Annotated in this window: 56 protein-coding genes and 5 tRNA genes (2 of these 61 cut by a window edge); 27 read left to right on the plus strand and 34 right to left on the minus strand. The window is 51.9% G+C overall.

Translation table 11 applies throughout. The features are described from left to right. The 3 genes from E4Z61_RS09670 to E4Z61_RS09680 all read left to right on the plus strand — a co-directional run. Positions 1-796 carry the 3' portion of a phage integrase gene (locus E4Z61_RS09670; protein ID WP_135322576.1) on the plus strand. 251 nt of this gene lie to the left of the window's left edge, so 796 of the gene's 1,047 nt are visible here — the last part of the coding sequence; its start codon lies beyond the left edge, outside the window; it ends in the stop codon at positions 794-796. Positions 797-846: 50 nt separating this feature from the next. Then, positions 847-1,116: a hypothetical protein gene (locus E4Z61_RS09675; RefSeq protein ID WP_135322577.1), complete on the plus strand. Its 270-nt coding sequence runs from the start codon at positions 847-849 to the stop codon at positions 1,114-1,116. Positions 1,117-1,357: 241 nt separating this feature from the next. Continuing rightward, entirely contained in the window at positions 1,358-2,155 is a 798-nt protein-coding gene (locus E4Z61_RS09680) for an SDR family NAD(P)-dependent oxidoreductase (protein WP_135322578.1), read from the plus strand. Between the two features lie 7 nt (positions 2,156-2,162). On the opposite strand, the gene E4Z61_RS09685 is transcribed toward E4Z61_RS09680, so the two are convergent. After that, the gene (locus E4Z61_RS09685) at positions 2,163-2,711 is read right to left on the minus strand and encodes a TetR/AcrR family transcriptional regulator (RefSeq protein ID WP_135322579.1); all 549 of its coding nucleotides are present in this window, start codon (positions 2,709-2,711) and stop codon (positions 2,163-2,165) included. 85 nt (positions 2,712-2,796) lie between these two features. Between E4Z61_RS09685 and E4Z61_RS09690 the strand changes: the two genes are divergently transcribed. From E4Z61_RS09690 to E4Z61_RS09700, 3 genes are all read left to right on the plus strand, one after another. Continuing rightward, complete coding sequence (locus tag E4Z61_RS09690) at positions 2,797-4,005, plus strand: MFS transporter (protein WP_135322580.1); 1,209 nt, start codon at positions 2,797-2,799, stop codon at positions 4,003-4,005. Then, the gene (locus tag E4Z61_RS09695) at positions 4,005-4,820 is read left to right on the plus strand and encodes a Cof-type HAD-IIB family hydrolase (RefSeq protein ID WP_135322581.1); all 816 of its coding nucleotides are present in this window, start codon (positions 4,005-4,007) and stop codon (positions 4,818-4,820) included. Before E4Z61_RS09690 ends, E4Z61_RS09695 begins: the two co-directional genes overlap by 1 nt. A gap of 107 nt (positions 4,821-4,927) precedes the next feature. After that, on the plus strand, positions 4,928-5,209 hold the full coding sequence (locus tag E4Z61_RS09700; protein WP_135322582.1) for a hypothetical protein: 282 nt from the start codon (positions 4,928-4,930) through the stop codon (positions 5,207-5,209). A 28-nt stretch (positions 5,210-5,237) separates the two neighbouring features. Here the strand turns inward: E4Z61_RS09700 and E4Z61_RS09705 are convergent, their stop codons facing one another. Further along, positions 5,238-6,470, minus strand: a complete 1,233-nt coding sequence (locus tag E4Z61_RS09705) for an MFS transporter (protein ID WP_135322583.1) — start codon at positions 6,468-6,470, stop codon at positions 5,238-5,240. A gap of 298 nt (positions 6,471-6,768) precedes the next feature. Between E4Z61_RS09705 and ybjG the strand changes: the two genes are divergently transcribed. Further along, positions 6,769-7,377 (plus strand): undecaprenyl-diphosphate phosphatase, encoded by a 609-nt coding sequence (ybjG, locus tag E4Z61_RS09710; RefSeq protein WP_135322584.1) that lies wholly within the window; start codon positions 6,769-6,771, stop codon positions 7,375-7,377. A 66-nt stretch (positions 7,378-7,443) separates the two neighbouring features. After that, positions 7,444-8,202 (plus strand): DNA-binding transcriptional repressor DeoR, encoded by a 759-nt coding sequence (gene deoR / locus E4Z61_RS09715; protein ID WP_032490567.1) that lies wholly within the window; start codon positions 7,444-7,446, stop codon positions 8,200-8,202. A 40-nt stretch (positions 8,203-8,242) separates the two neighbouring features. Here deoR and hutH read toward each other — a convergent pair whose 3' ends face one another. From hutH to hutI, 5 genes are all read right to left on the minus strand, one after another. Continuing rightward, positions 8,243-9,763 (minus strand): histidine ammonia-lyase, encoded by a 1,521-nt coding sequence (hutH, locus tag E4Z61_RS09720; RefSeq protein ID WP_135322585.1) that lies wholly within the window; start codon positions 9,761-9,763, stop codon positions 8,243-8,245. A 1-nt stretch (position 9,764) separates the two neighbouring features. After that, positions 9,765-11,450: a urocanate hydratase gene (hutU, locus tag E4Z61_RS09725; RefSeq protein WP_135322586.1), complete on the minus strand. Its 1,686-nt coding sequence runs from the start codon at positions 11,448-11,450 to the stop codon at positions 9,765-9,767. Between the two features lie 137 nt (positions 11,451-11,587). Continuing rightward, a complete protein-coding gene (locus tag E4Z61_RS09730) occupies positions 11,588-12,313 on the minus strand; it encodes a histidine utilization repressor (protein WP_135322587.1) in 726 nt (241 codons plus the stop codon). A 64-nt stretch (positions 12,314-12,377) separates the two neighbouring features. Then, positions 12,378-13,319, minus strand: a complete 942-nt coding sequence (hutG, locus tag E4Z61_RS09735) for a formimidoylglutamase (protein WP_135322588.1) — start codon at positions 13,317-13,319, stop codon at positions 12,378-12,380. After that, positions 13,316-14,539, minus strand: coding sequence for an imidazolonepropionase (gene hutI / locus E4Z61_RS09740; RefSeq protein WP_135322589.1), 1,224 nt, complete (start codon positions 14,537-14,539; stop codon positions 13,316-13,318). Before hutI ends, hutG begins: the two co-directional genes overlap by 4 nt. Before the next feature lie 223 nt (positions 14,540-14,762). On the opposite strand from hutI, the gene E4Z61_RS09745 reads away from it, so the two are divergent. Then, positions 14,763-16,046 (plus strand): putative acyl-CoA thioester hydrolase, encoded by a 1,284-nt coding sequence (locus tag E4Z61_RS09745; protein ID WP_135322590.1) that lies wholly within the window; start codon positions 14,763-14,765, stop codon positions 16,044-16,046. Between the two features lie 60 nt (positions 16,047-16,106). Here E4Z61_RS09745 and E4Z61_RS09750 read toward each other — a convergent pair whose 3' ends face one another. The 3 genes from E4Z61_RS09750 to E4Z61_RS09760 all read right to left on the minus strand — a co-directional run bounded on the left by E4Z61_RS09750 (position 16,107) and on the right by E4Z61_RS09760 (position 21,009). After that, positions 16,107-18,371, minus strand: coding sequence for a hydratase (locus E4Z61_RS09750; RefSeq protein WP_135322591.1), 2,265 nt, complete (start codon positions 18,369-18,371; stop codon positions 16,107-16,109). 69 nt (positions 18,372-18,440) lie between these two features. After that, complete coding sequence (locus E4Z61_RS09755) at positions 18,441-19,874, minus strand: anion permease (protein WP_135322592.1); 1,434 nt, start codon at positions 19,872-19,874, stop codon at positions 18,441-18,443. Positions 19,875-19,947: 73 nt separating this feature from the next. Next, a complete protein-coding gene (locus E4Z61_RS09760) occupies positions 19,948-21,009 on the minus strand; it encodes a 4-oxalomesaconate tautomerase (protein ID WP_135322593.1) in 1,062 nt (353 codons plus the stop codon). Between the two features lie 181 nt (positions 21,010-21,190). Between E4Z61_RS09760 and E4Z61_RS09765 the strand changes: the two genes are divergently transcribed. Then, on the plus strand, positions 21,191-22,144 hold the full coding sequence (locus E4Z61_RS09765; RefSeq protein ID WP_135322594.1) for a LysR family transcriptional regulator: 954 nt from the start codon (positions 21,191-21,193) through the stop codon (positions 22,142-22,144). 56 nt (positions 22,145-22,200) lie between these two features. Here E4Z61_RS09765 and pgl read toward each other — a convergent pair whose 3' ends face one another. Next, positions 22,201-23,196, minus strand: a complete 996-nt coding sequence (pgl, locus tag E4Z61_RS09770) for a 6-phosphogluconolactonase (RefSeq protein ID WP_135322595.1) — start codon at positions 23,194-23,196, stop codon at positions 22,201-22,203. 165 nt (positions 23,197-23,361) lie between these two features. On the opposite strand from pgl, the gene E4Z61_RS09775 reads away from it, so the two are divergent. Next, entirely contained in the window at positions 23,362-24,180 is an 819-nt protein-coding gene (locus tag E4Z61_RS09775; RefSeq protein ID WP_135322596.1) for a pyridoxal phosphatase, read from the plus strand. Here E4Z61_RS09775 and modC read toward each other — a convergent pair whose 3' ends face one another. The 4 genes from modC to E4Z61_RS09795 all read right to left on the minus strand — a co-directional run bounded on the left by modC (position 24,181) and on the right by E4Z61_RS09795 (position 27,032). Next, a complete protein-coding gene (gene modC / locus E4Z61_RS09780) occupies positions 24,181-25,239 on the minus strand; it encodes a molybdenum ABC transporter ATP-binding protein ModC (protein WP_135322597.1) in 1,059 nt (352 codons plus the stop codon). It abuts the gene before it with no gap. Between the two features lie 2 nt (positions 25,240-25,241). Continuing rightward, positions 25,242-25,931 carry a molybdate ABC transporter permease subunit gene (gene modB, locus E4Z61_RS09785; RefSeq protein ID WP_096757796.1) on the minus strand — a complete coding sequence of 230 codons (690 nt, stop codon included), beginning with the start codon at positions 25,929-25,931 and terminating at the stop codon, positions 25,242-25,244. Next, positions 25,931-26,704 carry a molybdate ABC transporter substrate-binding protein gene (modA, locus tag E4Z61_RS09790; protein WP_135322598.1) on the minus strand — a complete coding sequence of 258 codons (774 nt, stop codon included), beginning with the start codon at positions 26,702-26,704 and terminating at the stop codon, positions 25,931-25,933. Before modA ends, modB begins: the two co-directional genes overlap by 1 nt. Positions 26,705-26,882: 178 nt before the next feature. Further along, on the minus strand, positions 26,883-27,032 hold the full coding sequence (locus tag E4Z61_RS09795; RefSeq protein WP_085047482.1) for an AcrZ family multidrug efflux pump-associated protein: 150 nt from the start codon (positions 27,030-27,032) through the stop codon (positions 26,883-26,885). A 129-nt stretch (positions 27,033-27,161) separates the two neighbouring features. On the opposite strand from E4Z61_RS09795, the gene modE reads away from it, so the two are divergent. From modE to gpmA, 7 genes are all read left to right on the plus strand, one after another. Next, entirely contained in the window at positions 27,162-27,950 is a 789-nt protein-coding gene (gene modE, locus E4Z61_RS09800; protein ID WP_135322599.1) for a molybdenum-dependent transcriptional regulator, read from the plus strand. A 67-nt stretch (positions 27,951-28,017) separates the two neighbouring features. Continuing rightward, positions 28,018-29,490, plus strand: a complete 1,473-nt coding sequence (gene modF, locus E4Z61_RS09805; protein WP_135322600.1) for a molybdate ABC transporter ATP-binding protein ModF — start codon at positions 28,018-28,020, stop codon at positions 29,488-29,490. Positions 29,491-29,708: 218 nt separating this feature from the next. After that, positions 29,709-30,725 carry a UDP-glucose 4-epimerase GalE gene (gene galE, locus E4Z61_RS09810; RefSeq protein WP_135322601.1) on the plus strand — a complete coding sequence of 339 codons (1,017 nt, stop codon included), beginning with the start codon at positions 29,709-29,711 and terminating at the stop codon, positions 30,723-30,725. Positions 30,726-30,734: 9 nt separating this feature from the next. After that, the gene (gene galT / locus E4Z61_RS09815; RefSeq protein WP_135322602.1) at positions 30,735-31,781 is read left to right on the plus strand and encodes a galactose-1-phosphate uridylyltransferase; all 1,047 of its coding nucleotides are present in this window, start codon (positions 30,735-30,737) and stop codon (positions 31,779-31,781) included. 2 nt (positions 31,782-31,783) lie between these two features. Beyond that, entirely contained in the window at positions 31,784-32,932 is a 1,149-nt protein-coding gene (galK, locus tag E4Z61_RS09820) for a galactokinase (RefSeq protein WP_135322603.1), read from the plus strand. Next, complete coding sequence (gene galM / locus E4Z61_RS09825; RefSeq protein WP_135322604.1) at positions 32,926-33,966, plus strand: galactose-1-epimerase; 1,041 nt, start codon at positions 32,926-32,928, stop codon at positions 33,964-33,966. Before galK ends, galM begins: the two co-directional genes overlap by 7 nt. Before the next feature lie 222 nt (positions 33,967-34,188). After that, positions 34,189-34,941: a 2,3-diphosphoglycerate-dependent phosphoglycerate mutase gene (gene gpmA / locus E4Z61_RS09830; protein ID WP_135322605.1), complete on the plus strand. Its 753-nt coding sequence runs from the start codon at positions 34,189-34,191 to the stop codon at positions 34,939-34,941. A gap of 67 nt (positions 34,942-35,008) precedes the next feature. Here gpmA and aroG read toward each other — a convergent pair whose 3' ends face one another. Continuing rightward, on the minus strand, positions 35,009-36,061 hold the full coding sequence (gene aroG / locus E4Z61_RS09835; RefSeq protein ID WP_135322606.1) for a 3-deoxy-7-phosphoheptulonate synthase AroG: 1,053 nt from the start codon (positions 36,059-36,061) through the stop codon (positions 35,009-35,011). Between the two features lie 317 nt (positions 36,062-36,378). Here aroG and E4Z61_RS09840 point away from each other — a divergent pair, with 317 nt between their 5' ends. Together E4Z61_RS09840 and zitB are read left to right on the plus strand one after the other, a co-directional pair. Beyond that, positions 36,379-36,753, plus strand: a complete 375-nt coding sequence (locus E4Z61_RS09840) for a YbgS-like family protein (protein WP_135322607.1) — start codon at positions 36,379-36,381, stop codon at positions 36,751-36,753. Between the two features lie 113 nt (positions 36,754-36,866). Continuing rightward, a complete protein-coding gene (gene zitB, locus E4Z61_RS09845; protein ID WP_135322608.1) occupies positions 36,867-37,808 on the plus strand; it encodes a CDF family zinc transporter ZitB in 942 nt (313 codons plus the stop codon). Here zitB and pnuC read toward each other — a convergent pair. The 18 genes from pnuC to cydA form a co-directional block, all read right to left on the minus strand. Continuing rightward, the gene (gene pnuC / locus E4Z61_RS09850) at positions 37,805-38,524 is read right to left on the minus strand and encodes a nicotinamide riboside transporter PnuC (RefSeq protein WP_135322609.1); all 720 of its coding nucleotides are present in this window, start codon (positions 38,522-38,524) and stop codon (positions 37,805-37,807) included. The two genes, zitB and pnuC, sit on opposite strands and share 4 nt — an antisense overlap. Before the next feature lie 25 nt (positions 38,525-38,549). Further along, positions 38,550-39,593: a quinolinate synthase NadA gene (nadA, locus tag E4Z61_RS09855; protein ID WP_135324915.1), complete on the minus strand. Its 1,044-nt coding sequence runs from the start codon at positions 39,591-39,593 to the stop codon at positions 38,550-38,552. 308 nt (positions 39,594-39,901) lie between these two features. Further along, positions 39,902-39,977, minus strand: a tRNA-Lys gene (locus E4Z61_RS09860). A gap of 48 nt (positions 39,978-40,025) precedes the next feature. Beyond that, positions 40,026-40,101: transfer RNA gene (locus E4Z61_RS09865), tRNA-Lys, on the minus strand. Positions 40,102-40,148: 47 nt separating this feature from the next. Continuing rightward, positions 40,149-40,224: transfer RNA gene (locus E4Z61_RS09870), tRNA-Lys, on the minus strand. A 3-nt stretch (positions 40,225-40,227) separates the two neighbouring features. Beyond that, a tRNA-Val gene (locus tag E4Z61_RS09875) sits at positions 40,228-40,303 on the minus strand. Between the two features lie 35 nt (positions 40,304-40,338). Beyond that, a tRNA-Lys gene (locus E4Z61_RS09880) sits at positions 40,339-40,414 on the minus strand. A 166-nt stretch (positions 40,415-40,580) separates the two neighbouring features. Then, positions 40,581-41,369 carry a cell division protein CpoB gene (gene cpoB / locus E4Z61_RS09885; protein ID WP_135322610.1) on the minus strand — a complete coding sequence of 263 codons (789 nt, stop codon included), beginning with the start codon at positions 41,367-41,369 and terminating at the stop codon, positions 40,581-40,583. A gap of 9 nt (positions 41,370-41,378) precedes the next feature. Continuing rightward, positions 41,379-41,897: a peptidoglycan-associated lipoprotein Pal gene (gene pal / locus E4Z61_RS09890; RefSeq protein WP_006685431.1), complete on the minus strand. Its 519-nt coding sequence runs from the start codon at positions 41,895-41,897 to the stop codon at positions 41,379-41,381. A 34-nt stretch (positions 41,898-41,931) separates the two neighbouring features. After that, the gene (gene tolB / locus E4Z61_RS09895; RefSeq protein ID WP_135322611.1) at positions 41,932-43,224 is read right to left on the minus strand and encodes a Tol-Pal system beta propeller repeat protein TolB; all 1,293 of its coding nucleotides are present in this window, start codon (positions 43,222-43,224) and stop codon (positions 41,932-41,934) included. 128 nt (positions 43,225-43,352) lie between these two features. Beyond that, a complete protein-coding gene (gene tolA, locus E4Z61_RS09900) occupies positions 43,353-44,600 on the minus strand; it encodes a cell envelope integrity protein TolA (protein ID WP_135322612.1) in 1,248 nt (415 codons plus the stop codon). Positions 44,601-44,664: 64 nt separating this feature from the next. Further along, the gene (tolR, locus tag E4Z61_RS09905; protein ID WP_135322613.1) at positions 44,665-45,093 is read right to left on the minus strand and encodes a colicin uptake protein TolR; all 429 of its coding nucleotides are present in this window, start codon (positions 45,091-45,093) and stop codon (positions 44,665-44,667) included. 3 nt (positions 45,094-45,096) lie between these two features. Beyond that, positions 45,097-45,789 (minus strand): Tol-Pal system protein TolQ, encoded by a 693-nt coding sequence (gene tolQ, locus E4Z61_RS09910; protein ID WP_135322614.1) that lies wholly within the window; start codon positions 45,787-45,789, stop codon positions 45,097-45,099. Next, complete coding sequence (gene ybgC, locus E4Z61_RS09915; protein WP_045441116.1) at positions 45,786-46,190, minus strand: tol-pal system-associated acyl-CoA thioesterase; 405 nt, start codon at positions 46,188-46,190, stop codon at positions 45,786-45,788. The genes tolQ and ybgC overlap by 4 nt, the downstream gene beginning before the upstream one ends. A gap of 275 nt (positions 46,191-46,465) precedes the next feature. Next, positions 46,466-46,759, minus strand: coding sequence for a cyd operon protein YbgE (gene ybgE / locus E4Z61_RS09920; RefSeq protein ID WP_135322615.1), 294 nt, complete (start codon positions 46,757-46,759; stop codon positions 46,466-46,468). Then, positions 46,759-46,872, minus strand: a complete 114-nt coding sequence (gene cydX / locus E4Z61_RS09925) for a cytochrome bd-I oxidase subunit CydX (RefSeq protein WP_071828905.1) — start codon at positions 46,870-46,872, stop codon at positions 46,759-46,761. The genes ybgE and cydX overlap by 1 nt, the downstream gene beginning before the upstream one ends. Before the next feature lie 14 nt (positions 46,873-46,886). Continuing rightward, positions 46,887-48,026 carry a cytochrome d ubiquinol oxidase subunit II gene (gene cydB, locus E4Z61_RS09930; protein WP_135322616.1) on the minus strand — a complete coding sequence of 380 codons (1,140 nt, stop codon included), beginning with the start codon at positions 48,024-48,026 and terminating at the stop codon, positions 46,887-46,889. A gap of 15 nt (positions 48,027-48,041) precedes the next feature. Continuing rightward, positions 48,042-49,610: a cytochrome ubiquinol oxidase subunit I gene (gene cydA, locus E4Z61_RS09935; RefSeq protein WP_135322617.1), complete on the minus strand. Its 1,569-nt coding sequence runs from the start codon at positions 49,608-49,610 to the stop codon at positions 48,042-48,044. 1,226 nt (positions 49,611-50,836) lie between these two features. Here cydA and glmS point away from each other — a divergent pair. The 7 genes from glmS to E4Z61_RS09970 all read left to right on the plus strand — a co-directional run. Next, positions 50,837-51,286, plus strand: coding sequence for a methylaspartate mutase subunit S (gene glmS / locus E4Z61_RS09940; protein ID WP_096757824.1), 450 nt, complete (start codon positions 50,837-50,839; stop codon positions 51,284-51,286). After that, complete coding sequence (gene glmL / locus E4Z61_RS09945) at positions 51,286-52,674, plus strand: methylaspartate mutase accessory protein GlmL (RefSeq protein ID WP_135322618.1); 1,389 nt, start codon at positions 51,286-51,288, stop codon at positions 52,672-52,674. Before glmS ends, glmL begins: the two co-directional genes overlap by 1 nt. An 18-nt stretch (positions 52,675-52,692) precedes the next feature. Next, positions 52,693-54,138: a methylaspartate mutase subunit E gene (locus E4Z61_RS09950; protein ID WP_135322619.1), complete on the plus strand. Its 1,446-nt coding sequence runs from the start codon at positions 52,693-52,695 to the stop codon at positions 54,136-54,138. Then, positions 54,138-55,379: a methylaspartate ammonia-lyase gene (locus E4Z61_RS09955; protein WP_135322620.1), complete on the plus strand. Its 1,242-nt coding sequence runs from the start codon at positions 54,138-54,140 to the stop codon at positions 55,377-55,379. Before E4Z61_RS09950 ends, E4Z61_RS09955 begins: the two co-directional genes overlap by 1 nt. Before the next feature lie 3 nt (positions 55,380-55,382). Next, complete coding sequence (locus E4Z61_RS09960) at positions 55,383-56,753, plus strand: acyclic terpene utilization AtuA family protein (protein ID WP_135322621.1); 1,371 nt, start codon at positions 55,383-55,385, stop codon at positions 56,751-56,753. Beyond that, positions 56,750-57,067 (plus strand): DUF4387 domain-containing protein, encoded by a 318-nt coding sequence (locus E4Z61_RS09965; protein WP_135322622.1) that lies wholly within the window; start codon positions 56,750-56,752, stop codon positions 57,065-57,067. Before E4Z61_RS09960 ends, E4Z61_RS09965 begins: the two co-directional genes overlap by 4 nt. A 170-nt stretch (positions 57,068-57,237) precedes the next feature. After that, a protein-coding gene (locus E4Z61_RS09970) for a dicarboxylate/amino acid:cation symporter (protein WP_135322623.1) crosses the window boundary here: on the plus strand, positions 57,238-57,431 show its start. 1,111 nt of this gene lie beyond the right edge of the window; only the first 194 of its 1,305 coding nucleotides appear in the window; its start codon is at positions 57,238-57,240; its stop codon lies beyond the right edge, outside the window.

Genomic DNA, 57,431 nt, shown 5'->3' on the forward strand with positions numbered 1-57,431 from the left:
CAAGTTGCACCTGATGGTCGATGCTCTCGGAAATCCCCTCGCCACCGATTTAACATCCAAAATGTTCGCGCACTATCGCGATAAGCGCCTGACGGGTGAAATCTACTTCAGCGAGAAATGGAAGAAAGGAGCCAGCCCGGTAACTATCAATCTGGAGCAAAGCTATCTGAGTGGAGTCTTTAGCGAGTTGGCCCGACTCGGTGAATGGACAGCGCCAAACCCACTGGAGAACATGCGCAAGTTCACCATTGCCGAAAAGGAGATGGCCTGGCTGACGCATGAACAAATTACTGAGCTTTTGTACGACTGCAACCGCCAAAGTCCCCTGCTCGCCCTGGTCGTTAAGATATGCCTGAGTACCGGAGCACGCTGGCGCGAAGCTGTAAATCTCACACGCTCCCAAGTCACTAAATACCGAATCACGTTTGTCAGGACCAAAGGTAAAAAGAACCGCAGCATTCCTATCAGTAAAGAGCTGTATGAGGAAATCACTGCCCTAGACGGTTTCAAGTTCTTTACTGACTGCTACTTCCAGTTTTTATCTGTAATGGAGAAAACCTCCATCGTGCTTCCCCGTGGGCAGCTTACCCACGTTCTGCGCCATACGTTTGCAGCACACTTCATGATGTCCGGCGGGAACATCCTTGCGCTCCAAAAAATCCTGGGCCATCACGACATAAAAATGACCATGCGCTATGCCCACCTAGCACCTGATCACCTAGAAACGGCCCTACGCTTTAATCCCTTGGCAACTATGGATAAATTATCCTTAGATACTGCTCACGTACGCGTCTGACATTAGCGGAGTATAATTAGGGTCGTCTTGATTATCAGGGAAATATGATTATGAATGAGTTAGAGAAACATGGATTAGAGCTTCGTACTAAAGCGAAAGAATTGGCTCTTGCTGCTTTAGCAAAGCATCCGGATGGACAGAAAAATGGTAAAGGAATTAAACAATCTGAAGTATTCAATCTCTGCGGCTTCGGTTGGGGAGAAAAATCGAAAGCTACTAACTCTAATCAACAATATTGGGTTGTAGCGTTGTTACGTCAGTTGGAAGACGAGGGATTAGTCGAACAGATTAAAGAGAGTGGCCCCTGGCGTCTAAAATAAATCAGATAACGCCAAGTGGCGACAAAGTGGCGGCAGCGGTTGGCAATACCCCGTAATCGCCACCTTTTACCACCAAACTAACTTATTGATTATGTTACAACCCATTGTTTTTACTAACCCATTTACATAAATGGGTTTTTTGTTGCCTGAAATTCGTCGTCTCTCCCTCCCTTCATCCAATTTGCATCATGCCGGTTATGGCACATACTTTTAAACGGTGCTTTTGGTGATGGGGTGCGCAATGTTACTTGCAGGCAAAACCGCAGTGATCTTCGGTGGAAGCGGCGCGATAGGAAGTGCAGTTGCGCAGTCTATGGCCCGCGAAGGGGCGAATGTGTATCTTGGCGCACGCAGTCAGCAAAAACTCGACCAGGCTGCTGTTCGCATTCGCACGACGGGTGGCATGGCTGAAACCTTTGTCACCGATGTGCTCGACGATCAGGCTATGGCTGAACAGGTTAACTGCCTTGCTCAGAAAACCGGGGGGATTGACGTGGTGGTTAACGCCACTGGCTTTATGCATGATCAGGGTAAACGAATCGACGCGTTATCTCTGGCTGAGTTTATGCGCGGCATCACCCCTTTCCTCACAGCACAATTCAATATATCAAAAGCCGTCACCCCGCACATGGGGGGTGAGCGCGCAGGAACCATGATCACCGTCGTTGCCCCGGCAGCGTCCATGGCGATGCCTGGCCATCTGGGTCACATTGTTGGCTGTGTGGGAAGCGAGGCTTTTATCAAAGCGCTCGCCAGTGAACTTGGCCCGCAGAATATCCGCGTTCTCGGCGTGCGATCGCACGCCATTGTTGATGCAATGCAGGCAGGATCTTATACCGGGGACATATTCGCTGAAAAAGCACAATCAATGGGAATAACCGTAGAGCAATGGCTCGACGGCGCCGCACAAAGCACGATGTTAAAACGCCTGCCAACGCTGGCACAAATCGCCGAAGTCATCACGTTTCTGGCATCAAATCACGCCAGCGCGATGACCGCGACGGTGGTGAATGTTACCGGGGGCGCGACCATCAGCTGATAAGAAGTTAGTGCGACGACAATCCCGCAATCCGCGCCACCATCACCAGAATATCGTCTCGCCGCAGCGGTTTTTTATCGGTCACAAAATGCAACGTCATCCCTTCAATAAAGGCATCCAGCGCACGGGCCGTGGCGGGGTCGAACCACTGTTCTAAGGTTTGTTGACTGCGCTGCATCCAGTTCTGCATCACCGTTTTCAACGCGGGTTTGCGGCTGGCAAACGCGTACAGCTGGTACATAACCTCCATGTTATCCGGCGTGGTGACCTGCGAACTGTAAATCATCTCGGTAATGGCGTCGCAGGCCTGTGGCGCATTGGTAACCCCGACAAAAAATGCCTGATATTGCAGTGACATGGTGTCAGTAAAACGACCGAATGCCTCCATCAAAAGCTCATCGATTCCCGAAAAGTAATAGGTCATTGAACCCAACGGCACCTGAGCAATTGTCGCAATTTTACGATGTGTAACCGCATGAATACCATGGGTTATTACCGCTTCCAGAGTAGCCTGAACTATTTTTTCCCGCCGTTGTGGATCGTTCGCGCGTCGCACTGCGTTTCCTCTTCTTGCATTTGTGTACAAATGTACACAACCTTGCTAATGTTGTCTCCTTTCCTCTTTTCTTTGGCTCGAATTCATGACTGGCATCTCATCACGCAAAGCCTTAAGACGCCGAACCTGGGCGCTTTTTATGTTTTTCTTTTTACCAGGATTATTAATGGCCTCCTGGGCAACGCGTACTCCAGCCATCAGAGACATCCTCTCCGTTTCTACCGCTGAGATGGGGGCGGTACTGTTTGGACTGTCTATTGGTTCGATGAGTGGCATTCTTTGTTCGGCCTGGCTAGTGAAACGATTTGGCACGCGGAAAGTGATCCGCACTACCATGTCATGCGCGGTCATCGGGATGGCTATCCTCAGCGTTGCGCTATGGCTGCATTCCGCCTGGCTATTTGCATTTGGGCTGGGGGTATTTGGCGCCAGTTTTGGTGCCGCAGAGGTCGCGATTAACGTCGAAGGTGCGGCGGTTGAGCGCGAAATGAATAAAACCGTTCTGCCGATGATGCATGGTTTTTATAGCCTCGGCACACTGGCAGGCGCAGGCGTCGGGATGGTGCTCACCGCCTTTAGCATACCTGCAAACGCGCATATTCTGCTGGCGGCGCTAGTGGCCATTGCGCCTATATTCATCGCCATTAAAGCCATTCCTGATGGCACCGGTAAAAATGCGACTGACGGCTCTCACTCATCCGAAAAAGGCCTGCCTTTTTACCGCGATATCCAGTTGCTACTGATCGGTGTTGTGGTGCTGGCGATGGCGTTTGCCGAGGGTTCCGCCAATGACTGGCTTCCGCTACTGATGGTAGACGGACACGGATTTAGCCCGACCTCTGGCTCTCTGATTTATGCCGGATTTACGCTGGGTATGACCGTCGGACGGTTTACCGGCGGCTGGTTCATCGACCGCTACAGCCGTGTTGCGGTCGTACGCGCCAGTGCGTTAATGGGCGCGCTGGGTATTAGCCTGATTATCTTTGTCGACAGCACATGGGTCGCAGGTGTGTCCGTCATCCTGTGGGGACTCGGTGCGTCACTGGGCTTCCCATTGACCATTTCGGCTGCCAGCGATACCGGCCCCGATGCCCCAACCCGCGTGAGCGTTGTAGCAACCACCGGCTACCTGGCCTTCCTGGTTGGGCCACCGCTGCTGGGCTATCTGGGTGAACACTACGGCCTGCGCAGCGCCATGCTGGTAGTGCTGGCCCTGGTACTGATCGCGGCTATCGTCGCGAAGGCTGTCGCCAAACCAAACGTTAAAAATACCACTGTGATGGAGAACAGCTAATGGCTATTAAGTTAATTGCAGTCGACATGGACGGCACGTTTTTAAGTGACCAGAAGACCTATAACCGCGAGCGGTTTATGGCGCAATATCGCCAGATGAAAGAGCAAGGGATCCGCTTTGTGGTCGCCAGCGGCAACCAGTACTACCAATTGATCTCTTTTTTTCCCGAACTGGCTCATGAAATCTCATTTGTGGCGGAAAACGGCGGTTGGGTGGTCAGCGAAGGGGAAGATGTTTTTAACGGCGAACTGGCAAAAAACGATTTCCAGGCCATCGTGGATCATCTGCTGACGCGAACAGATATTGATATTATTGCCTGCGGCAAAAACAGCGCATATACGCTGAAACAGTACAGCGATGAGCATAAAACCATTTCTGCCATGTACTATCATCGTCTTGAATTTGTCGATAATTTCGACAACATCAACGACGTATTTTTCAAATTCGGGCTGAATATCTCTGACGCGCGTATCCCCCAGGTGCAGGCAGATCTCCACGAAGCAATTGGTGACATCATGGTGCCGGTACATACCGGCTACGGTAGCATCGATTTAATTATACCGGGCGTGCATAAAGCAAACGGTCTGCGTCTGCTGCAACAACGCTGGAATATTAGCGATGATGAAGTGGTGGTATTTGGCGATGGCGGCAACGATATTGAGATGCTGCGTCAGGCGGGATTTAGTTATGCGATGGCAAACGCGCACGAACCTGTTATCCAGGCTGCAAAATATCGCGCCGGGTCGAATAACGAGGAGGGCGTGCTGGATATTATCGATCGGGTGCTAAAAAACGAAGCGCCATTTACACGATAACGCCTCAGCACAGACGGCAACAAAATGATGGCATGATCTATTCATAATCCGCCTCAAATTAACCCGCTGGATTATTACTTCCAGTGAATATTTCAGACGAGCGGATTATGAAGAAAAGTGTACTGATGGCGACAGTGTTACTGGGTTTTGCGGGAACTGCACTGGCGCAAAGCATTACCGTTGATGTACCAAGCGGTTATAAAGTGGTGGTGGTGCCCTCTTCCGTCAGCGTTCCGCAGGCGGTCAGCGTCACTACCGCTCCACAAACGGTGTATGTTGCTCCGGCACCTGCCCCCGCCCCCGTTTATCGTGCGCATCCTTATGCACGACATGTCGCAAGCGTAGGCGAAGGAATGGTTATCGAGCATCAAATTGACGATCACCACTAACCTCTCGTAAAGCCCGGACAACCGGGCTTTAGCCTTCTCGTGAGTCCCCTACCTGCTTATCTTTCAGGAAGATAAACATCAGAGCCAGCCACAGCACACCGCTGGCCAGATTAAACAGGCTGAACAGACCGTTGCCGCCGAGTAAATAAGCATGTTTGCTCAGCTCAATACCTACGGTAAAAATCAGCATCTGCAACATGCCCATCGCGGCGGAAACCGTCCCTTTGCTCATATCACTGGCAAACAGCGTCAAGCGTACCAACCCGGCATTCGCCACGCCAATGCCAAACGCATAGATACTCAACCCTGCCGTCATCCACAAATAGGCATGGGAAGAGACCACCGTGGCCGCCGCAGCAATAACCAGCCCCACGGCGATTGGCCAGCCGCCCATGATAATCAGCGATCGTACCGTGCGTCGTGCGGTCAGGCGCGCCAGCACCAGATTACCGGCAATCAGCGCACCAAAAATAGGTACCTGCAACAGACCATATTCATAGCTGCTCAGTTGTTCGCCGCTAATAATAATTATCGGGGACTGGGCGATCCACGCCAGCAGCGGCAGGCTGACAAATCCCAACGCCAGAGCACCGGCGACAAAACGCACGTTCTTCAGTACCAGCTTGTAGTCTTTGCCCAACTCTTTAATGGACAGCGTTTCTCCCAGCCGGGTTGCGGTTTCGGGCATCGCGCGCTGCAGGCCAAAAAAGGCGATGGCGGCCAGCGCCGCAAACAGCACAAACATCCCTTCCCACGGCAGCACGTGCACCCAGGCAGCACCGACCAGTGGGCCCAGCAACGGGGCAATCAACGCCACGTTCGCCATCAGCGCGGTAATTTTAATGCACACCGCTTCTTCAAAAGACTCCTGAATGGCGGCATAGCCCACCGCGCCAATAAAGCACAGGCTTATTCCCTGCAAAAAACGCAGGAAGGTAAATTGTTCAATGTTCTGCGCAAACAGCGTCGCGAGGCAGGTAATAATGAACCACACCACGCCGGTTAACATCACCGGACGACGACCAATACGGTCCGACAGCGGTCCTAACAACCACTGCAAAAACATGCCGCCTGCCAGATACGCGGTCATGGATGTAGGAACCCAATCTAATCCGGCCTGATATTGCTCCACCACCGCCAACATGCCGGGTTGGATCATATCGTTACCGATATAAGTGGAGAATTCGTAAAGCACCAGACAGAGAGGGAAAAGTAATGCCTGACGCCCCAGTCGGGCGCCTGAAGATAAACGGTTGTGCATGCAATCTCTTAACCAATGAAAAAACGCGCAAAGTGTAATAAATGCGCCGGACTGGTGATAGTGAATTATGTGATTTGACAGCAAAATGCGCACATTTTTACACCCTGTTTCACAATACCATTCTGCTTTAAGGTTAATTTAAGTTGAAGCCGTTATCATGCTCTTTAGACGTCATTAATTATCTTAAAAAGAGTCATTTAACAGGCAAATAAGACAACGCCGCTTTTTATCCCGTGAAAGCGATCTTATTCTCTGCCTGATGGGACCCTTTTCAACTACTGTACTGAATCTGGATGTTATGCTGGAAAATCTGAACAACTCGCTATTTTACCTGATCAATGCCACACCGGACTCTGCGCAATGGGCAATCACGTTTGCCATTTTTATTGCCAAAGACCTGATCAGCATCGTGCCGCTGTTGGCCGTCGTCCTGTGGCTTTGGGGCCCACGCGATCACGTTAACACGCAGCGAAAACTGGTGATAAAAATGGCGCTGGCGTTGATTGTCAGCCTGACCGTTTCATGGCTGATGGGGCATTTGTTCCCGCACGATCGGCCGTTCGTTAACCACATCGGCTATAACTTCCTGCACCATGCACCTGATGACTCTTTCCCGAGCGATCACGGTACCGTTATTTTTACCTTTGCACTGGCTTTTTTATTCTGGCATCGCCTGTGGTCTGGCGCCCTGTTTATGACCATTGCCGTGACGATTGCCTGGTCAAGGGTGTACCTCGGCGTCCACTGGCCACTGGATATGCTGGGTGGGTTACTGGCAGGGCTGATCGGCTGCCTGAGCGCCCAGATGATCTGGCAACGATTCGGTCTCGCGCTGTATTCCGCTTTGCAGGCCTGCTATCGCACCTGCTTCGCTCTGCCGATCCGTAAAGGCTGGGTACGTGACTAATCCACGGTAAAAAGAGTAGTATTAAGCACGCGATATGAAGCGCTTACTCTACTCACCAGGGGAACTATGGAAACACGACGCGACGAGCGTATTGGTCAATTGCTGCAGGCGCTGAAACGCAGTGATAAATTACACCTTAAAGAAGCCGCGACGCTGCTGGGCGTATCTGAGATGACCATCCGTCGCGACCTGAATAATAACAATGCCCCAGTTGTGTTGCTGGGAGGCTATATTGTTCTGGAACCCCGTAGCGCCAGCCACTACCTAATCAGCGACCAAAAGTCCCGACTGGTGGATGAGAAACGTCGTGCTGCACAGCAGGCTGCGAGCCTCGTTCAGGCGCATCAGACGATCTTTTTTGACTGCGGCACCACCACGCCATGGATCATTGAAGCTATCGATAATGACCTGCCTTTCACCGCCATCTGCTACTCGCTGAATACCTTTCTGGCACTGCAGGAAAAGCCACTGTGTCGCGTCATCTTGTGTGGCGGTGAATTCCATGCCAGCAACGCTATTTTCAAACCGCTCGATTTTCAAGAAACGCTGAATAATCTGTGTCCGGATATCGCGTTTTATTCTGCGGCCGGCATACACATTGACAAGGGCGCGACCTGTTTTAACCTGGAAGAATTACCGGTGAAGCACTGGGCGATGTCGATGGCGCAATATCACGTATTGGTGGTGGATCACAGCAAGTTTGGCAAGGTGCGTCCCGCGCGGATGGGTGACCTGAAACGCTTTGATAGCATCATCAGCGATTCCCGTCCTGACGATGAATTTGTTGATTATGCGAAAGCACAGCAAATTAAGCTGGTGTATTGAAAAATACTGCCGGACGGCGATAGCGCCATCCGGCATTGTGTTACAGAAACTCAGGCACCAGCTTCAGCAAGGTTCCCTGCGCTAACAGTTCGGTCGCACACTCGATATCCGGGGCAAAAAAGCGGTCCTGGGTATAGTACGAAACCTGTTCACGCAAGGCCTGACGCGCCTGCTCCAGCAGCGGGCTCGAGGTCAGTCCTTCGCGCAAATCGATCCCCTGACAGGCCGCCAGCCACTCTACAGCAATCACGCCGCGTGTATTCGCCGCCATCTCCCACAATCTGCGACCCGCCGCCGGTGCCATAGACACATGATCTTCCTGGTTGGCGGACGTTGGCAGACTGTCTACGCTGTGCGGGTGTGCCAGCGCTTTATTTTCGCTCGCCAGCGCGGCAGCGGTTACCTGGGCAATCATAAAGCCGGAATTAACGCCGCCATTTTTGACCAGGAAAGGCGGTAACTGCGACATGTGTTTATCCATCATCAGCGCGATACGCCGCTCTGACAGCGCCCCCATTTCCGCAATCGCCAGCGCCAGATTATCCGCCGCCATCGCTACCGGTTCCGCGTGGAAGTTGCCGCCGGAAATCACATCGCCCTCTTCGGCAAACACCAGCGGGTTATCCGACACGGCGTTGGCTTCGACCAACAGCACGTCCATCACCTGGCGTATTTGCGTCAGACACGCGCCCATCACCTGTGGCTGACAGCGCAGAGAATACGGATCCTGCACTTTTTCACAGTTGTGGTGAGATTGCGAAAGCGCGCTGGAGTCGGTCAACACGTGGCGGTACAGCGTTGCGGCGTCAATCTGCCCACGTTGTCCTCGCGCAGCGTGAATGCGGGCGTCAAACGGACGACGAGAGCCCAGCACAGCTTCAGTGGTGAGCGCCCCGCACACCGTCGCAGACGCAAACAGCTCCTGGGCTTCGATTAACCCGCGCAGCGCAAAAGCGGTGGACGCCTGAGTCCCGTTCAGCAACGCCAGCCCCTCTTTCGCCTCCAGCGTAATCGGCTCCAGTCCGGCCTTTTTCAGCGCTTCGGTCGCCGGGAGCCATTCCCCCTGCCAGCGCGCCTTCCCTTCCCCCAGCAACGTCAGGGACATATGCGCCAGCGGGGCCAGATCGCCCGATGCGCCGACAGATCCTTTCGCCGGGATCAGCGGATACACCTCGGCATTCACCAGCGCAATCAGCGCTTCGATCACGCTCAAACGAATACCGGAAAAACCGCGCGCCAGGCTGTTGATTTTCAGCACCATAATCAGGCGCACCATCGCGTCATCCAGCGCCTCGCCAACGCCTGCCGCATGAGAAAGCACCAGCGAACGCTGTAAATTCTGCAAATCTTCCGTGGCGATACGAGTCTGGGCCAGCAGGCCAAACCCCGTATTAATGCCATACGCAGTGCGCCCTTCAGCGACAATGTTATTGACGCAGGCGACGCTTGCGTTGATGGCGTCAATCGCGCTGGCATCCAGACTCAGTTTGACCGGCTGCTGCCAGATGTCGCGTAATTGGGCGAAGCTCAGATGGCCCGGCGTTAATGTCATGGTGTTCATATCAACGTTTCCCCTGCGTCGGCGCAACCATCGGCAAATTCAGCCCTTGTTCGACGGCGCACTCCACCGCAATGTCATATCCGGCATCCGCGTGGCGCATGACGCCCGTCGCCGGATCGTTATGTAATACCCGGGCGATACGCGCAGCGGCTTCATCGGTGCCATCACACACAATCACCATCCCCGCATGCTGGGAGAAGCCCATTCCTACCCCGCCACCGTGGTGCAGTGACACCCAAGTCGCACCGCTGGCGGTATTGAGCAGCGCGTTCAACAGTGGCCAGTCGGATACCGCGTCAGAACCGTCGCGCATGGCTTCAGTTTCGCGGTTCGGGCTGGCAACGGAGCCGGAGTCCAGATGGTCACGGCCAATGACAATCGGCGCAGACACTTCACCGCTGCGGACCATTTCGTTGAACGCCAGCCCCAGTTTTTGCCGCCATTCCAGACCGACCCAGCAGATACGCGCCGGTAAGCCTTGGAAGTTAATCCGCTCACGCGCCATATCCAGCCAGTGATGCAGATGCTTATCGTCGGCCACGATCTCTTTCACTTTGGCATCGGTCTTATAAATATCCTGCGGATCGCCGGAAAGCGCTACCCAACGGAACGGGCCAATGCCGCGACAGAAAAGCGGTCGAATATAAGCAGGTACGAAGCCTGGGAAATCAAAGGCGTTTTCCACGCCCATCTCTTTGGCCATCTGGCGGATATTATTGCCGTAATCAAACGTCGGTACGCCCATTTTACTGAACGCCAGCATCGCCTCAACGTGCACGGCCATGGAGCGTTTCGCCGCCTGCACCGTGCCCTGTGGATCGGACACCGCTTTCGCCTGATACTCGTCCCAGCTCCAGCCGGACGGCAGATAACCGTGCAGCGGATCGTGGGCGCTGGTCTGGTCGGTGACCATATCCGGGCGCACGCCACGCTTCACCAATTCCGGCACAATGTCGGCGGCGTTCGCACACAGCGCAATAGAAACGGCTTTACCCTCACGGGTATATTTGTCGATGCGCGCCAACGCGTCATCAAGTGTGGCTGCCTGCTCATCCACATAGCGGGTACGCAGACGGAAATCGATACGGCTTTGCTGACATTCAATGTTCAGCGAACAGGCCCCCGCCAGCGTCGCGGCTAGCGGCTGCGCGCCCCCCATGCCGCCAAGACCGGCAGTCAGTACCCAGCGTCCGCTCAGGCTGCCCTGATAATGCTGACGCCCGGCTTCGACGAAGGTTTCATAAGTCCCCTGCACGATGCCCTGGCTGCCGATATAAATCCAGCTCCCGGCGGTCATCTGGCCGTACATTGCCAGCCCTTTGGCGTCCAACTCGTTGAAGTGTTCCCAGGTTGCCCAGTGCGGGACCAGGTTAGAGTTGGCAATCAGTACACGCGGCGCATTTTCATGAGTTTTAAACACGCCGACCGGTTTACCCGACTGGACCAGCAGCGTTTCATCGGCCTCAAGTTTGGTCAGCGCCTTAACGATGGCGTCATAGCATTCCCAGTCACGCGCGGCGCGACCGATCCCGCCGTATACCACCAGCTCATGGGGATTTTCCGCCACATCAGGATCAAGATTGTTCATTAACATGCGCAGCGGCGCTTCGGTCAGCCAGCTTTTGGCAGTTAAGGTGGTGCCTCGTGGGGCACGAATATCCTGCTGACGATACTTGCTGTGAGACATGGTAGAGCACTCCTCGCGAACGTTAGGACAGATAAGTAACATATACTTGTCTATACAAGCTATCGCAAGGTTGTGTTTAACAATTAAGATACATTTTTATTATATTGCGTCAGCAATCACGGTTTTCATCTCCTGCATCAGGACATGAAACGCCCCTGTAGACGATAGCGGGAACCCGGGAAGAGCAAACGGGCATGAGAGACAATGGATGACGCAGACCAGGTCTTGCGGCGGATCAACAGGCAGGGATCGTGTTCTTTAATGCTCAGTAGAGCGCACTCTTCCGCACTGGCGCGAACGGCCTCAACGATATGTTCACCTTCAGTCAAGGGGGCAATCAGCGACAGATAGGCATGCGGCGTGGTCTGACTGTAATCCTGTATCAGATATTCCGGCACAATCTCCGCATTGACGCAGCGATCTTCAATCTGTACCGGCAGGCCGTTTTCAAAGTGCACCATGATCGAGTGATAAATAAAGGTGCCTTCTTTGACGTTCAACACCAAAGCCTGCTGCGCGTTCGCGCGCGTTCTTTCCAGTTTCAGGACGTCGCACCTATGCTGATGCTGACGGGCGATGATTTCATCCGCGATGCTGCGAATTTCAAACAGCGCGGACTGGCCTTTGGGCTCGGCGACAAACGTCCCCACCCCCTGCAAACGGACCAGCAGCCCCTCGTCGGTGAGTTCACGTAGTGCCCGATTGATGGTCATGCGACTAAAACCATACTGCGCCACCAGTTCCGCTTCCGACGGGATACGATCGTGAGGTTGCCAGACGCCGCTGACAATCTTTTCACTGATCTCCTGTTTTACCTTTTCGTAAAAAGGGGCCGGAGCAGAACGGGAGTGGGATCGGAGCATGTGTTAGCCTTCCTTAAGCTGAGAATGAGAGTTGCCAAATAGCGGCGTAACGTTATCAGGCACGTCAGTGCCACCAGTGCGCGATTTGCCAGCCAAGCCGCGCCGCAACGCGCGCCGCGTTGCCATCATCGTCAAAACGGGGATTAAATTCAACCATGTCCACCGCTTGTAATTTACCGCTGCGACAAAGAGGCTCAATCAACCTGAGCAATGTAGACAGCGGTACACCCAGCGCGGCAGGTGCGGACACCGCTGGCATTTCCCAGACCGGCAGAACGTCGAGGTCGATTGTCAGATAGATAACGTCGACGTTTGAGACGAACTGCGCCATCTGCGCCTGCGCGTTATGACAGTGCAGATCCTCCACCACGGTAACACCGCGTTGCTGCGCTTCATCCCACAAAGCCTGGGTATTGGCCGCCCGGTTAACGCCAAAGCAGGCGTAATGGAATTCACGCTGCTGCGCATCACAGAGCTGCGCCAACTGGCGAAAAGGCGTACCGGAGGTCGCCTGGTCAGCATGGCGTAAATCCAGATGGGCATCGAGGTTGACGATACCTACGGTTGAGCGCGGAAATGCATCCAGCACGCCCGCGCCGTGGGCGAAAGCGGTTTCATGCCCGCCGCCCAGCACGAAGGTGCGCATCTCAGCCTGCTGGCAGCGTTGTACCGCATGACGTAACGCCTGCTGCGCCCCTTCAAGATCGGTAGCCTGCGCCACAATATTGCCCAAATCCACCAGCCGATCATGACCGTGATGACTGGCTAAATTCGCCAGCGCTTTGCGCAACGCATCGGGCGCGCCAGCCGCCCCCGTGCGTCCCTGATTACGCTTCACGCCTTCATCGCAGGCGAATCCCAGTAGCGCTATCTGCTCGCGATAGTTTTCAGGGCTAAACGCAGCACTGAGCGTGATGGTCTGAAACAGGCGCAGCGCAGTTGGCGATTCAGCGCGGTCATCGCGACCTTGCCAGAGCGCGGGGGAAGCGGGATGCCAGTGACTCATGATGGTTGTCCTCGGAATACACGTTGATACAGCGGATTGCGGCCAGGTTCATACAAAATTTCAACCGGAAGATGTGCATCCCACACCACAAAGTCCGCCACGAACCCCGCCTTTAGCTGACCATGAGTTGCCTGACGCCCAAGCGCGCGCGCCGCATGACGCGTGACGCCCGCCCACGCTTCTTCCGGCGTTAAACCAAACTGGACGCAGGCCATGTTCATCGCCCAGTGCAGGCTGATAAACGGACTGGTGCCGGGGTTGAAATCCGTCGCCACCGCCATCGGTACGTTATAGTGACGTAAAAGCTCCACCGGCGGATGCTGTTTCTCTTTGAGAAAGTAAAATGCGCCGGGCAGCAGAACACCGACCGTACCGCTGTGACTCATTGCCGCCACGCCCGCCTCATCGAGGTATTCAATATGATCGGCCGATAATCCGTGATAGCGGCTTACCAACTGCGCGCCACCGAGCAACGACAGCTGTTCAACGTGCCCCTTAACCGGAATGCCCAACGCCTGAGCAGCCTTAAATACCCGTTCGCTCTGCGCAAGGTTAAATCCGACGCTTTCACAAAACAGATCGACGGTCTCAAACAGGCCCTGTTCCCACAGTTGTGGCAAAATGGTCTCGCACACCAGCGTAATGTAGCCGTCGGGATCGTCACGGTATTCCGCTGGCGTGGCATGCGCGGCCAGCAGCGTCGGACTGATTTCAAGGGTATTTTCCGCCGCCAGCGCAGAGACCACACGTAAGATCTTCTCTTCTGTCGCCAAATCCAGGCCATAACCCGATTTCACTTCCAGCAGCGTGACGCCTTCTTTTATCAGCCGCGCCATCCGCGCATGCGCCACAGCAAAGAGTTGTTCGTCAGTGGCGCTGCGGGTCGCCGATACGGTAGCATTAATACCGCCGCCCTGAGCACTGATTTGCTGGTAAGACACTCCATTGAGCCGCTGCTCCCACTCGCCTGCGCGATTACCGCCAAATACCAGATGCGTATGGCAGTCAATCAAACCTGGCGTAACCAGTCGACCCTGCATATCAAAGGTATTGTCATGCGTACGGTATAATGAGGATTCCGGCACGATAGCCCGAATTTTGCCCTGACGAATAATCAGCGCATGATCGTCCACCAGCCCATACGGGGTATTACGTTCTGGATCCATGGTCGCCAGGCGGACATTACGCCATATGGCATCATCAGGGAAAAATTGCTGCATTCCACTCACCACTTGTCATAGGTTGTATAGACATTTATTGAGATCCTACGGATGTTGTCAACCTGAAGGGCAATAATTGTTATTTAATTGTGACGTCAGGACGCTCCACATCCGCCATTGCTGCTATAAAAAACAACTTTTTACCTTTTCGCCTTTCCGTTTCGCTCAACTTAGTATAAAAAAGCAGGCTTCAATGGATAACTTTCAAAGCCCGGAGCAACCTGTGAACATTTCATCAGTTTCCCGTCTGGCGCTGGCAATGGCTTTTGGCGTGACGCTGACAGCCTGTAGCTCTACACCGCCCGATCAAATTCCTTCCGATCAGACAGCGCCAGGTACCTCCTCGCGCCCGATTCTGTCGGCCAATGAAGCGAAAAATTTCGTCGCTGCGCACTATTTTTCAGCACTGACGCCAAACACCGCGCCGTGGAGCCCTTCTTCTATTTCTCTGCCCGCACAGCCTGACTTTGTTGTCGGCCCGGCAGGAACTCAGGGCGTTACCCACACCAGCATTCAGGCGGCAGTGGATGCGGCAATCATTAAACGCACCAACAAACGTCAATATATTGCGATCATGCCGGGTGAATATCAGGGCACGGTCTATATCCCGGCAGCAACAGGAAGCCTGACGCTGTACGGAATGGGCGAAAAACCGCTTGATGTGAAGATTGGCCAAGCCATTGACGGTGAAATGAGCACCGCTGACTGGCGTCGCACGGTAAACCCTGGCGGTAAATACATGCCGGGCAAACCTGCGTGGTACATGTTTGATAATTGCCAGAACAAACGCGGTACCAACATTGGTGTGCTGTGTTCTGCGGTCGTCTGGTCGCAAAACAACGGCCTGCAGTTGCAGAATCTGACCATCGAAAACAACCTCGGTGACAGCGTGGATGCGGGTAATCACCCGGCCGTTGCGCTGCGTACCGATGGCGATAAAGTGCAGATCAACAACGTCAATATTCTGGGTCGTCAGAATACCTTCTTCGTGACCAACAGCGGCGTACAAAACCGTCTGGAGAACGATCGTCAACCGCGTACGCTGGTGACTAACAGCTACATTGAAGGCGATGTGGATATTGTTTCCGGTCGCGGCGCAGTGGTGTTCGAGAACACCGATTTCCGCGTCGTCAATTCTCGCACACAGCAGGAAGCCTACGTGTTCGCACCGGCTACCCTGTCAAACATCTACTACGGTTTCCTGGCCGTTAACAGCCGTTTTACGGCTGCAGGAGATGGCGTGGCGCAGTTGGGCCGCTCACTGGATGTCGATGCTAACACCAACGGTCAGGTGGTTATTCGCGATAGCGTAATCAACGAAGGCTTCAACATGGCCAAACCATGGGGTGACAGCGTGATCGCCAAACATCCGTTTACCGGCAACACCGGTGCGGAAGATGACAAAGGCGAAATCCAGCGTAACCTGAACGACACTAACTTCAACCGCATGTGGGAATACAACAACCGCGGTATCGGTAGCAAAGTGGTTGCCGAGCCGAAGCAGTAAGTTCCACCGATCTATAATAAGGTCGCTGCCTGTAACAGGCGTAGCGACCTTTTTTTTGCCTTACACCAAACGCGCTTTATTAAAATTAATCAAACTTCCTGCTTTAATAATTTCACGCTCTTCTGCGGTCAGACTTTCCATATACAGGCTAATCTCACTGGCGCTGCCATTATCATGAAGGACGTACGCGGTTATCTCGCGACTGCATGCATCCAGCGCGCGGCGAATACCGGGAATATAGAGATAATCCCCCACCTCGAAAGACGGCTTACCGGCCATTTGCAGCGGTAACATCCCCCAGTTAATGACATTGGAACGGTAGCGCTTGGTGGCATATTCCTCGGCGATATTTGCCAACCCACCAATCACACGCTGACAGCTTGCCGCCTGCTCACGCGCTGAACCATCGCCAGGTTTGACGGCATAAATCATGCTGCCAATCCCCGTGTCCAACGGATCAACATTTTCCTGACCGGCCATCAGGCGAATACGGTCGAAGATCGGTGCCAGTGCGTTGTTTACCTCGCCAACCCGTCGCTGTTTTTCCAGTTCAGCCGTGGCTTTACTTCTTCCCACATACCCGGGATCCCGGCGTGAAAGCGTAAACTCTGCCAATCCTAAAGGATTTGAGCGATAGGAAGAGGTTTCCCCGGATGGGATCAACTCGTCAGTCGTTGTCACCTCATCGAGAATTTTTGACGCCACTTTCAACAGAATATTGTCCGTCAGTGCGCCAAGCTCCGGCCAGTCTTTAATATTGGGACCATAAATTAACGACTGCTGTGTGGCGCCTTTCACAAAGCCCTGGTACACGCGACTTTTATATGGTGCAGGGTCAAACGTATAGGCAGGCATCTCATCCCAACAATCCAGATCGCTCGCCGGGGTCAGGAATCCGCCATTTGCCGCCGTCGCAGCTATTGAACGCGCATCCATCAGCGCCACGGCTGACATTTGCCCGTTACCCGGCTTCGAACCTTCACGGTTAGGGAAATTACGCGTGGTATGACGGATGCTAAGTCCGTTATTGATCGGTGTATCGCCCGCGCCGAAGCAAGGACCGCAGAACGCGGTTCTGATAATGGCACCAGCGCCAATCAGATCTGCCACTACGCCTTTCTTCGCTAAGTCCATAAACACCGGCTGTGATGAGGGATAGACGGCCAGTGAAAATGTGTCGTTACCACAGGATTGACCACGTAGCGCATTGGCGGCGGCAATCACGTTCTCATAGTTACCACCCGAGCAACCGGCAATGATCCCCTGCTGTACTTTTAAACGGCCATTCTCCACTTTATCCAACAACGAGAGACTGGCTTTCCCTTGGGCGATACGCGCAGATTCAATTTCGACTTCCCGGAGAATATCCGTGAGATTCTCATTGAGAGTATCAATTTCATAGACATTGCTGGGATGGAAAGGCAGTGCGATCATTGGTTTGATCGTGCTCAGATCAACATATATACAACCATCGTACCAGGCTACCGGCTGCGGGTTTAGCGGGAGATAGTCTTGTTCACGACCGTGTATTGCCAACCAACGGCGAGTTTCATCATCCGTATGCCAGATGGAGCTCAGGCAGGTGGTTTCCGTCGTCATTACATCAACACTGTTGCGAAAATCAATGGAGAGATGCTCAATACCAGGACCGACAAACTCCATCACTTTATTTTTGACATAACCATTTTTAAAAACTGCGCCAATAATGGCTAACGCGACATCCTGTGGCCCCACGCCGGGTGCCGGTTTACCGGTCATATATACCGCCACAACGCCAGGGTAATCGATATCCCAGGTATCGTTTAACAACTGCTTGACCAGTTCACCACCGCCTTCACCTACTGCCATAGTTCCCAGTGCGCCATAGCGAGTATGGCTGTCTGAACCGAGGATCATTTTGCCGCCACCCGCCATCATTTCACGCATATATTGATGGATGACAGCAATATGTGGCGGCACAAAGATACCGCCATAACGCTGAGCAGCAGACAGGCCAAACATATGATCATCGCTGTTAATGGTTCCGCCTACCGCACATAATGAGTTATGGCAGTTCGTTAAAACATAAGGTAATGGGAAACGCTCCATACCTGAGGCTTTAGCTGTCTGAATAATGCCGACAAAGGTAATATCGTGTGAAGCTAATGAATCAAACTTAATTTTAAGCTTATTCATATCTCCCGACGTATTGTGAGCGGAGAGAATCGACCAAGCGATGGTTCCTTTTTTCGCTTCCTCTTTGCAAATATGTGCAGGTAAAGACTCCTCAGCTATAATTTCATTATTACCGGAGAGATAAACTCCTTTTTCATACAACTTAATCATTTGGTACTCCGTAGTCCTGTGCTTACATAACTGCACAGTCAATTAATAATTATAAAATTGGCTTATGGTTTACAACATATTCCAGTCAATCAACATACTCCACCACCAGACACCCAGCGTGATATGCACGATAAATGTTAAGAATGTGAGCATTCCGCCAACCAGCCACCATGATTTAATGTCGTTATAACCCACACCAAAAATAACCGGACCCGCCGCACCACCATAATGCGTCACCATTCCGCCATACGAGTTGGAGAAGAGTAATGCCAGAGCGGTTAACATCAGTGGTGCACCGGAGACATTCGCTAACATGGCAAAGACTGGCATCATCGCCACAATATAAGCGCTACCGGAAGCAAAGAAATAGCGGACAATAATACTCAGGAATAGAATAGCAAAGAAAGCCACGTTGCCATGGTTGTCAAAAGAGAGGTTATTTTTGAAAAGTTCGGCTAACCAATCAAAAAACTTCACTTTCGATAATAAAGAACTCAAACCGATAATACCGCCATACCAAATTAAGGTATTCCAGCCACCTTTATTTTTTACCACATCATCCCAGGTTACTACGCCCAGCAGGAGCATCGCCCCCATCACCACAATTGCCACCGTTGATTCATCAACGCCGAGGCTTTTACTGAAAATCCATCCTAATAGCGCGAGAACAAAAATACCCAGCAGCATTTTCTCGCGCCCCTTCATCGGCCCCAGATCCTGAAGTCCGGCTTTAGAAATGGTTTTGTTATCAACCTTCGTAATTTCAGGCGGGTACATAAAATAGATAACTAACGGGGTCAGGAGCAACACCACAATGCCAGGTAAACTCGCCGCCAGCGCCCATCCGCCCCAACTTAACTGCAGGTGGCAGATATCGTTAATCATTTTCAATGCCAGAATGTTCCCTGCCATGGCGGTAAAAAACATATAGCTGGTGGTTTTGGTGACCATATAAACCGTCATCATCAGGTAGTGGCCAACACGGCGTGGGCTTCTGTCTGGCTCAGAACCCAATGCCACCGCCACGCTATTGATGATTGGCAGCACAATGCCTCCCGCTCGCGCGGTGTTAGAAGGCGTTGCAGGAGCCAAAACCAAGTCCAGAAAAACCGTGACGTAGCCCAGTCCCAGCGTGGTATTACCGATTTTACCGATCAGAATATAAGCAATACGCTTACCCAGCCCCGTGGTCACAAACGCGGCGCTTAGCGTAAATGCAGAGAAAACCAGCCACGTCGTCCCTGAAGCATAGCCGCTGAGTACGCTGCTGGTTTTAAGTACGCCATGACCTAAATTGCCCACCACCACCATTGATGCCGCTACAGCAAGCAACAGCACCACCGGTTCAGGAAACGGTTTGATGACCAACCCGACAATGGCGGTAAGATAAATACCAAAAAGAACCCAAGCCAGCTCAGTTAATCCTGCTGGCGCGGGAATAATGCCAATAATACAGGGGATCGCCAAGATAACGATTAGCTTCCATAATGATTTCACATTCATGTGGTATTCCTGATTTATGAGTACAGGCAATATCGCGAAATAAATCCAGCATTCGCGATGCACAACCGTTTAATTAATGTTGTGCGGGAAGATAAACCTCACCAGAAAATATTTTCCGGGCGGTACGAATAACAGAAGCACGAATAGCAGAAATATCATCGCCCTCATTGCTCAAATGAACATCGAGAGAACCACCGGGGTGTTCAATTTTGATATTTCCATACTCTTCTGACGATACCACTTGCTGAGTCACCGTCCCTGCAATCACACAACTGCTGGCAATAGCAATGGCTCCGGTGATCGCCAGTGCTTTATGACAAGAATGAGGCATAAAATAGCGCACATTAACTGCACCGCTATATTGAGGAGATGAAATTAGAATAGGTTTAGGAATGACCATATTGGTGACATCCCCCAACCCCATGGCGAGTCCCGCCTGGAGCCGAATAGATTCTATACGTGCTAATAATTTTGTATCAGCATCCAGGTCTTCAGGTAATTCATAACCGGTTTTTCCCAGATATTCAGCAGGAATAATCACCACCGGTGTCGCCATATCCATGCAGGTCACTGGAACAGAATCAAAACAATCACGATGATTTCCCGTTGGGAAAATACGTCCTGTTTTTGATCCCGCAGCATTCAGGAACGTTAATGCAACAGGAGCGGATGTTCCCGGTACGCCGTCTATCTTTACCGCACCGTCATACTCAACAATACCTTGTGGCGTCTGTACATCGGCTTCAATATAGGTATTGGTGTTCACATTACGGATGCGTACGCGCGTCGTTGGCGTTGTAGCGGCAATCAGCCCTTGTTCAATAGCGAATGCTCCAACGGCGGAAAGCATATTGCCACAGTTTGGCGTGGTATCAACACGCTGTTCATGAACCAAAACCTGAGCAAATAAATAATCGACATCGGCTCGAGAATCATTTGAACGACAAATAATCGCCACTTTACTGGTTAGCGGGTTCCCCCCTCCAATGCCATCGATTTCCAGCGCATTGCCGGAACCCATAATTCTAATCAATACATCATCACGCAGCACGTTCTCTTCGGGTAAATCTTCTGCTAATAAAAATGCGCCTCTGGAGGTCCCTCCACGCATCATAACGCAAGGTATTTTTTTCATGACAACGCCCTCAAATATATTATTCATACTAAGGACATGGTTACATGTGAAAAATACTGTGGCTAATGACTTTGTTGCCGCGATTAGTGACTTTTTTTTATTAATTAAAAATTAAGAATTGCAGATACACTGGACACTTTTATCCAAGACAGGATCTTCCCCAATTGAGCCCGGAGTCAGAATGAAACATGAATTATCGAGCATGAAGGCATTTGTTACGTTGGCCGAGTCCAGTTCTTTTAACAATGCCGCCAAATTACTTAACATCACACAACCTGCTTTAACACGCAGAATTAAAAAAATTGAAGAGTATTTACATACTCAACTCTTTGAAAGAACAACCCGTAAAGTTACATTAACAAAAGCGGGGAGAGTGTTATTACCTGAAGCCATAGAGTTAATTAGAAAACTTGATGAAACTCTATTTAATGTTCGTGGAATGAATGCTTATCATCATGGAATAGTGACGCTGTCCTGCATTCCAACAGCCGTTTTTTATTTTTTACCGCTGGCGATCGGAAAATTTAATGATCTATATCCCAACATTAAAGTAAAAATTCTTGAGCAAGGGACGAGTAATTGTATGGAGTCCGTACTTTGCAACGAGGCTGATTTAGGCATAAATATGAGCGGCATCACAAATTCGGCTATCGACTTCACACCACTGGTCAATGAACCGTTTGTTCTGGCATGTCGGCGCGATCACCCGCTCGCCAATAAGCAACTGGTTGAGTGGCAGGAATTGGTGAATTACAAATTGATCGGTGTTCGCTCATCAAGCGGCAATCGCCTGCTCATCGAACAAAATCTGGCGGATAAACCGTGGAAACTGGACTGGTTCTATGAAGTACGCCATCTCTCGACCTCACTGGGTCTGGTTGAGGCAGGTCTGGGCGTTTCGGCACTACCAGGCCTGGCGATGCCACAAACATCGCACCCCACAATCACAGGGATTCCGCTGGTTGAGCCAGTTATCAGACGTACATTGGGAATTATTCGGCGCAAGGATGCTGTTCTCTCACCACCCGCTGAGCGTTTTTTCGCTCTGTTGTTGAATTTATGGGCCGACGATACGGACAATCTGTGGAGACCTATTTCTGAACACCAGAAATGCGTATTGCCCGATGCCAGCTAATGTCTTATCAGGTCTACGAGTTACGCCGCCATCGTAGACCTGATGAGTACCGATCTTTAGTACGCGTTAACCACTACCCACATCGGGCCTTGTCCTACCGCGTAACGACCTTTCTCCGTTAACAGTCCCTGCTCGCCCGCAATCTCATACACCGCAATATGGTGCGATTTTTGCCCGGCGGTAATCAGGTACTTACCGCTATGATCGATATTAAAGCCACGCGGTTGAGTTTCGGTAGGCTGGAAGCCCTCTTTCGTCAGCACGCTGCCGTCTTCAGACACGCTGAACACCGTAATCAGGCTGGCGGTTCGGTCACAAGCATACAGGTGACGACCATCAGGCGTGATGTGGATATCCGCCGCCCAGCGGGTGTCGGAGAAATCAGCAGGCATCATATCCAGCGTCTGTACGCACTCAATTTTGCCGTATGGATCTTTCAGTTCCCAGACATCGACAGAACTGTTCAGCTCATTCACGCAGTAGGCATATTGCTTATTCGGATGGAATGCCATATGACGCGGCCCCGCGCCTTCAACGGTAGTCACCTCCGCTGGATCCTGCGCGACCAGATGGCCATCGTCGCTGACGTCAAACAGGCAGATACGATCCTGTTTCAACGCCGGAACCCACAAAGTACGGTTATCCGGGGAGATATTAGCCGAGTGGCATCCGTCCAGACCTTCCACCACGTCCACCAACTCAACCGGCAGGCCATCCTCCAGACGCGTAACGCTCACGCTACCTGCGTTGTACGACCCGACAAATACAAAACGACCCTGATGATCGGTCGAAATATGCGTCGGGCTCCCCGGTAGCGCAGACTCCGCCGCAAAGGTCAGCGCACCGTCATCCGGCGCAATGCGGTAGGCCAGCACGCGAAACTCCGGGCGCACGCCAACATAGAGATAGCGCTTATCCGGGCTGACGACCATCGGCTGCACCTGACCCGGTACATCAACCACCTGCGTCAGCGTCAGTGAACCGTCGTGATTCAGGCTCCAGACGTGGATCTGCTGACTCTCAGGGCTGGCGGTATAAACGGTTTGCTTCATGAATACTCCTTTGCTTTTTGGCAAGTGACTGTAATTGCCTGACAGATGCCTAAGGTAGACGCTTTTAACGGTGAATGCTGAATTAAGGCTCAGAATTTTGTCCGACTGCCGACTCGGTGTACCATGCCAAAAGACACAATTCTCAACCTTAATCTGGAATAACTGATGACCACTCGCGTGATTGCCCTGGATTTAGACGGTACGTTGTTGACCCCGAAAAAAACCTTGCTGCCCTCCTCTCTCGAAGCGCTCTCTCGCGCCAGAGAAGCCGGCTACCAACTTATCATTGTCACGGGTCGTCATCACGTTGCTATTCATCCTTTTTATCAGGCACTGGCGCTGGATACACCTGCAATTTGCTGCAATGGCACCTACTTGTATGATTATCAGGCAAAAAAGGTACTGGAATCCGATCCCCTTCCGGTTGACCAGGCGTTGCAGCTGATCGACATGCTGGAGGCACATCAGATCCACGGTCTTATGTATGTGGATGACGCGATGCTGTATGAGCGCCCGACCGGGCATGTGGTGCGCACTGCTAACTGGGCGCAAACCCTGCCGCCGGAACAGCGCCCGACCTTTACTCAGGTACCGTCGCTGGCACAAGCTGCACATGATGTTGACGCCGTGTGGAAATTTGCCCTAACCGACGAAGACATCCCGAAACTGCAGCAGTTTGGTAAGCATGTTGAGCAGCAACTGGGGCTGGAGTGCGAGTGGTCCTGGCACGATCAGGTCGACGTGGCCCGCAAAGGCAACAGCAAAGGGCGTCGCCTGACCCAGTGGATTGAAGCGCAAGGCGGGTCAATGGAGAATGTCATCGCCTTTGGCGACAACTTTAATGATATCAGCATGCTGGAAGCCGCAGGCACTGGCGTGGCGATGGGAAACGCGGACGACGCGGTCAAAGCCCGCGCCAATATCGTGATTGGTGACAACACCACTGACAGCATCGCGAAATTTATCTACTCTCACCTGCTGTAATCAGGCAGTAATCGACACGCTCTTAATTTGTGCGTACAGCCACAGGCCAGGTTTGATGCCCAGTTCATCCCTGGCCCACGGGCTGATCCTCGCCCACAGCGTTTTCCCGCCGACTTCAAGCTGCACTTCCACCTGTCCATTGTCGTCATAGCACTGCGCAACCTTTGCCCGCAACACGTTGCGAATACTGGTCTGCTGCGGCGGTTGCAATACCAACGAAACATCAGATGCCTGAATACGAATACGCAGCGCGGTTTGCAGCGGTTGTTCCAGTTTATTGACCCACAAATGCTGATCGCCGAGCGCCAGTGCGGTCATTGCATAGTGCGGATGATGTTCCAGCACGCTGACTTTCAGAATGCTGCTTTGCTGTTCCTTCGGCAGCCAGGGATGCATCACGCTGCTGCCCCAGACATCCTCCAGCGAACCAAACGCTTTTACCTGCCCGTTTTCCAGCACCATCACTTTGTCGGCCAGATGCAAAATCTCATCCAGCGAGTGGCTGACGTAGAGCATCGGAATGTTGATTTCGCGCGCCAGGCGTTGCAGATACGGCAACAGTTCACGCTTGCGCGGAATATCCAGCGACGCCAACGGCTCATCGAGTAGCAACAGCTCCGGCGCGGTAAGCAGCGCCCGCCCAATCGCCACGCGCTGTTTTTCGCCACCGGAAAGGCTACCGGGCAGGCGGTCGAGCAGCGGTTCAATGCCCAACAGCGCCACCAGCTTATCAAACTGCCCAGCCATGCTTTTCGCCATGCCATAGCGCAGATTGCCACGCACTTTGTAATGCGGGAACAGACGAGCATCCTGAAAAACGTAGCCCACCCGGCGTTTTTCTGGGGTTAAGCAGATGCCGTTTTCTACGTCGTTCAGCACCCGACCGTTGAGCACAATGCGTCCTGACTGCGGCCGGGTCAGGCCGCTGATGGCGTTAATCAGCGAGGTTTTACCCGCACCGGATACGCCAAAAATCGCGGTGATCCCATTGGAGGGTAGCGTTTCGTTGAGCGTCAGACAGTGCGTGCCTAACGTCTGGGTGAAATTAAGCTCCAGCATGATTATCGCCCCGTCCGTTCGCGACTGATGCGCGCCAGCCACTCAGAAATCAGCAGAGAAATTAACGCCAGCACTATAGAAATAATGCATAGCCTTGCCGCCGCGCTTTCGCCGCCCGGGGTCTGGATCAGGGTGTACATCGCTGAAGGAATGGTGCGAGTTTCGCCAGGAATATTGGAAACGAAGGTAATCGTCGCGCCGAACTCGCCAAGCGAGCGGGCGAACGCCAGTACCGTGCCGACGATAATTCCCGGCAGCATCAGCGGTAAAGTAATAGTCAGGAATACGCGCCAACGGCCGGCCCCCAGCGTGCGGGCAGCCTGCTCCAGCTTGACGTCCACCCCTTCGAGCGCCAGACGGATGGCCCGCACCATGAGCGGGAAGGACATCACCGCCGCAGCCAGAACCGCGCCGCGCCAGCTAAAAGCAAACGTAATACCAAACCAGTCGTACAAACGCTCGCCGATAAATCCGCGCCGCCCCATGGCAACTAACAACAAATAGCCGACCACTACCGGTGGCAGAACCAGCGGTAAATGCAGCACGCTGTCGAGCAGTGCTTTACCCGGAAACTTGCAACGCACAAGCAGCCAGGCAAAGAAGATCCCAAACGGCAGGCTAAACAGCACGGCCAGGGAAGAAACTTTCAGGCTCAGTATAACGGCCTGCCATTCAGGATCGCTGAGTATCATTACTTGGTCGTAAATCCATAACGTTTAAAGATTTCAGCAGCCTGCGGTCCTTTCAGGTAATCATAGAACGCGCTGACCGTTGCGTTTTTGTGCCCATCAACAATCGCGATAGGGTATTCCACTTTTTTGTGTGAATCTTCCGGGAAAGTCGCGACAACTTTAACACCTTTGCTGGCTACAGCATCGGAACCATAGACGATCCCCAGCGGCGCCTCATTGCGTTCTACCAACGCCAGAGCACCGCGTACGTCTTCAGCAGGAGCCAGTTTCGGCGCCAGGGTATCCCATGCACCCAATTTTTGCAGCGCTTCTTTGGCATAAATGCCCGCCGGAACATGTTCCGGGTCGCCGACAGCCAGACGCCCGCCGTTCAACAGACTGGTCCAGTTGGTTTTACTGTCGATGGCAAACTCTTTCTGCTCGCTCGCTTTCGGTGCCACAACTACCAAGCTGTTACCGAGCAGTGTTTTACGCGATGCGGTATCGATAGATTTTTTGTCTACCGCATAATCCATCCATTTCTGATCGGCAGAAATAAACAGATCGGCGGGTGCGCCCGCTTCAATCTGGCGCGCCAGCGTAGAAGAAGAAGCAAAAGAGGAGACAACATCCACGTTCTTCTCTTTTTTATACTGTGCAGCAATGTCCTGCATCGCGTTAGTCAGCGAAGCCGCGGCAAAGACTGTGATTTTGCCTTCATCCGCCAATGCATGTCCGGCAACAGAAAGAGAGAGTGTTGCCCCTGCAAACAAGCGTAACCATGTACGTGCCATCTGTAACTCCTTTGAGTTTCGTTATGTACGCAGCAATATAACGATTAATTCAAGATTTTCCCAGTGGTTATTGATACCCATCAGAGGTTACATAAAGAAATTATCGGCAGGAAAAGCAGGATCTTGAGAAAACAAAAACGCCCGACAGAGCGGGCGTTTGGGGAATCCGTTTGGGAAATCAATGATTCTGTTTGGACTGATCTTTCTGACCGATACCGGAGAAAATGTTGAACACTTCACCCAGTCCGTAAATCAGCCCCAGAATGATGGCCATTACCACAGGAACCATGATTACGGCGAATACCAGACTTTTCAATAACTCTAACATGATCAACTCCAGATATAGTCCTTAGCTGTATTTTAACTGCATAACACAGAAATGCACTCCCCTTTTGTGCGGTCAGCTATGCGTGCGCGCGGTTTTCCGTCACAATATCCTTTTTGCCAGGAGCTTGATATGCAGGCCGAAATCCTTCTTACCCTGAAACTTCAGCAAAAGCTATTTGCCGATCCCCGCCGCATTTCGCTACTTAAGCACATTGCGCTTTCCGGCTCTATCAGTCAGGGCGCGAAGGATGCGGGTATCAGTTATAAAAGCGCCTGGGACGCCATTAACGAGATGAACCAGCTCAGTGAGCAGACGCTGGTAGAACGAGCCACCGGCGGTAAAGGTGGCGGCGGTGCGGTATTAACCCGCTACGGCCAACGCCTGATCCAACTTTATGATTTACTCGCACAAATTCAACAGAAAGCGTTCGATGTCCTGAGCGACGATGACGCACTGCCGCTGAATAGTTTGCTGGCGGCCATCTCCCGTTTTTCACTGCAAACCAGCGCCCGTAACCAATGGTTTGGCACCATTACCGCACGCGACCACTCCCAGGTTCAGCAGCATGTCGATGTCCTGCTGGCCGATGGTGAAACACGACTGAAAGTCGCGCTGACGGCACAAAGCGGCGAACGTCTGGGACTGGATGAAGGTAAAGAAGTGCTTGTCCTGTTGAAAGCACCGTGGGTGGGGATCACCCAGGACGACGCTATCGCCCAGGCGGCCGATAACCAACTGCAAGGTACCGTCAGCCATATTGAGCGTGGCGTTGAACAGAGTGAAGTGTTAATGGCGCTGCCGGATGGCCAAACGCTGTGCGCCACGGTTCCGTCTGACGACGCTGCGACGTTACAAGAAGGCGCTAACGTCACCGCTTATTTCAACGCCGATAGAGTGATTATCGCCACGTTATGTTGAGTCGATTGACATCGGCTCGCAGAACACGTATCCCTGTTATTCATCGCTGCAAAAAATGGGATACAAAATGTCATCGTTGCAAATTTCGCAAGGCACGTTTCGTCTGAGCGATACAAAAACGCTTCAGTTGAATACGTTAACGTTGAACGCGGGGGATAGCTGGGCGTTTGTCGGTTCTAACGGCAGTGGGAAATCCGCGTTAGCGCGTGCACTGGCGGGTGAATTGACGCAGTTAAAAGGCGAGCGCCACTGTCAGTTCACGCGTATCACCCGACTCTCCTTTGAGCAGCTGCAACAGCTGGTCAGCGACGAATGGCAGCGTAACAACACCGATCTCCTCAGTCCCGGTGAAGATGACACCGGACGCACTACAGCAGAAATTATTAAGGATGAGGTCAACGATCCCATCCGTTGTGCCGCACTGGCGCAGCAGTTTGGCATTGCTCATCTACTCGACAGACGTTTCAAATATCTTTCTACCGGTGAAACGCGTAAAACCTTGCTCTGTCAGGCGCTGATGTCTGAACCGGAATTGCTGATCCTTGATGAGCCGTTTGATGGACTGGACGTTGTATCACGTCGTCAGTTAGCGGATTTGCTCGCCACGTTGAATCGGTCGGGTTTTACGCTGGTGCTGGTTCTCAACCGCTTTGATGAAATTCCTGAATTTGTGCAGTTTGCCGGTGTACTCGCGGATTGCACCTTGACTGAAACCGGTGAAAAAGCGGGTTTACTGCACCAGGCGTTGATAGCGCAACTCGCGCATAGCGAGCAGCTTGCGGGCATTCAGTTACCCGAACCCGATGAACCATCGGTACGCCGCACATTGTCTGATAACGAGCCGCGTATTGTGCTCAACGATGGTGTCGTCTCGTATAACGATCGCCCCATTCTGCATCGCCTGAGCTGGCAAGTTAGCCCTGGCGAACACTGGCAAATTGTCGGTCCAAATGGCGCGGGGAAATCCACCCTACTCAGTTTAATCACCGGCGATCATCCACAGGGCTACAGTAACGAACTGACGCTGTTTGGTCGCCGTCGCGGCAGCGGTGAAACAATCTGGGATATTAAGAAACACATTGGCTATGTCAGCAGCAACCTGCATCTGGATTACCGCGTGAGTACCACAGTACGCAACGTGATCCTCTCTGGCTACTTTGATTCAATCGGTATCTATCAGGCAGTTTCTGACCGACAACGCAAGCTGGTACAGCAGTGGCTGGACATTCTGGGCATCGATAAACGCACCGCCGACGCGCCGTTCCACAGTCTTTCCTGGGGCCAGCAGCGGCTGGCACTGATTGTTCGCGCGCTGGTTAAGCACCCTACTTTATTGATCCTCGACGAACCCTTGCAAGGGTTGGATCCGCTCAATCGCCAGCTGATCCGCCGCTTTGTTGATGTGCTAATTGGCGAAGGTGACACTCAATTACTTTTCGTTTCTCACCACGCCGAAGATGCACCAACCTGTATAACTCATCGGCTGGAGTTTGTGCCTGACGGCGATATTTACGCCTATCGACAGACATCCCTGCGCTAATTTTCATTCCAGGGCGTGTAAACGCGCCCATTTTTCTGTATTTTTTTCAGATAAAAGTGGCATCCATTACACAAACTGATGATTTATAATCGAATAATTAACTCTGCGTGATTAAAACACCGAAGTGTAAACGATTCCACTAATTTATTCCATGTCACACTTTTCGCATCTTTGTTATGATATGGTTATTCCATACCATAGGCTTAACGGAGCGAATTATGAGAGTATTGGTTACAGGTGGTAGCGGTTACATAGGAAGCCACACGTGTGTGCAATTGCTGAAAAACGGTCACGACGTGGTGATCCTTGATAACCTCTGCAACAGTAAGCGCAGCGTACTTCCCGTTATCGAGCGTTTAGGTACAAAACATCCGACCTTCGTTGAAGGGGATATCCGCAACGAAGCGCTGATCACCGAAATTCTCCACGATCACGCCATTGATACGGTCATTCACTTTGCCGGTCTGAAGGCCGTGGGTGAATCGGTTGCCAAGCCGCTGGAATACTACGACAACAACGTCAACGGTACTCTACGTCTGGTAAACGCGATGCGCGCCGCCAATGTTAAAAACTTCATTTTTAGCTCCTCCGCGACCGTTTATGGCGATCAGCCGCAAATTCCTTACGTTGAAAGCTTCCCTACCGGAACACCACAAAGCCCATACGGCAAAAGCAAACTGATGGTCGAGCAGATCCTGACCGATCTGCAAAAAGCCCAGCCAGAGTGGAGCATCGCCCTGCTGCGCTACTTCAACCCGGTTGGCGCACATCCGTCAGGTGATATGGGTGAAGATCCGCAAGGCATTCCCAACAATCTGATGCCTTATATTGCTCAGGTTGCCGTTGGCCGCCGCGAGTCACTTGCCGTATTTGGCAACGACTACCCTACCGAAGATGGCACCGGCGTTCGCGATTACATCCACGTGATGGATCTCGCCGACGGGCACGTTGTCGCCATGGAAAAACTGGCAGGTATTCAGGGTGTGCATATTTATAACCTCGGTGCGGGTGTCGGCAGCAGCGTACTGGACGTGGTCAACGCCTTCAGCAAAGCCTGCGGTAAACCTATTAACTACCATTTTGCCCCGCGCCGAGAAGGCGATCTCCCGGCCTACTGGGCAGATGCCAGCAAAGCCGATCGCGAACTGAACTGGCGCGTAACCCGTACACTGGACGAAATGGCGCAAGACACTTGGCACTGGCAGTCACGCCATCCGCAGGGATATTCGGATTAAGGACTAATCATGACGCAATTCAATCCTGTCGATCATCCACACCGCCGCTTTAACCCACTTACCGGGCAGTGGATCCTTGTGTCACCACATCGCGCAAAACGCCCCTGGCAAGGAGCGCAGGAAACCCCGTCTAAACAGGTGCTTCCCGCACATGACCCGGACTGCTTCTTGTGTGCAGGCAATACCCGCGTAACCGGCGATAAAAACCCGGATTACGCCGGTACCTACGTCTTTACCAATGATTTTGCGGCGCTGATGTCCGACACACCGGACGCGCCGGACAGTCACGATCCGTTGATGCGCTGTCAGAGCGCGCGCGGTACCAGTCGCGTCATTTGCTTCTCGCCCGATCACAGCAAAACGCTGCCAGAACTCAGCGTGCCTGCGCTGACGGAGATTGTGAAAACGTGGCAGGAACAGACCGAAGACTTAGGGAAGATCTATCCCTGGGTACAGGTCTTTGAAAATAAAGGCGCGGCGATGGGTTGTTCAAACCCGCATCCGCACGGACAGATTTGGGCCAACAGCTTCCTGCCCAACGAAGCTGAACGTGAAGACCGCCTGCAAAAAGCTTATTACGCCGACCAGGGCAAACCGATGCTGGTCGATTATGTCCAGCGTGAGCTGGCAGACGGCAGCCGCACGGTGGTGGAAACCGAGCACTGGCTGGCGGTTGTGCCTTACTGGGCAGCGTGGCCGTTCGAAACACTGCTGCTGCCGAAAGCGCATGTGCTGCGTATTACAGATTTGACCGACGAGCAACGTGCCGACCTGGCGCTGGCGCTGAAAAAGCTGACCAGCCGTTACGACAACCTGTTCCAGTGCTCATTTCCCTACTCTATGGGCTGGCACGGCGCGCCGTTTAATGGCGAAGAGAATCAACACTGGCAGCTGCACGCACATTTCTATCCGCCGCTGCTGCGTTCTGCGACCGTGCGTAAATTTATGGTCGGTTACGAAATGCTGGCGGAAACCCAGCGCGACCTGACGGCAGAACAAGCCGCTGAACGTCTGCGTGCGGTCAGTGACATCCATTTTCGCGAATCCGGAGTTTAAAAATGAGTCTGAAAGAAAAAACACAATCTCTGTTTGCTGAAACCTTTGGCTACCCTGCCACTCATACGATCCAGGCTCCGGGGCGCGTCAATCTGATTGGCGAACATACCGATTATAACGACGGCTTCGTCCTGCCTTGCGCCATCGATTATCAAACTGTCATAAGCTGTGCGCCGCGCGACGATCGTAAAGTCCGCGTGATCGCCGCTGATTACGACAATCAGATTGATGAGTTCTCACTCGATGCGCCGATTATCGCGCACGATAGCCAGCAGTGGTCAAACTATGTGCGCGGTGTGGTAAAACACCTGCAAAAGCGCAATAACGCCTTTGGCGGTGCAGATCTGGTGATCAGCGGTAACGTGCCGCAGGGCGCAGGCTTAAGCTCTTCTGCGTCACTGGAAGTCGCCGTGGGCACCGTATTCCAGCAGCTTTATCATCTGCCGCTCGACGGCGCGCAGATTGCCCTGAACGGTCAGGAAGCTGAAAATCAGTTCGTTGGCTGCAACTGCGGCATTATGGATCAGCTGATTTCTGCGCTGGGCAAGAAAGATCATGCGCTGCTGATTGACTGCCGTACGCTAGGCACCAAAGCAGTTTCTATGCCTGAAGGCGTCGCGGTGGTGATCATCAACAGTAACTTCAAGCGTACGCTGGTCGGCAGCGAGTACAACACGCGCCGTGAACAGTGCGAAACCGGTGCGCGTTTCTTCCAACAGCCTGCGCTGCGTGATGTCAGCCTTGACGCATTCAACGCCGTCGCACATGAGCTGGATCCGATCGTTGCCAAACGCGTACGCCACGTGATCACAGAAAACGCCCGCACCGTAGAAGCCGCACAAGCGCTGGCAAAAGGCGATCTGCTGCGCATGGGCCAGCTGATGGCGGAATCTCACGCTTCCATGCGCGATGATTTCGAAATCACCGTGCCGCAAATTGATACCTTGGTAGAAATCGTTAAAGCGACCATTGGCGCCCAAGGCGGCGTGCGCATGACCGGCGGCGGCTTCGGCGGTTGCATCGTGGCGCTGATCCCAGAAACGTTGGTTCCTGCTGTACAGCAGGCTGTCGCCGCACAGTACGAAGCGAAAACCGGTATCAAAGAAACCTTCTACGTCTGTAAACCTTCACAAGGAGCCGGACAGTGCTAAACGAAATTCCCGTTATGGCCCCCGATGGCCAGCCGTTTCGCCTACTGACCCTGCGTAATGACGCAGGGATGGTGGTCTCGCTCATGGACTGGGGTGCGACGCTGCTGTCGGCCCGCATTCCGCTCAGCGATGGTAGCGTGCGCGAAGCGTTGCTCGGCTGCGCCAGCCCGGAACAATACCCGGAACAGGCAGCATTTCTTGGAGCTTCGATTGGCCGCTACGCGAATCGTATCGCTAACAGCCGTTACACCTTCGCCGGCGAAACCGTTGAACTGCTGCCAAGCCAGGGTGAAAACCAGCTGCACGGTGGGCCGGATGGTTTCGATAAACGTCGCTGGCAGATTGTGAATCAGAACGATCGTCAGGTACTGTTCGCGTTGACCTCAGACGATGGCGACCAGGGCTTCCCTGGCCACCTTTGTGCGACAGCGCAGTATCGTCTGACTGACGATAATCGTATTTCAATCACCTACCGCGCGACGGTGGATAAGCCCTGCCCGGTGAATCTGACCAACCACGTTTATTTCAACCTCGACGGTGATGCAACCGATGTCCGTCAGCATAAGCTGCAGATCCTCGCCGATGAGTATCTGCCGGTTGATGAGATGGGTATCCCACACAACGGACTGAAGCCGGTGGATGGTACCTCGTTTGATTTCCGCGTAGCGAAAGTTATCGACAGCGAATTTTTGGCCGATGACGATCAGCGAAAAGTAAAAGGTTACGATCACGCTTTCCTGCTACAGACACCAAGCGATGCCCGCAAACCGATCGCGAATCTGTGGTCGCAGGACGAAAAACTGAAGATGGAGGTCTACACCTCTGCCCCAGCATTGCAGTTTTATTCTGGGAACTTCCTCGGCGGCACGCCATCCCGTGGCCCGCAAGCCTACGCCGACTGGCAAGGTCTGGCGCTGGAAAGCGAGTTCCTGCCGGACAGTCCGAACCATCCGGAATGGCCGCAGCCAGACTGCTTTCTGCGTCCTGGCGAAGAGTACGCCAGCGTGACGGAATACCGATTTATTCCAGCCTGACAGCTAATCGTGACGAGCCCGATATTGGGCTCGTTGTTTATTGCTCTCACCCAAACTGCTCAAAACCCCACCACCAAAAGACAAAATCGCAACCTTGAATTCACAAGAACCTTACACTGTGCCGGTATTTTCGCTATGGTTATGCGTAACCATTGCCGCTGACGCATTACGGCAATATAATGAGAATTATTATCATTAAATATGATTTATAGGAGTGAGTGTATGGCTGTAACTAAGCTGGTTCTGGTACGTCACGGTGAAAGTCAGTGGAACAACGAAAACCGCTTTACCGGTTGGTATGATGTGGACCTGTCCGAGAAAGGCGTCGGCGAAGCAAAAGCGGCAGGTAAACTGCTGCGAGAGGAAGGCTACAGCTTCGATTTTGCTTATACCTCTGTGCTGAAACGTGCCATCCACACCCTATGGAACGTGCTGGACGAACTGGATCAGGCATGGCTGCCGGTTGAGAAATCCTGGAAGCTGAATGAACGTCATTACGGCGCTCTGCAGGGTCTGAATAAAGCTGAAACCGCTGAAAAATACGGTGACGAGCAGGTTAAGCAGTGGCGTCGTGGCTTCGCGGTCACCCCACCTGAGCTGACCAAAGATGACGAGCGTTATCCGGGTCACGATCCGCGTTATGCCCAACTGACCGACAAAGAGCTGCCGGTAACCGAAAGCCTGGCGCTGACCATCGATCGCGTTATCCCTTACTGGAACGAAACCATTCTGCCGCGCATGAAAAGCGGTGAGCGGGTGATTATCGCCGCTCACGGTAACTCTCTACGTGCGCTGGTGAAATACCTGGATAACATGGGCGAAGATGAAATTCTGGAACTGAACATCCCCACCGGCGTACCGCTGGTGTATGAGTTCGACGAAAACTTCAAGCCGATCAAACGTTACTATTTAGGTAATGCTGATGAGATCGCAGCAAAAGCTGCGGCCGTTGCCAACCAGGGTAAAGCGAAGTAATTTCTTCGTTGCACATAAAAAAGCGCGGATAATCCGCGCTTTTTTTGTCTCTCAGAGAGGCTAGCCTTTAACCGCGACGCGCTTTGACCGCATTCGCCAGCTGGCGCAGTACAGCGTCAGTATCTTCCCAGCCAATGCAGGCATCGGTAATGCTCTTACCGTAGGTCAGCGGCTCACCGCTATCCGGGTTCTGATTGCCTTCGACCAGATGGCTTTCGATCATCACACCAATAATCGCTTTTTCTCCACCGGCAATCTGTCCGCAGACGTCTTTTGCAACATCCATCTGCTTTTTGAACTGTTTGCTGGAATTGGCATGGCTAAAATCAATCATCACTTGCGCAGACAAGCCAGCTTTAACCAGTCCTTCTTTCACGTCGGCTACGTGCTGAGCACTGTAGTTCGGCTCTTTGCCGCCGCGCAAAATGATATGGCAATCGCCATTACCGCTGGTATTCACAATCGCAGAATGACCCCATTTGGTCACGGACAGGAAGCAGTGCGGCGCACCAGCGGCGTTGATGGCATCAATAGCGACTTTAATAGTGCCATCAGTACCATTTTTAAAACCAACCGGGCAGGACAGACCGGACGCCAGTTCACGGTGAACCTGAGACTCCGTCGTGCGTGCGCCGATCGCCCCCCAGCTCATCAGGTCCGCAAGATATTGCGGGGTGATCATATCGAGGAATTCACCCGCAGCCGGCAAACCGCTATCATTGATATCCAGCAGCAGCTTACGCGCAATGCGCAGACCATCGTTGATCTGGAAGCTGTTATCCATGTGCGGATCGTTAATGAGCCCCTTCCAGCCTACGGTAGTACGCGGTTTTTCAAAATAAACGCGCATGACGATTTCAAGCTCGTCTTTTAGCTCTTCACGCAGCACCAACAGGCGAGCAGCATATTCTTTGGCGGCTGCCGGATCATGAATCGAGCACGGCCCAATCACCACCAGTAAGCGATCGTCGCTACCTTTCAGAATTTTATGGATAGCCTTACGGGCGTGCGCCACCGTGTTTGCGGCATTTTCAGTTGCAGGGAATTTTTCCAGTAGTGCGACTGGCGGTAATAACTCGTTGATCTCTTTAATGCGTAAATCGTCGTTCTGATAATTCATGATTATTCCAGCGTTGCCATACTTATATAAATGAATGCAATCCCTCCAATCTATATCTTCAGTTATGAAGTGTAAACGGGGTTTTACACTTTGGACGGATTAATCCTGGAATCAGCCAAAAAAACGCAATAAAGTAGCGAAAAACGAGATCTAAACTACAATTTTTAACTGCAACAGCTTATTTTTTCATTAATTTCAATATTCTATGCTGGTTTTAATTTTCAAATTGAAATATTTAACCACCCACTGAGGATTTAACTGGCACATGCACTGTTGGAAGAGGTTATCCGACATATCGACCATAACAGGAGCATATTATGTATATGACAAAGCTGGCCTCACTCTTTCTTACTGCCACTCTTAGCCTCGCCAGCGGCGCGGCGTTGGCTGCAGACACAAACACGCAGTCAAACAACGGTCAGGCAAACTCTTCGGCAGATGCCGGTCAAATAGCACCGGACGCACGCGAGAACGTTGCACCGAATAATGTCGACAACAGCAACATTAATTCAGGTGGCACCATGCTGCATCCGAACGGTTCGTCGATGAATCATGAAGGGATGTCCAAAGACGAGATGCACAAAAATTCAATGTGCAAAGACGGTCGCTGCCCGGATATCAATAAGAAGGTAGAGACTGGAAACGGCATCAACAATGATGTAGATACCAAAACCGACGGCACCACCCAGTAAAGCTGAAAATATGGCTAATAACGGGAGAGCAAAAGCTCTCCTTTTTAATTTTGTAAGCCCAAACCCGGTATGATGTCATACAGTAATGATGAAAATAACAAAGGGATGACATTATGGCGCACTCACATACTCATACTTCCCCTGAACAATCCAAGGACAATAATGCCCGCCGACTGCTGTTCGCCTTCTGCATTACGGCTGGATTTATGCTCGTTGAGGTGGTTGGCGGAATACTGTCAGGCTCGCTGGCGCTGTTGGCGGATGCTGGACATATGCTTACGGATGCAGCAGCACTGCTTTTTGCGCTACTGGCTGTCCAGTTTTCTCGCCGTCCGCCAACCATCCGACACACCTTCGGCTGGCTGAGACTCACGACGCTGGCCGCGTTTGTGAACGCTATTGCACTGGTGGTGATCACGATTTTAATTGTCTGGGAGGCGATAGAGCGCTTCTACACGCCAAGACCAGTGGCAGGCGGCATGATGATGGTTATCGCCGTTGCGGGTTTACTGGCTAACATCCTCGCCTTCTGGGTGTTGCATCGCGGAAGCGAGGAGAAAAACCTCAACGTTCGCGCAGCGGCCCTGCACGTGATGGGAGATTTACTGGGTTCGGTCGGTGCCATCATCGCAGCACTGATCATTATCTGGACCGGCTGGACTCCGGCGGATCCGATCCTGTCGATTCTGGTTTCCGTGCTGGTGCTGCGCAGCGCCTGGCGTTTATTGAAAGATAGCGTGAACGAATTACTGGAAGGCGCGCCGCTGGCGCTGGATATTCCCACGCTGCAGCGCCACCTCAGCCGGGATATTCCCGAAGTTCGCAACGTGCACCATGTACATGTCTGGATGGTGGGTGAAAAACCGGTGATGACGCTGCATGTGCAGGTGATCCCACCGCACGATCACGACGCATTGCTGGAGCGTATTCAACATTTTCTTATACATCACTACCAGATTGAACACGCAACGATCCAGATGGAATATCAACCATGTAATGGGCCGGACTGTCACCTTTATCAGGGACTGTCCGGCCATTCACATCACCATCACTAATGGGATAGTGCGCGTGAACCGCGTTCGCGCGCGCTGTTAATCCACATCCTGCTGCCGTTAAGTGCGATAACGGTGAGGATCATGTATTCCAGCGACATTGCGTACACACCTTGCAGGGCGAAGATCACCACGCTTATCACGTTAATGATCACCCACAGCAACCAGTTTTCGACGTATTTACGCGTCATCAGGATCATCGCCACAATCGACAATACCATCATGCAGGAATCCCAGAACGGGAATGCATCGGGCTGCAATTCGGGCACCGCAACCTGTAATCCTAACCCTTGCATAATGTTCACCGCCATGCGGGTCAGAAACGCGAAGACCGGATCGATAAATGCCGTCATCAGGCCAATCGCCACTACGCAAGCCACCAACAAGCTTAGCGCTTTCGGCAGAGGCAGCCAGCGAATTTTCAGTTCCGCTTCATGCTGGCTTGTTTGTCGGGACCAGGCATACCAACCGTAGATATTGGCGGCAAAAAAGAACACCTGTAATAACAAGCTGGCGTAAAGCTGAATCTGAAAGAAGATGATCGCAAACAGCGTGACGTTTATCAGACCAAAGAAGTAGTTGCTGATTTTCTCCAGGCTTGCCAGGCCAATGCACAGCAAACCGGCAACAGTCCCTACCGCTTCAATCCATGACAGGTCGTACCCCCCCGCACCAATCGGGATATGAACCAAAATATTCTGCGTGCTAAAAAAATCCATCTTTTCCCCCAGAGCAATGATTTATTTAAGCTCGTAGTGTAGCCGCAAACTCCAGCATGCGGTTTAACGGCAATAGTGCCCCTTCTCGCAGCGCTTCATCAACATGTATCTCATGGGCGGCCCCACCTTGCTCAAGGCCCTCAGCAATTGCCTTGAGGCCGTTCATCGCCATCCACGGGCAATGCGCACAGCTGCGACAGGTTGCCCCCTCGCCGGCCGTCGGCGCTTCAAGCAACTCTTTGTCTGGCACGGCCTGCTGCATTTTGTAAAAAATGCCCCGATCAGTCGCCACGATGAGCTGCTTATGCGGTAACGTTTTTGCCGCGTTGATAAGCTGGCTGGTTGAGCCAACGGCATCGGCCATATCGACTATTGCTTGAGGTGATTCAGGGTGCACCAGCACGGCGGCATCAGGGTATAGCCCTTTCATACGCGTTAATGCCTGAGTTTTGAATTCGTCATGGACGATACAGGCACCTTGCCAACAGAGAACATCGGCCCCGGTCTGTTTTTGGACGTAGTTGCCCAAATGCTTGTCCGGTGCCCAGATGATTTTTTCGCCTAAACTATCCAGGTGCTCAATAAGTTCAACCGCAATACTGGACGTCACCACCCAGTCAGCACGGGCTTTAACTGCAGCCGACGTGTTGGCATACACCACGACGGTGCGGTCAGGATGCGCATCACAAAACGCGCTGAACGCGTCGATTGGGCAGCCCAGATCGAGTGAACATTCCGCCTGCAGCGTCGGCATCAGAATGGTTTTTTCCGGGCTCAGAATTTTGGCCGTTTCGCCCATAAATCTGACCCCCGCCACCAGCAACGTAGAGGCTGAATGCTTTGAGCCAAACCGAGCCATCTCCAGAGAGTCAGAAATACAGCCGCCGGTTTCCTCGGCCAACTGCTGAATTTCAGGATCAGTGTAATAGTGCGCGACCATCACGGCATCGCGCTCTTTCAGCAGGCGTTTGATTTTCTCGCGATAAAATTGTTTTTCATCCGCGCTCAGCGGCAGCGGCTTTGGCGGAAATGGATAGATTGCGACTTCAGGGTCAAATATCACGCTCATCATGCTTTCTCGTTTTACTGGCTTAACGAAACAACCGAGTAAAAGCGTGACAAACGCCATAATCGGTTAGAATTGTTTTATATGCTAAACAAGATAACGGATTGGCGTAAAAAAGTCACAATAATTGCGTTTGATGGTGCCGGATGACAACTGGCGGGCGTGCAGGATGACTCGACTTCGTCTCGTCCTTCGGGACGTCGCCGTGAACGGCCCCGTTGTTTCGCTGCGCTCAACACCGAACCTGCTACAGGTTCGAATCCTAAATATTGCGCATAGCAAAAAGGCACCTTTAGGGCGCCTTTTTACACTGGTGGGGCGTGCAGGATTCGAACCTGCGACCAATTGATTAAAAGTCAACTGCTCTACCAACTGAGCTAACGCCCCCATATGGGGTTTACTACTTTACTCTTTTTCAGGAACCCACCGTGATATTGGTGGGGCGTGCAGGATTCGAACCTGCGACCAATTGATTAAAAGTCAACTGCTCTACCAACTGAGCTAACGCCCCATTCGGGTGTCGCCTGAAAGATTTTTTACTCGGAACCACCAAATAATTGGTGGGGCGTGCAGGATTCGAACCTGCGACCAATTGATTAAAAGTCAACTGCTCTACCAACTGAGCTAACGCCCCGAGTGGTGGGTGATGACGGGATCGAACCGCCGACCCCCTCCTTGTAAGGGAGGTGCTCTCCCAGCTGAGCTAATCACCCGATACTACGCTGGATACTGCTTACTGCTAAGTTAGTGGTGGGGCGTGCAGGATTCGAACCTGCGACCAATTGATTAAAAGTCAACTGCTCTACCAACTGAGCTAACGCCCCACTTTTTCTCGCCGCTTTCGGGCTGTTCGATATCCCTTGGCAACGGCGGCATATATTACTGATTTCAGATTTTAGCGCAACAAAAATTTCGATGTAAATAACTCAACTGCTTAGGAATCACACGACGCGACCAGAAATAACTCGATTTCTGGTCGCATGGTGTGCATTACATCGCGCCGAGGCGTTTTTGCGCTTGTTTCGCGCCATCAGTACCAGGGTATTTAGTAATAACCTGTTGATAAACCGCTTTGGCTTTTGCTGTATCACCTTTGTCCTGCATGATGACGCCGACTTTAAACATCGCGTCTGCAGCCTTAGGTGATTTAGGGAAGTTTTTAACTACCGATGCAAAATAGAACGCAGCATCATCTTTTTTACCCTTGTTGTAATTCAACTGTCCCAGCCAGTAATTCGCATTTGGCAGGTAAGTGGAATCAGGATAATTTTTGATGAAGTTCTGAAATGCCTCAATCGCGTCATCCTGGCGGGATTTATCCTGCACCAGCGCGATTGCCGCATTGTAATCGGTATTCGCATCGCCAGAGCTCGCTGGAACGCCTGACGTAGCTGCAGCACCTGCATTCGAGGCTGGGGCCGCTGCGCCGCTCTGGTCGCCACTTGCTGACTGTGCCGCAGGCGTACCACCGCTGCTAAGACTGTCCATCTGCGTCAAGATTTGCTTCTGGCGCTCAACAACCTGATTCAGCTGATACTGACTTTCCTGAATTTGACCACGCAGAGAATCAATATCGGACTGATTATCGGAGAGTTGTTGCTGAAGTTGGGTTAAAAGCTGACTGTGAGCGTTAGAAATACGCTCGAGTTGAGTGACACGGTCTTCGACCGAGCCTGAGCCGACACTACTGATTGGCGCCTGTGCAAAAGCGGCCCAAGGGGCCGCTATGCCAACCAGTAACGACAGACTCAACAAGTGATGTCTGAAGTTACTGCTCATGCAATTCTCTTAGTAAACCAGTACGGCACGACGGTTTTTGGAGTAAGCCGCTTCGTCATGACCCAGTACTGCAGGTTTTTCTTTACCGTAAGAAACGATGGAGATCTGGTCAGCAGAAACGCCTTTACCCTGCAGGTACATCTTAACGGCGTTCGCACGACGCTCACCCAGGGAAATGTTGTACTCAGGAGTACCACGTTCGTCCGCATGACCTTCTACGGTGACTTTGTAAGACGGGTTGCTACGCAGGAAGTTAGCGTGCGCATCCAGCATTGCAGCGAAGTCAGAACGGATATCGTACTTGTCCAGATCGAAGTAAACGATGTTGTTCTGCTGCAGCTGTTGCATCTGCAGACGCGCTTGCTCTTCGGAGGACATGTTGCCGCTGCCGTTTGCATCCATACCAGTGCCGGCACCCAGCATGCCTTCGCTGCCGTCATTGCTGGCGTTCTTGTTAGAAGAACATGCCGCAATAGCCATAACAGGCAGAGCAATCATCAGCCCTTTCAGCACTTTGTTCAGTTGCATTTCAATGATTCCTTTATTAATCAATTATTTATTATCACAGATACGGCGACCAGGCAGGGAATTTAACCTGACCATCGGTTGCCGGAAGACGCGCCTTGAAACGCCCATCTGTAGAAACCAAATTCAGCACGGATCCCATCCCCTGAGAAGAGCTGTAGATTACCATAGTGCCGTTAGGTGCCAGACTTGGCGTTTCATCCAGGAACGTTGACGACAGAACTTGTACGCCACCCGCTACCAGATCTTGTTTGGCAATGTGTTGCTGCCCACTGTTTGAGCTTACCATTACCATAAATTTACCGTCGCTGCTGACATCCGCATCCTGGTTTTGCGAACCTTCCCAGGTAATGCGCTGCGGAGCACCGCCGTTGACGTTAACTTTGTATACCTGCGGACGACCAGCCTGGTCAGAGGTAAAGGCCAGGTTTTGACTGTCCGGGAACCAAGTCGGTTCCGTGTTGTTGCTGCGACCATCAGTCACCTGACGGATTTGACCCGAACCAATGTCCATCACGTATAGATTCAGGCTACCGGTTTTCGACAGTGCAAACGCCAGCTTGCTGCCATCCGGAGAGAATGCTGGTGCACCGTTGTGACGCGGGAACGAAGCAACCTGACGCACAGCACCGTTAGATAATGTCTGGATGACCAGCGCAGAACGACCGCTTTCGAAGGTGACATATGCCAGCTTAGAACCGTCCGGAGACCATGCCGGAGACATCAACGGCTGCGGAGAACGGTGAACAACGAACTGGTTATAACCATCATAGTCAGACACGCGTAATTCATACGGGAACTGGCCGCCGTTGGTCTGAACAACATACGCGATACGGGTACGGAATGCGCCCTTAATACCGGTCAGTTTTTCAAACACTTCATCACTGGCAGTATGGCCTGCGTAACGCAGCCACTGCTTGTTCACTTTATAGGTATTCTGTGCCAGTACTGTTCCCGGCGCACCGCCGGTATCCACCAGCTGATAAGCCACGCTGTAGGAACCGTCCGGATTCGGCGTAACCTGGCCTACAACTACGGCATCAATACCCAGCGCAGACCAAGCAGCAGGCTGAACGTCTGCTGCAGTACCCGGCTGCTGCGGCAGCTTAGCACGATCTAACGGGTTAAATTTACCGCTGTTACGCAGGTCAGCGCCCACGATACCACCGATATCTTCAGGTGCAGCACCCGGCCCTGCCCACTGGAACGGGACAACACCAATCGGGCGTGCCGAGTCCACCCCTTGGGTGATCTCGATACGTACTTCTGCATGCAGCACCGCTGCCCACAGCATCAGAAAACCAAATGCTACTCGTAATGCCTGCTTCATCATATCTCCCTTATCTGGACGAAAAGCCCACGATAATTTAGCAGAATGTTAACAAACTCAAATACACAAAACTACCAGAACTCTGTCTCAACCTTAGACTGTTTTCGTCCGAAAACCCGGGAAAACGGTTACAGTTTAAAGTCCAGCTTGGCGTCTTTTATCTTTTCGTAAACAGCCTCGTTAGGCGGTTTAGGAATACTTGCCGATCTCGCCGCCGCTAACGCAGCCTGGCAAAGCGCAGGATCACCACCTTCAGATGTCACACTTTTCAATCGTCCATCTGGAGCAAGGTTAATATGCAATACGCATTGTTTCCCTTGGTAGAGGCCCGCATCAAACAGACGACTCTGAATCGCAACCTGAATTTGCTTCGCGTAAGCGCTGATATCAGCACCCGATGCACCACCGTTTGCGCCACTTGTACCACTATCTTTCGCCGGTTGTCCGCTACCTTTCGCTCCACCACCCGATTTCGGTGCATTCTTACCGGAGCTTAAGTCACCTAACAGATCGTCTACGCCAGAAGCTGCTGCTGCTTTCTCCGCAGCTGCTTTTTTGGCGGCTGCGGCTTTATCTGCCGCAGCTTTCTTATCGGCTGCTGCCTTTTCAGCGGCGGCGGCTTTCTTGTCTGCGGCCGCTTTTTCGGCTGCTGCTTTTTTATCAGCAGCGGCCTTTTCAGCAGCGGCAGCTTTCGCGGCAGCGGCTTTTTCAGCAGCGGCCTTCTCGGCTGCAGCTTGCTTAGCGGCTTCTGCCTGGGCTTTTTTCGCAGCGTCAGCCGCAGCCTTAGCAGCTTGCACTTCAGCGACTTTCTTCGCATCAGCAGCGGCTTTCGCAGCTTCAGCTTCAGCCTGTTTCTGTGCGTTCGCAGCCGCTTTCTTCGCAGCCTCTGCGGCTTGTTTCGCCTGAGCATCCGCTTTGGCCTTCGCTTCCGCGGCAGCTTTCGCCGCTGCTTCTTCAGCCTGCTTCTGTTGCTCCTGCGCTTTCGCCGCCGCGGCTTCAGCCTGTTTTTGCTGTTCCGTCTGTTCGCGCACTTTTTCCTGTGCGGCTAAACGTTCTTTTTCCAGCTGCTTCAGTCGCTCTTGCTCAGCCGCCTGCTTCTCACGAAGCTCCTCAGCCTGCTGCTGCGCCTGCTTTTCACGCTGTTCTTCCGCACGTTTCGCACTTGCCTGCTGCTGCTGTTGGCGATCGTACTGTTGAACAACGGCACCAGGATCGACCATAACGGCGTCAATAGACGAGCCGCCACCGCCGCCTGAAGCATCAATATGCTCATCGAACGAACTCCAGATCAGTGCCGCAAATAAAATGACATGCAGCACTGCTGAAATAATTATCGCCCGTTTGAGCTTGTCGTTTTGTTCGGTTGCCTTTGACACTCTCGGTTCCCAAAAAACTGTTCGCCTGTTACGCGCTCTCTTTCAAGCCAGGAATACGCAGACATCAGATTGGCTGCGTCATCAAGCCAACCGATTTCACGCCTGCACTGTGTAACAAGTTCAGCGCTTTAATTATTTCATCATAAGGCACGTCTTTCGCACCACCGATTAAAAAGACCGTTTTCGGATTGCTCTGCAGGCGGCTTTTCGCTTCCGCGATAACCTGCTCCGGCGGCAGTTGATCCATCCTGTCTTTCTCAACCACCACGCTGTACTGCCCAACACCGGAAACTTCAATAATGACCGGAGGCTCGTCGTTGCTGCTGACGGCTTGCGATTCGGTTGCATCCGGCAGATCAACTTCCACGCTCTGGGTAATGATCGGCGCCGTTGCCATAAAGATCAGCAATAGCACCAACAGTACGTCGAGCAGCGGTACAATATTGATTTCGGACTTGAGTTCGCGACGACCGCGTCCACGCGTTCTGGCCATGGTTTACCCCTTGTTGCTCTCGCTACTGGTAAACGCCTGGCGGTGCAGAATCGCGGTAAACTCTTCCATAAAGTTGTCGTAATTCAATTCCAGCTTGTTCACGCGCTGATTCAGGCGGTTGTAAGCCATAACCGCAGGGATTGCCGCAAACAGACCGATAGCCGTTGCAATCAATGCTTCTGCAATACCCGGTGCAACCATTTGCAGCGTTGCCTGTTTTACCGCCCCCAGGGCGATAAATGCGTGCATGATCCCCCAAACTGTACCGAACAGACCGATATACGGGCTGATCGAGCCGACAGTCCCGAGGAACGGAATATGCGTTTCCAGCGTTTCCAGCTCACGGTTCATGGAGATACGCATCGCACGGGATGCCCCCTCAACCACCGCTTCTGGCGCATGATTATTTGCCCTATGCAGACGCGCAAACTCTTTGAACCCACTGTAGAAAATTTGTTCAGAGCCCGCCAAATTATCACGACGCCCCTGGCTTTCCTGATACAGGCGCGATAACTCAATGCCGGACCAAAATTTGTCTTCAAACGCTTCTGCTTCACGTGAAGCGGCATTAAGAATACGAGTCCGCTGGATAATAATGGCCCAGGATGCGATTGAGAAACCAATCAAAATCAACATGATAAGTTTAACCAGAAGGCTTGCCTTCAGGAACAAATCAAGGATATTCATGTCAGTCACTGCTTAAACTCCGCGACAATAGACTTGGGAAGCGCACGAGGCTTCATCTTGAGTGGATCAACGCAAACAATCAGAACTTCGGCTTCATTCAGCACGGTGTTCTCTGCGTTGACAATGCGTTGCGTGAAAACCAATGAGGTGCCACGCATTGACGTAATTTCGGTTTGGACTTCGAGCATATCGTCAAGCCTGGCTGGCGCAAAATATTCCAGAGTCATTTTGCGCACCACAAAGGCTACACGTTCTGCCAGCAGCACTTGCTGACTGAAGTGATGATGACGCAGCATCTCTGTGCGTGCTCTTTCATAAAAAGCGACGTAACTGGCGTGGTAAACCACACCACCGGCATCGGTGTCTTCATAATAGACACGAACCGGCCATCGAAAAATATACTTATTCATTCTTACTGCCTCTTTGTTGGCTTCGCCCACTCACACCGGTCGCTTACCTTTGTAAGCTCCTGGTGACTCGCGTTTTTGCCGCCGCGATGCTTCAAGAATGTCGTTGTATATCGCGCTGTTTTCACTTTACATCCCGGTAATGCAACAAAAGGTTAGTGCTTTCAAACTTCGCTACTATACGCGCGGGAATGATGCTTTGGAATGGGAGAAAGTAAACGGAGAGTAAAAAATTATGGGCTTATGCAAGCCCATAAATATTTAAGGATGTTTCTTATTCAAAAGAAGAAGAAGATCAGACCAACCACCAGCACGATATCGGCTATCAGCGGGCAGAAGATGCCCTGCCAGTGCACCGCACGAGGACGAAATCCAACGCCGTGGATAATGCCGGCGCAGACCGCCCACATCAACAGGAGACCATGCCAGATTTCCAGATCGCTGGTTTTCGCTGCGAAGCGTGAGGGGTCCCAGAAGATACAACCTGCTAGCACTAACGCCATGACTAAAGAAAGCGCCCGTAACGGGCGCTTGTCCATCGCGTTATATTGCATCGCGATAATGTTGGTCATTAACTTTCTTCTTGTCCGGCTTTGCCTGCTTCTACGTGCTCAAGCGCCAGCGCTGTGATTATCCCAAATGCACAGGCAAGAAGCGTTCCCAAAATCCATGCGAAATACCACATTTTTAGCTCCTTACTTAGTACAGAGAGTGGGTGTTGTTTTCAATATCTTCTTTGGTGATGCGACCGAACATCTTCCAGTAACACCAACTGGTGTAGAGCAGAATGATCGGTACAAACACCGCCGCAACCCAGGTCATCAGGTTCAATGTTCTCTGGCTGGAGGTGGCATCCCACATTGTCAGACTTGCGTTCATCATGGTGCTGGATGGCATCACAAACGGGAACATTGCGATACCGGCCGTCAGGATGATGCAGGCCAACGTCAGTGAAGAGAAGACGAACGCCCAAGCCCCTTTCTCCATACGAGAAGTCAGGATGGTCAGCAGCGGCAGGGCTACGCCCAGAGCCGGAACCAGCCACAGGATAGGTGCATTGTTAAAGTTCACCATCCATGCGCCCGCAACACGCGCCACTTCTTTAGTCATCGGGTTAGAGGCTGCGTGGTGATCCAGAGCGGAAGTCACAACATAACCGTCAATACCGTACATCACCCAGACACCTGCCAGCGCGAAGCACACCAGAGTGACCAGCGCTGCAACCTGAGAGGTCGTACGTGCACGCAGGTGCAGTTCACCCACGGTACGCATCTGCAGATAGGTCGCGCCCTGGGTGATGATCATACCCACACTCACAACACCGGCCAGCAGACCAAACGGATTCAGCAACTGGAAGAAGTTACCGGTGTAGTACAAACGCATGTACTCATCCATGTGGAACGGAACCCCTTGCAGCAGGTTACCGAACGCGACACCAATGACCAGCGGCGGAACGAAGCTACCAATGAAGATGCCCCAGTCCCACATGTTGCGCCAGCGCATGTCTTCAATCTTGGAACGATAATCAAAACCGACCGGACGGAAGAACAAGGACGCCAGTACGAGGATCATCGCCACATAGAAACCGGAAAACGCAGCGGCATACACCATCGGCCAGGCAGCGAACAATGCGCCACCTGCGGTGATGAGCCAAACCTGGTTACCGTCCCAGTGTGGGGCGATGGAGTTAATCATAATTCGACGCTCGGTATCATTACGACCGAGGAAACGGGTGAGCATGCCCACCCCCATGTCGAAACCATCAGTGACTGCAAAACCAATCAGCAGAATGCCAACCAGCAGCCACCAGATAAAACGCAATACTTCATAATCGATCATTTGACGACTCCTGTCTTAGCGTGCCGGCTGAGAAGTCACAGTGGACTGCTCGTAGTGATAACGACCGGTTTTCAGGCTGCTCGGGCCAAGGCGTGCGAACTTGAACATCAGGTACAGTTCAGCCACCAGGAACAGGGTATACAGGCCGCAAATCAACAGCATCGAGAAGATCAGATCGCCCGCAGTCAGCGACGAGTTCGCCACGGCTGTCGGTAACACTTCACCAATCGCCCACGGCTGACGCCCGTACTCTGCAACAAACCAACCAGACTCGATGGCAATCCACGGCAGCGGAATCGCATATAGCGCCGTACGCAGAAGCCATTTTTTCTCGCCGATACGGTTACGAATCACGGTCCAGAAGGAGACAGCGATAATAGCCAGCATCAGAATGCCGCACGCCACCATGATACGGAACGCAAAATACAGCGGCGCCACACGAGGAATAGAATCTTTCGTTGCCAGCTGAATTTGCGCTTCGGTCGCATCGGTCACTTTATCGGTATAGCGTTTCAGCAGCAGACCGTATCCCAGATCTTTCTTCATGCTGTTGAACTGGTCGCGAACGGCCTGATCGGTGGAACCCGCACGCAGTTCTTCCAGCAACTGATACGCTTTCATCCCATTACGGATGCGCTCTTCGTGCTGCACCATCAGATCTTTCAGACCAATGACCGGTGTATCAACGGAGCGGGTGGCAATGATGCCCAGCGCGTAAGGGATTTGAATTGCAAAATGGTTTTCCTGCGCATCCTGGTCCGGAATACCGAACAGCGTAAAGGATGCTGGTGCAGGCTGGGTTTCCCACTCTGCTTCAATCGCGGCAAGTTTGGTTTTCTGCACATCGCCCATTTCGTAACCGGACTCATCACCCAGAACGATAACAGACAGAATGGCAGCCATACCAAAGCTGGCTGCGATAGCAAAAGAACGCTTAGCAAACGCGAAGTCACGACCGCGCAGCATGTAGTAAGAGCTGATACCCAGAACGAACATCGCGCCGCAGACATAACCAGACGCTACAGTGTGAACAAATTTCACCTGTGCAACCGGGTTAAGCACCAGTTCAGAGAAGCTCAGCATCTCCATGCGCATGGTTTCGAAGTTGAAATCCGCTGCGATTGGGTTTTGCATCCAGCCGTTCGCAACCAGAATCCACAGCGCGGACAGGTTAGAACCCAAAGCCACCAGCCAGGTGACGCACATATGCTGGACTTTACCCAAACGGTCCCAGCCGAAGAAGAACAGACCTACAAAGGTGGATTCGAGGAAGAAGGCCATCAAGCCTTCGATCGCCAGCGGCGCACCGAAAATATCCCCTACATAGTGGGAATAGTAAGACCAGTTAGTCCCGAATTGGAACTCCATGGTCAAACCGGTAGCCACACCCAGAGCGAAGTTGATACCAAACAACTTGCCCCAGAACTTGGTCATATCTTTATAAATCTGTTTGCCGGAAAGGACGTAGACCGTTTCCATGATGGCCAACAAGAACGCCATACCGAGCGTCAGTGGCACAAACAGGAAGTGGTACATCGCGGTCAAGGCAAACTGTAAGCGCGACAGTTCGACTATATCTAACATCATGACTCCTTGCTCATCGCATGAAGACTCCGAGAGTGAACCCCGTTAGAAAGGGTCACACGCATGCCCCAATACAAATTTATTTGCTTCCTTCCGCCGTCGCTCTTTCTTCTCATTTGAAGAAAGGACAATGTTGAAAAGTTACAAACATGTTAATAAAACACTCAAATTGATCCCGCAATTATATTACGCCGTAAAATCCTTACAATAAACAGGTTTTTATCGAGACAAATTTGCATTTTTCGATAGTGATCAATTTATAGCTAATTTACCACTTTCAGACCAATTTGATCTGCAGCAATTTAACCTCTTTTGTGCATGTTTACCAAGTTTTAAACATTGATTTAAATCAATTTTCAACTTTAATGTTAATGATGTTTGCCATGACGGTGATTAGTAAAAATCATGTTAATTTCTTGTTTTACAATAAGTAAGCGGAGTTATCATAAATGATAGGTTATTAATTAAAATCTACACGATCTTTTAACTCACCGAGACGGTAAAATTCAGGGGGGTAGATAAAGAGTCACTCTTGCTAGGTAGCTCACAGATTTTTTTTAGCAAGCTTTATAATCGTTATTTTATACAAATAATTAATTTTAATTTTACTTATAATTAACACCCAAATGTAACTATCTCAACCGGAAGCGAAACGCGGCTGTATTCACTAGCTCAATGAAGTGAGTCAGCTGTGCGCGCAGAACCCAACCTTTACCTCTCTCAATACATCACCATTAGTTATAGGTTCAGCCTCCTCTTCGCTTACACACTAAAGATTAAATATGTTCAGAACAATCTATTATCATTTTTATCTTAAATTTAACAAAAGGCAATTTTGACATATAAGATTAATAAATAAAAAAACGTTATGTCGTTCACAAGTTATTTAGTGAATTTAATTTTTTAAATTATTAAAAGCACCACCTAAAAATCGCGCACAACAAAATAAGATTTTGATCACAAAGATGGCAAGTTATTTATTCTCAAATTTAATAACGAAATGAAATCACAACAAAAAACAATCCACAACCAATTGATTTTACACAGATTTAATAAAAAGCAATTATAACAATCATTTTAATCAGGATATTTTGAAAATAGATCAATTGCTTCCTTTTCAGCTTCCACAGAAACTCCAAACCTATTAAAAGGTTGCCACAAACCATGTACTAAATATTAAAAAATAATTTTTACTTATTGACCATCAGCCCTACAGAGGATTACCCATGAAGAAATCTACACTTGTTATTGGCGTTATCGGTGCTGACTGCCATGCAGTAGGCAATAAAGTTCTGGATCGCGTTTTTACCTCCCATGATTTTCACGTAATCAACCTCGGGGTGATGGTGAGTCAGGATGAATATATTGATGCCGCGATTGAAACCGGCGCCGATGCCATCGTGGTGTCATCTATCTACGGCCACGGCGATATCGATTGCCTGGGTTTGCGTGAGCGCTGCATCGAACGTGGCCTCGGCGATATTCTGCTCTACGTTGGCGGCAACCTGGTTGTCGGTAAACACGACTTTGCAGACGTGGAAGTGAAGTTTAAAGAGATGGGCTTTAACCGCGTCTTCGCACCAAGCCACGATCTGGAAGATGTCTGTGCGCTAATCACCAATGACATTCACCAACACAATGGCCTCGAGCAGCGTTGCCTGGAAGAGGCTATCTGATGCAAACAGTTTCTGTCGATATCGGCTCGACATGGACCAAGGCGGCCCTCTTCGCTCATGAAGGGGATGAATTAACGCTGGTAAACCATGTCCTGACCCCAACCACCACACATCATCTGGCAGACGGTTTTTTTGCCAGCCTGAATCAGGTGCTGAATGTTGCCGATGCTCGCCCGTTACTGAAAAGTGGTGAAGTGCAGTTGAAGTACTCCTCGTCAGCCAAAGGGGGACTCGCGGTTGCAGCAATGGGGCTGGTGCCTTCTATTACGCTGGAATCGGCAAAAGTTACCGCCCATTCGGCTGGCGCAAAAATCGCGCAATATTATTCGTACAAGCTGAACCGCCATGACATTCAGGAGCTGGAAACATCACCACCAGACATCCTGTTATTTACCGGCGGCACGGATGGCGGTGAAGAGAGCTACGGTCTGGCTAATGCGCGTGCGCTGGCCGAGTCAAAGCTTGATTGCTCCATTATCTACGCCGGGAACCGAGACATTCAAGACGATGTTCAAACAATCCTGGGACATAAAGATCTGACCACGGTAGATAACATCCTGCCCGATCTTGACCACCCCAATCCGTTTGCTGCTCGTCAGGCCATTTGCGATGTGTTTTTGTCCCGCATCGTCAAAGGCAAAGGCCTGGACGTTATCGTCGGCGAAACCGGCGAAGACCCCATGCCGACGCCATGGACAGTTTACGAGTTAGTCAAAGCTATTAGCGATTACGACAGCGCATGGAAGGAATTCATGCTGATTGATATGGGCGGAGCCACCACGGATGTCTATTCAGCCAGTGCGAATACCCTCTCCCCCGACACCGTCCTGCACGGCGTCCCTGAACCTTTCGTCAAACGTACCGTTGAAGGCGATCTGGGAATGCGCGTTTCCGCCGTCGTAGTGGGAGAAAGCACGCAGGAAATGGTGAAAGTTATCTTCGCCCAACAACCGCAGCGCGAGGAAGCGTTTTACCGCTATCTACGTCATCTGGTTGGGCAACCAGATTACCTGCCACTCAGCGAGGAAGAGAAATATTTCGACACCCTGCTGGCAGGTTTATGCGTGGGCTATGCCGCTGAGCGCCACGCGGGCACTAAAAAGCAGGTTTGCACCTGCGTGGGTAACGTGGATTTACAGATGGGTCGCGATCTCACTACCGTACGCAAAGTCGTCGGTTCAGGTGGATGGCTCTCTCGTGCCAGCCAGTTTGATATTCATAACTGGCTTAAATATCGGGAGTTGGACGACCAGGGTAAAAGAATTCTGTTACCGAATCAGTTTGAGTATTACCGCGATTCATATGGCCTGCTCCCTCTGCTGGCAAACGTCGCCAGGCTGTACCCGCAAGCCGCTGCTCGCACCAGCATTCAGTGTTTAACCCTATAAAACTTAAGGCAGCTACGAATGGAACTTCGAAACAAAAAACTGACCCATGATGAATTTATGACCGAAAGGCTGCAGGTGTTACAAACCTGGGAGACCGGCAAAGACGTTGAGAACTTCGAAGATGGCGTGAAGTACCAGCAAACAATTCCAGATCAGAAGCGCTTCTCCCTTGCGCTGTTGAAGGCCGATCAAGAAGGTAAAACCCTGAGCCAGCCGCGTGCAGGCGTTGCATTAATGGATGAGCACATTGAACTGCTTAAAACGCTGCAGGAAGAGTGCGACCTGCTGCCCAGCACCATCGATGCCTATACCCGCCTGAACCGCTATGAAGAAGCCGCCGTCGGGATCCAGAAATCCATCGAAGCGGGCACGTCCAAGCTGAACGGTTTACCGGTCGTCAATCACGGGGTTGCTGCCTGCCGCCGTATGACTGAATCGCTGGATAAACCAATCCAGGTTCGCCACGGTACCCCGGATGCGCGCCTGCTGGCAGAAATTGCCATGGCCAGTGGCTTTACCAGCTACGAAGGTGGCGGTATCTCCTACAACATCCCTTACGCCAAGCGCGTCACTCTGGAAAAATCCATCCGTGACTGGCAGTACTGCGATCGTCTGATGGGACTGTATGAAGAAAACGGGATTCGTATTAACCGTGAGCCATTTGGCCCACTGACCGGCACTCTGATCCCACCGTTTATGTCCCACTCAGTCGCGATCATCGAAGGTCTGCTGGCGCTGGAACAGGGCGTGAAGTCCATTACCGTAGGCTACGGCCAGGTCGGTAGCCTAACGCAGGATATCGCCGCCATTCAGGCGCTGCGTGAACTGTCTCACGAATACTTCCATAACCACGGTTTCGAAGACTATGAGCTGAGCACCGTATTCCACCAGTGGATGGGCGGATTCCCGGAAGATGAAGCGAAAGCCTTCTCCGTTATCGCCTGGGGTGCGGCAGTGGCTGGCATGTCTGGCGCCACAAAAGTGATCACCAAGAGCCCGCACGAAGCGTTCGGTATCCCAACGGCGGCAGCTAACGCCCAAGGTCTGAAAGCGTCACGCCAGATGCTTAACATGGTTAGCGACCAGAAATTCCCACAATGCGCAGCCGTGGAGCAGGAAGTTGATCTGATTAAGAGCGAAGTCCGCGCTGTACTGAAGAAAGTCTTCGAGCTGGGTAATGGCGACATTGCACGCGGTACCGTGCTGGCCTTTGAGGCTGGCGTACTGGATGTGCCTTTCGCACCTGCCGCCTGTAACGCCGGTAAAATCCTGCCGGTTCGCGATAACTCAGGCGCCATCCGTATTCTTGAAGCGGGCTCCGTTCCGTTGCCGAAAGATATTCTCGCCCTGCACCACGACTATGTCGCAGAGCGCGCCCACTTTGAAGGCCGCAAGCCTTCTTTCCAGATGGTCATTGATGACATCAACGCCGTATCCCACAGTAAATTAATAGGAAGACCATAATGAAAATTAAACAGGCCCTTTTCACAGCTGGCTACTCCTCATTTTATTTTGACGACCAGCAGGCCATTAAAGACGGCGCAGGTCACGATGGGTTCATTTATACCGGTGCCCCGGTAACGCCTGGATTTACCTCTGTTCGTCAGGCGGGTGAATGTGTTTCGGTTCAGTTGATTCTGGAAAACGGCGCGGTGGCGGTCGGTGATTGCGCAGCCGTACAGTATTCTGGTGCAGGCGGTCGTGACCCGCTGTTCCTGGCAGAAAACTTTATCCCGTTCCTCAACGATCACATCAAACCGCTGCTGGAAGGCCGTGACGTCGATGCGTTCCTGCCGAATGCCCGTTTCTTCGACCAGTTGCGTATTGACGGCCATCTGTTGCATACCGCCGTCCGTTACGGTCTGTCTCAGGCGCTGCTGGATGCCGCTGCGCTGGCTACCGGTCGTCTGAAAACAGAAGTGGTTTGCGATGAATGGCAGTTGCCGTGCGTCCCGGAAGCGATTCCTTTATTTGGTCAGAGCGGTGATGACCGCTACATCGCCGTCGACAAAATGATCCTCAAAGGCGTGGACGTCCTGCCGCACGCGCTGATCAACAACGTAGAAGAGAAGCTGGGCTTTAAAGGCGAAAAACTGCGTGAGTATGTGCGTTGGTTGTCTAACCGCATCTTAAGCCTGCGTACCAGCGATCGTTATCACCCAACGCTGCATATTGATGTGTACGGCACTATCGGTCTGATTTTTGATATGGACCCGGTTCGTTGCGCCGAATACATCGCCAGCCTGGAAGCAGAAGCACAGGGTCTGCCGCTGTACATTGAAGGTCCGGTTGATGCCGGTAACAAACCGGATCAAATCCGCATGTTGACTGCAATCACCAAAGAACTGACCCGCCTGGGTTCCGGCGTGAAAATCGTGGCTGATGAATGGTGTAACACCTATCAGGATATCGTCGACTTCACCGATGCAGGCAGTTGCCATATGGTGCAGATCAAAACCCCGGATCTCGGCGGCATTCACAACATCGTTGACGCGGTGCTGTACTGCAACAAACACGCCATGGAAGCCTACCAGGGCGGTACCTGTAACGAAACCGAGATCAGTGCTCGCACCTGCGTACATGTCGCGCTGGCTGCGCGTCCAATGCGCATGCTGATCAAACCGGGTATGGGCTTCGATGAAGGTCTCAACATCGTGTTTAACGAAATGAACCGTACCATCGCGTTGTTGCAGACTAAGGATTAAGAAATGGCTCGCACATTTAAGATCTTATCGCCTACAGCTATTCTGGGTTATGGCTTCCCGGAAGAGAGTTTTCGTAAAGCCATGGAAGAGTCGCCGGATCTTATTGCTGTTGACGCAGGTTCCTCCGATCCTGGCCCCCACTACCTTGGGGCCGGTAAGCCTTTCACTGACAGGGCCGGTGTGAAACGCGATCTGCGCTATATGATCGTGGCAGGCGTTAAGAACAACATCCCGGTGGTGATCGGTACCGCTGGTGGTTCAGGTGCCGCTCCGCATCTGGAGTGGTGTCGCCAGATAATCCATGAGATTGCGCAGGAAGAAAAACTGTCCTTCTCAATGGCGCTGATCCCGTCTGATGTCGACAAAGAGGTCGTTCATCAGGCGCTGGATAACGGCAAAATCACTGCGCTCGATTTTGTCCCTGAACTGACTCACGAGGCGATCGAAGAGAGCACCTACATCGTCGCGCAGATGGGTGTCGAACCTTTCCAGCGTGCGCTGGAAGCGGGTGCTCAGGTGGTACTGGGCGGACGAGCCTACGATCCTGCCTGCTTTGCCGCACTGCCGATTATGCAGGGCTTTGATGAAGGTCTGGCGCTTCACTGCGGTAAGATCCTTGAGTGTGCTGCTATTGCCGCCACCCCGGGCTCCGGCTCAGATTGTGCGATGGGGATCATTGACGACAACGGCTTTACGCTGAAGGCGTTCAATCCAAAGCGTAAGTTCACTGAAACTTCCGCCGCAGCGCACACCCTGTATGAGAAGTCCGATCCGTACTTCCTGCCGGGACCGGGCGGCGTGCTGAACCTGAAAGCGTGTACCTTTACTGCGGTAAACGACGGTGAAGTGTATGTCAGCGGTTCACGTCATGAAGAGACGCCATATGCGCTGAAACTGGAAGGTGCGCGTCAGGTTGGTTTCCGCTGCCTGACCATCGCCGGAACACGCGACCCGATTATGATTGCCGGGATTGACACCATTCTCGAAGAGGTACAGGCAAGCGTGGCCCGTAATCTGTCTCTGAATGATGACAGTATCCGCATGACGTTCCACCTGTACGGTAAGAATGGCGTGATGGGCAATCATGAACCGATTAAAACCGCCGGTCATGAACTGGGGATTTTACTGGACGTGGTCGCGCCAACGCAGGATATCGCCAACAGCGTGTGCTCGCTGGTGCGCTCTACCCTGCTGCACTACGGCTATGAAAATCGCATTGCGACTGCGGGCAACCTCGCTTTCCCGTTCTCGCCATCTGATATTCAGAGTGGTCCTGTTTATGAGTTCTCAATCTATCACCTGATTGAAGCGAGCGATGCACTGCGTTTTGATTTCCACATTGAACAGGTGACGCCAGAAGGAGTTCAGGCATGAAACACTCAATTTGTTCACTGGCGCAGGTGATTCGTTCCAAAAACGCCGGACCGTACGAATTGGTTTTAGATATTTTATTTAAAACCAAAGAAGACTATCTGCGAGTTAAAGCCTGCGAGCAATTAACACCGCAGCTTATTGCTGGCTTATATAATGTTAAACCTGAGTTTATTCACAATATTGTCTGGTTTGACCCAGCAAATGCAGTAAAAATCGTCATGCCGCGCGATATTATTTCCGGCAATGTCGGTGACAATGATGTTTATGGCGCGCAGCAACACGCACCATTATTAAGTATTGAGTTCGATTTGTAATAAAAAACACAATAACAACCATTGGAGCACAGAATTCAGCGGTATCACAGTGCTTCGAAGTATTCATGCGGTTGGTCACAACAGGCGTGCGCCTGAGCTACTGTTCCGGCTCAGTTGCGCGCCACCCTACACAATTTTCATTACCAGCCTTTATCCGATATGGAGTACACATGAAGAAAATTAGTTTAACGAAGATGATCATATTAGGCCTAATACTCGGCATGATTGCCGGGGTGGCCATAAATAATATGGCTGCGGCTGAAACAGCAAAATCTTATGCAGCAGATATTTCCATTTTCACCACCATATTCTTACGTATGGTGAAAATGATTATCGCGCCATTGGTTATCTCCACGCTGGTTGT

Origin of the sequence: Citrobacter tructae, assembly GCF_004684345.1 — a bacterium.
Taxonomy (GTDB): Bacteria; Pseudomonadota; Gammaproteobacteria; order Enterobacterales; family Enterobacteriaceae; genus Citrobacter; species Citrobacter tructae.

What these genes read in the sequence shown, in the direction of transcription:
- modB (WP_096757796.1), bottom strand. Translation starts at nt 25,931, where the DNA reads ATGATACTCAGCGATCCTGAATGGCAGGCCGTTATACTGAGCCTGAAA.
- galE (WP_135322601.1), top strand. Translation starts at nt 29,709, where the DNA reads ATGAGAGTATTGGTTACAGGTGGTAGCGGTTACATAGGAAGCCACACG.
- E4Z61_RS09775 (WP_135322596.1), top strand. Translation starts at nt 23,362, where the DNA reads ATGACCACTCGCGTGATTGCCCTGGATTTAGACGGTACGTTGTTGACC.
- E4Z61_RS09675 (WP_135322577.1), top strand. Translation starts at nt 847, where the DNA reads ATGAATGAGTTAGAGAAACATGGATTAGAGCTTCGTACTAAAGCGAAA.
- glmL (WP_135322618.1), top strand. Translation starts at nt 51,286, where the DNA reads ATGCAAACAGTTTCTGTCGATATCGGCTCGACATGGACCAAGGCGGCC.
- hutI (WP_135322589.1), bottom strand. Translation starts at nt 14,539, where the DNA reads ATGCAGCAATTTTTCCCTGATGATGCCATATGGCGTAATGTCCGCCTG.
- E4Z61_RS09955 (WP_135322620.1), top strand. Translation starts at nt 54,138, where the DNA reads ATGAAAATTAAACAGGCCCTTTTCACAGCTGGCTACTCCTCATTTTAT.
- aroG (WP_135322606.1), bottom strand. Translation starts at nt 36,061, where the DNA reads ATGAATTATCAGAACGACGATTTACGCATTAAAGAGATCAACGAGTTA.
- E4Z61_RS09795 (WP_085047482.1), bottom strand. Translation starts at nt 27,032, where the DNA reads ATGTTAGAGTTATTGAAAAGTCTGGTATTCGCCGTAATCATGGTTCCT.
- cydX (WP_071828905.1), bottom strand. Translation starts at nt 46,872, where the DNA reads ATGTGGTATTTCGCATGGATTTTGGGAACGCTTCTTGCCTGTGCATTT.
- zitB (WP_135322608.1), top strand. Translation starts at nt 36,867, where the DNA reads ATGGCGCACTCACATACTCATACTTCCCCTGAACAATCCAAGGACAAT.
- E4Z61_RS09730 (WP_135322587.1), bottom strand. Translation starts at nt 12,313, where the DNA reads ATGCTCCGATCCCACTCCCGTTCTGCTCCGGCCCCTTTTTACGAAAAG.
- cydA (WP_135322617.1), bottom strand. Translation starts at nt 49,610, where the DNA reads ATGTTAGATATAGTCGAACTGTCGCGCTTACAGTTTGCCTTGACCGCG.
- tolR (WP_135322613.1), bottom strand. Translation starts at nt 45,093, where the DNA reads ATGGCCAGAACGCGTGGACGCGGTCGTCGCGAACTCAAGTCCGAAATC.
- modC (WP_135322597.1), bottom strand. Translation starts at nt 25,239, where the DNA reads ATGCTGGAGCTTAATTTCACCCAGACGTTAGGCACGCACTGTCTGACG.
- nadA (WP_135324915.1), bottom strand. Translation starts at nt 39,593, where the DNA reads ATGAGCGTGATATTTGACCCTGAAGTCGCAATCTATCCATTTCCGCCA.
- ybjG (WP_135322584.1), top strand. Translation starts at nt 6,769, where the DNA reads ATGCTGGAAAATCTGAACAACTCGCTATTTTACCTGATCAATGCCACA.
- E4Z61_RS09950 (WP_135322619.1), top strand. Translation starts at nt 52,693, where the DNA reads ATGGAACTTCGAAACAAAAAACTGACCCATGATGAATTTATGACCGAA.
- E4Z61_RS09765 (WP_135322594.1), top strand. Translation starts at nt 21,191, where the DNA reads ATGAAACATGAATTATCGAGCATGAAGGCATTTGTTACGTTGGCCGAG.
- E4Z61_RS09840 (WP_135322607.1), top strand. Translation starts at nt 36,379, where the DNA reads ATGTATATGACAAAGCTGGCCTCACTCTTTCTTACTGCCACTCTTAGC.
- deoR (WP_032490567.1), top strand. Translation starts at nt 7,444, where the DNA reads ATGGAAACACGACGCGACGAGCGTATTGGTCAATTGCTGCAGGCGCTG.
- tolB (WP_135322611.1), bottom strand. Translation starts at nt 43,224, where the DNA reads ATGAAGCAGGCATTACGAGTAGCATTTGGTTTTCTGATGCTGTGGGCA.
- glmS (WP_096757824.1), top strand. Translation starts at nt 50,837, where the DNA reads ATGAAGAAATCTACACTTGTTATTGGCGTTATCGGTGCTGACTGCCAT.
- galK (WP_135322603.1), top strand. Translation starts at nt 31,784, where the DNA reads ATGAGTCTGAAAGAAAAAACACAATCTCTGTTTGCTGAAACCTTTGGC.
- ybgC (WP_045441116.1), bottom strand. Translation starts at nt 46,190, where the DNA reads ATGAATAAGTATATTTTTCGATGGCCGGTTCGTGTCTATTATGAAGAC.
- modF (WP_135322600.1), top strand. Translation starts at nt 28,018, where the DNA reads ATGTCATCGTTGCAAATTTCGCAAGGCACGTTTCGTCTGAGCGATACA.
- gpmA (WP_135322605.1), top strand. Translation starts at nt 34,189, where the DNA reads ATGGCTGTAACTAAGCTGGTTCTGGTACGTCACGGTGAAAGTCAGTGG.
- E4Z61_RS09960 (WP_135322621.1), top strand. Translation starts at nt 55,383, where the DNA reads ATGGCTCGCACATTTAAGATCTTATCGCCTACAGCTATTCTGGGTTAT.
- E4Z61_RS09705 (WP_135322583.1), bottom strand. Translation starts at nt 6,470, where the DNA reads ATGCACAACCGTTTATCTTCAGGCGCCCGACTGGGGCGTCAGGCATTA.
- pgl (WP_135322595.1), bottom strand. Translation starts at nt 23,196, where the DNA reads ATGAAGCAAACCGTTTATACCGCCAGCCCTGAGAGTCAGCAGATCCAC.
- E4Z61_RS09965 (WP_135322622.1), top strand. Translation starts at nt 56,750, where the DNA reads ATGAAACACTCAATTTGTTCACTGGCGCAGGTGATTCGTTCCAAAAAC.
- hutH (WP_135322585.1), bottom strand. Translation starts at nt 9,763, where the DNA reads ATGAACACCATGACATTAACGCCGGGCCATCTGAGCTTCGCCCAATTA.
- cpoB (WP_135322610.1), bottom strand. Translation starts at nt 41,369, where the DNA reads ATGAGCAGTAACTTCAGACATCACTTGTTGAGTCTGTCGTTACTGGTT.
- E4Z61_RS09695 (WP_135322581.1), top strand. Translation starts at nt 4,005, where the DNA reads ATGGCTATTAAGTTAATTGCAGTCGACATGGACGGCACGTTTTTAAGT.
- hutG (WP_135322588.1), bottom strand. Translation starts at nt 13,319, where the DNA reads ATGAGTCACTGGCATCCCGCTTCCCCCGCGCTCTGGCAAGGTCGCGAT.
- cydB (WP_135322616.1), bottom strand. Translation starts at nt 48,026, where the DNA reads ATGATCGATTATGAAGTATTGCGTTTTATCTGGTGGCTGCTGGTTGGC.
- modA (WP_135322598.1), bottom strand. Translation starts at nt 26,704, where the DNA reads ATGGCACGTACATGGTTACGCTTGTTTGCAGGGGCAACACTCTCTCTT.
- E4Z61_RS09755 (WP_135322592.1), bottom strand. Translation starts at nt 19,874, where the DNA reads ATGAATGTGAAATCATTATGGAAGCTAATCGTTATCTTGGCGATCCCC.
- E4Z61_RS09690 (WP_135322580.1), top strand. Translation starts at nt 2,797, where the DNA reads ATGACTGGCATCTCATCACGCAAAGCCTTAAGACGCCGAACCTGGGCG.
- E4Z61_RS09760 (WP_135322593.1), bottom strand. Translation starts at nt 21,009, where the DNA reads ATGAAAAAAATACCTTGCGTTATGATGCGTGGAGGGACCTCCAGAGGC.
- E4Z61_RS09700 (WP_135322582.1), top strand. Translation starts at nt 4,928, where the DNA reads ATGAAGAAAAGTGTACTGATGGCGACAGTGTTACTGGGTTTTGCGGGA.
- pal (WP_006685431.1), bottom strand. Translation starts at nt 41,897, where the DNA reads ATGCAACTGAACAAAGTGCTGAAAGGGCTGATGATTGCTCTGCCTGTT.
- E4Z61_RS09680 (WP_135322578.1), top strand. Translation starts at nt 1,358, where the DNA reads ATGTTACTTGCAGGCAAAACCGCAGTGATCTTCGGTGGAAGCGGCGCG.
- E4Z61_RS09750 (WP_135322591.1), bottom strand. Translation starts at nt 18,371, where the DNA reads ATGATTAAGTTGTATGAAAAAGGAGTTTATCTCTCCGGTAATAATGAA.
- hutU (WP_135322586.1), bottom strand. Translation starts at nt 11,450, where the DNA reads ATGTCTCACAGCAAGTATCGTCAGCAGGATATTCGTGCCCCACGAGGC.
- galT (WP_135322602.1), top strand. Translation starts at nt 30,735, where the DNA reads ATGACGCAATTCAATCCTGTCGATCATCCACACCGCCGCTTTAACCCA.
- ybgE (WP_135322615.1), bottom strand. Translation starts at nt 46,759, where the DNA reads ATGACCAACATTATCGCGATGCAATATAACGCGATGGACAAGCGCCCG.
- pnuC (WP_135322609.1), bottom strand. Translation starts at nt 38,524, where the DNA reads ATGGATTTTTTTAGCACGCAGAATATTTTGGTTCATATCCCGATTGGT.
- modE (WP_135322599.1), top strand. Translation starts at nt 27,162, where the DNA reads ATGCAGGCCGAAATCCTTCTTACCCTGAAACTTCAGCAAAAGCTATTT.